Source organism: Janthinobacterium longum (assembly GCF_051380735.1).
GTDB lineage: Bacteria > Pseudomonadota > Gammaproteobacteria > Burkholderiales > Burkholderiaceae_D > Janthinobacterium.
On sequence record NZ_JBNYXQ010000001.1, the window covers coordinates 284,180 to 340,227 of the forward strand.

Annotated in this window: 53 protein-coding genes and 1 pseudogene (2 of these 54 running past the window's edge); 26 read left to right on the forward strand and 28 right to left on the reverse strand. The window is 64.2% G+C overall.

Features of this window, described 5'->3' with window-relative positions:
• The 3 genes from ACQ4WM_RS01270 to ACQ4WM_RS01280 all read right to left on the reverse strand — a co-directional run.
• A protein-coding gene (locus ACQ4WM_RS01270) for a DUF4394 domain-containing protein (RefSeq protein ID WP_436544909.1) crosses the window boundary here: on the reverse strand, positions 1-668 show its start. 988 nt of this gene lie to the left of the window's left edge; 668 of the gene's 1,656 nt are visible here — the first part of the coding sequence; the start codon lies at positions 666-668; the stop codon falls past the left edge of the window.
• A gap of 163 nt (positions 669-831) precedes the next feature.
• Positions 832-1,176, reverse strand: a complete 345-nt coding sequence (locus ACQ4WM_RS01275) for a hypothetical protein (protein WP_436544910.1) — start codon at positions 1,174-1,176, stop codon at positions 832-834.
• 74 nt (positions 1,177-1,250) lie between these two features.
• A complete protein-coding gene (locus tag ACQ4WM_RS01280) occupies positions 1,251-2,021 on the reverse strand; it encodes a substrate-binding periplasmic protein (protein WP_436544911.1) in 771 nt (256 codons plus the stop codon).
• A 174-nt stretch (positions 2,022-2,195) separates the two neighbouring features.
• On the opposite strand from ACQ4WM_RS01280, the gene ACQ4WM_RS01285 reads away from it, so the two are divergent.
• From ACQ4WM_RS01285 to ACQ4WM_RS01300, 4 genes are all read left to right on the forward strand, one after another.
• Positions 2,196-2,834 (forward strand): NAD(P)H-dependent oxidoreductase, encoded by a 639-nt coding sequence (locus tag ACQ4WM_RS01285; protein WP_436544912.1) that lies wholly within the window; start codon positions 2,196-2,198, stop codon positions 2,832-2,834.
• A 196-nt stretch (positions 2,835-3,030) separates the two neighbouring features.
• A complete protein-coding gene (locus ACQ4WM_RS01290) occupies positions 3,031-5,286 on the forward strand; it encodes a putative bifunctional diguanylate cyclase/phosphodiesterase (protein WP_436544913.1) in 2,256 nt (751 codons plus the stop codon).
• A 59-nt stretch (positions 5,287-5,345) separates the two neighbouring features.
• Positions 5,346-6,575 (forward strand): MFS transporter, encoded by a 1,230-nt coding sequence (locus tag ACQ4WM_RS01295; RefSeq protein WP_436544914.1) that lies wholly within the window; start codon positions 5,346-5,348, stop codon positions 6,573-6,575.
• 4 nt (positions 6,576-6,579) lie between these two features.
• Positions 6,580-7,458 carry a LysR family transcriptional regulator gene (locus ACQ4WM_RS01300; RefSeq protein WP_436544915.1) on the forward strand — a complete coding sequence of 293 codons (879 nt, stop codon included), beginning with the start codon at positions 6,580-6,582 and terminating at the stop codon, positions 7,456-7,458.
• 11 nt (positions 7,459-7,469) lie between these two features.
• Here the strand turns inward: ACQ4WM_RS01300 and ACQ4WM_RS01305 are convergent, their stop codons facing one another.
• Both ACQ4WM_RS01305 and ACQ4WM_RS01310 read right to left on the reverse strand, forming a co-directional pair.
• Positions 7,470-8,789 (reverse strand): ATP-binding protein, encoded by a 1,320-nt coding sequence (locus ACQ4WM_RS01305; RefSeq protein ID WP_436544916.1) that lies wholly within the window; start codon positions 8,787-8,789, stop codon positions 7,470-7,472.
• Positions 8,786-9,448 carry a response regulator gene (locus ACQ4WM_RS01310; protein WP_436544917.1) on the reverse strand — a complete coding sequence of 221 codons (663 nt, stop codon included), beginning with the start codon at positions 9,446-9,448 and terminating at the stop codon, positions 8,786-8,788. Before ACQ4WM_RS01310 ends, ACQ4WM_RS01305 begins: the two co-directional genes overlap by 4 nt.
• A 114-nt stretch (positions 9,449-9,562) precedes the next feature.
• On the opposite strand from ACQ4WM_RS01310, the gene ACQ4WM_RS01315 reads away from it, so the two are divergent.
• Positions 9,563-11,860, forward strand: coding sequence for an FdhF/YdeP family oxidoreductase (locus ACQ4WM_RS01315; protein WP_436544918.1), 2,298 nt, complete (start codon positions 9,563-9,565; stop codon positions 11,858-11,860).
• A 95-nt stretch (positions 11,861-11,955) separates the two neighbouring features.
• Here ACQ4WM_RS01315 and ACQ4WM_RS01320 read toward each other — a convergent pair whose 3' ends face one another.
• From ACQ4WM_RS01320 to ACQ4WM_RS01330, 3 genes are all read right to left on the reverse strand, one after another.
• Positions 11,956-12,936 carry an alpha/beta hydrolase gene (locus ACQ4WM_RS01320; RefSeq protein WP_436544919.1) on the reverse strand — a complete coding sequence of 327 codons (981 nt, stop codon included), beginning with the start codon at positions 12,934-12,936 and terminating at the stop codon, positions 11,956-11,958.
• A 71-nt stretch (positions 12,937-13,007) separates the two neighbouring features.
• Positions 13,008-13,487, reverse strand: a complete 480-nt coding sequence (locus ACQ4WM_RS01325) for a YbhB/YbcL family Raf kinase inhibitor-like protein (RefSeq protein WP_495542698.1) — start codon at positions 13,485-13,487, stop codon at positions 13,008-13,010.
• Positions 13,488-13,499: 12 nt separating this feature from the next.
• Complete coding sequence (locus ACQ4WM_RS01330) at positions 13,500-14,798, reverse strand: PQQ-dependent sugar dehydrogenase (protein WP_436544921.1); 1,299 nt, start codon at positions 14,796-14,798, stop codon at positions 13,500-13,502.
• Between the two features lie 194 nt (positions 14,799-14,992).
• On the opposite strand from ACQ4WM_RS01330, the gene ACQ4WM_RS01335 reads away from it, so the two are divergent.
• The gene (locus ACQ4WM_RS01335; RefSeq protein ID WP_436544922.1) at positions 14,993-15,988 is read left to right on the forward strand and encodes a YihY/virulence factor BrkB family protein; all 996 of its coding nucleotides are present in this window, start codon (positions 14,993-14,995) and stop codon (positions 15,986-15,988) included.
• Positions 15,989-16,116: 128 nt separating this feature from the next.
• Here the strand turns inward: ACQ4WM_RS01335 and ACQ4WM_RS01340 are convergent, their stop codons facing one another.
• The 6 genes from ACQ4WM_RS01340 to ACQ4WM_RS01365 form a co-directional block, all read right to left on the reverse strand.
• Entirely contained in the window at positions 16,117-16,563 is a 447-nt protein-coding gene (locus tag ACQ4WM_RS01340) for a hypothetical protein (RefSeq protein WP_436544923.1), read from the reverse strand.
• A 317-nt stretch (positions 16,564-16,880) separates the two neighbouring features.
• The gene (locus ACQ4WM_RS01345; RefSeq protein WP_436544924.1) at positions 16,881-17,219 is read right to left on the reverse strand and encodes a hypothetical protein; all 339 of its coding nucleotides are present in this window, start codon (positions 17,217-17,219) and stop codon (positions 16,881-16,883) included.
• A gap of 21 nt (positions 17,220-17,240) precedes the next feature.
• Positions 17,241-18,944 (reverse strand): putative bifunctional diguanylate cyclase/phosphodiesterase, encoded by a 1,704-nt coding sequence (locus ACQ4WM_RS01350; protein ID WP_436544925.1) that lies wholly within the window; start codon positions 18,942-18,944, stop codon positions 17,241-17,243.
• A 29-nt stretch (positions 18,945-18,973) separates the two neighbouring features.
• A complete protein-coding gene (locus ACQ4WM_RS01355; protein WP_436544926.1) occupies positions 18,974-19,357 on the reverse strand; it encodes a response regulator transcription factor in 384 nt (127 codons plus the stop codon).
• Positions 19,358-19,461: 104 nt separating this feature from the next.
• The gene (locus ACQ4WM_RS01360; RefSeq protein WP_436544927.1) at positions 19,462-20,109 is read right to left on the reverse strand and encodes a response regulator transcription factor; all 648 of its coding nucleotides are present in this window, start codon (positions 20,107-20,109) and stop codon (positions 19,462-19,464) included.
• On the reverse strand, positions 20,106-21,575 hold the full coding sequence (locus ACQ4WM_RS01365; RefSeq protein WP_436544928.1) for a sensor histidine kinase: 1,470 nt from the start codon (positions 21,573-21,575) through the stop codon (positions 20,106-20,108). The genes ACQ4WM_RS01360 and ACQ4WM_RS01365 overlap by 4 nt, the downstream gene beginning before the upstream one ends.
• A 183-nt stretch (positions 21,576-21,758) precedes the next feature.
• Here ACQ4WM_RS01365 and ACQ4WM_RS01370 point away from each other — a divergent pair.
• Positions 21,759-22,196, forward strand: a pseudogene (locus ACQ4WM_RS01370) (transposase).
• Positions 22,197-22,210: 14 nt separating this feature from the next.
• On the opposite strand, the gene ACQ4WM_RS01375 reads toward ACQ4WM_RS01370, so the two are convergent.
• Positions 22,211-24,550, reverse strand: coding sequence for an FdhF/YdeP family oxidoreductase (locus ACQ4WM_RS01375; protein ID WP_436544929.1), 2,340 nt, complete (start codon positions 24,548-24,550; stop codon positions 22,211-22,213).
• Entirely contained in the window at positions 24,547-27,285 is a 2,739-nt protein-coding gene (locus ACQ4WM_RS01380) for a bifunctional diguanylate cyclase/phosphodiesterase (protein WP_436544930.1), read from the reverse strand. Before ACQ4WM_RS01380 ends, ACQ4WM_RS01375 begins: the two co-directional genes overlap by 4 nt.
• Before the next feature lie 207 nt (positions 27,286-27,492).
• Here ACQ4WM_RS01380 and ACQ4WM_RS01385 point away from each other — a divergent pair, with 207 nt between their 5' ends.
• The 4 genes from ACQ4WM_RS01385 (at position 27,493) to ACQ4WM_RS01400 (ending at position 30,678) form a co-directional block, all read left to right on the forward strand.
• Positions 27,493-28,134 (forward strand): response regulator, encoded by a 642-nt coding sequence (locus ACQ4WM_RS01385; RefSeq protein ID WP_436544931.1) that lies wholly within the window; start codon positions 27,493-27,495, stop codon positions 28,132-28,134.
• A 77-nt stretch (positions 28,135-28,211) separates the two neighbouring features.
• On the forward strand, positions 28,212-29,183 hold the full coding sequence (locus ACQ4WM_RS01390; RefSeq protein WP_436544932.1) for an MBL fold metallo-hydrolase: 972 nt from the start codon (positions 28,212-28,214) through the stop codon (positions 29,181-29,183).
• 55 nt (positions 29,184-29,238) lie between these two features.
• Positions 29,239-29,775: a Dps family protein gene (locus tag ACQ4WM_RS01395; RefSeq protein ID WP_436544933.1), complete on the forward strand. Its 537-nt coding sequence runs from the start codon at positions 29,239-29,241 to the stop codon at positions 29,773-29,775.
• A gap of 90 nt (positions 29,776-29,865) precedes the next feature.
• On the forward strand, positions 29,866-30,678 hold the full coding sequence (locus ACQ4WM_RS01400; protein ID WP_436544934.1) for a hypothetical protein: 813 nt from the start codon (positions 29,866-29,868) through the stop codon (positions 30,676-30,678).
• Here ACQ4WM_RS01400 and ACQ4WM_RS01405 read toward each other — a convergent pair.
• Positions 30,663-30,929 carry a UBP-type zinc finger domain-containing protein gene (locus ACQ4WM_RS01405; protein WP_436544935.1) on the reverse strand — a complete coding sequence of 89 codons (267 nt, stop codon included), beginning with the start codon at positions 30,927-30,929 and terminating at the stop codon, positions 30,663-30,665. The two genes, ACQ4WM_RS01400 and ACQ4WM_RS01405, sit on opposite strands and share 16 nt — an antisense overlap.
• A gap of 22 nt (positions 30,930-30,951) precedes the next feature.
• Entirely contained in the window at positions 30,952-31,521 is a 570-nt protein-coding gene (locus ACQ4WM_RS01410) for a TMEM175 family protein (RefSeq protein WP_436544936.1), read from the reverse strand.
• 148 nt (positions 31,522-31,669) lie between these two features.
• Here ACQ4WM_RS01410 and ACQ4WM_RS01415 point away from each other — a divergent pair, with 148 nt between their 5' ends.
• Entirely contained in the window at positions 31,670-32,086 is a 417-nt protein-coding gene (locus tag ACQ4WM_RS01415; RefSeq protein ID WP_436544937.1) for a hypothetical protein, read from the forward strand.
• 4 nt (positions 32,087-32,090) lie between these two features.
• On the opposite strand, the gene ACQ4WM_RS01420 is transcribed toward ACQ4WM_RS01415, so the two are convergent.
• The gene (locus ACQ4WM_RS01420; RefSeq protein WP_436544938.1) at positions 32,091-33,344 is read right to left on the reverse strand and encodes an MFS transporter; all 1,254 of its coding nucleotides are present in this window, start codon (positions 33,342-33,344) and stop codon (positions 32,091-32,093) included.
• 100 nt (positions 33,345-33,444) lie between these two features.
• Between ACQ4WM_RS01420 and ACQ4WM_RS01425 the strand changes: the two genes are divergently transcribed.
• Positions 33,445-34,416, forward strand: a complete 972-nt coding sequence (locus ACQ4WM_RS01425; protein WP_436544939.1) for an AraC family transcriptional regulator — start codon at positions 33,445-33,447, stop codon at positions 34,414-34,416.
• A gap of 131 nt (positions 34,417-34,547) precedes the next feature.
• Positions 34,548-35,333 (forward strand): NYN domain-containing protein, encoded by a 786-nt coding sequence (locus tag ACQ4WM_RS01430; RefSeq protein ID WP_436544940.1) that lies wholly within the window; start codon positions 34,548-34,550, stop codon positions 35,331-35,333.
• Between the two features lie 82 nt (positions 35,334-35,415).
• Here the strand turns inward: ACQ4WM_RS01430 and ACQ4WM_RS01435 are convergent, their stop codons facing one another.
• The 4 genes from ACQ4WM_RS01435 to ACQ4WM_RS01450 all read right to left on the reverse strand — a co-directional run bounded on the left by ACQ4WM_RS01435 (position 35,416) and on the right by ACQ4WM_RS01450 (position 38,738).
• Positions 35,416-36,078 carry a DUF799 domain-containing protein gene (locus tag ACQ4WM_RS01435; protein WP_436544941.1) on the reverse strand — a complete coding sequence of 221 codons (663 nt, stop codon included), beginning with the start codon at positions 36,076-36,078 and terminating at the stop codon, positions 35,416-35,418.
• Positions 36,075-36,431, reverse strand: coding sequence for a DUF4810 domain-containing protein (locus ACQ4WM_RS01440; RefSeq protein WP_436544942.1), 357 nt, complete (start codon positions 36,429-36,431; stop codon positions 36,075-36,077). The genes ACQ4WM_RS01435 and ACQ4WM_RS01440 overlap by 4 nt, the downstream gene beginning before the upstream one ends.
• 11 nt (positions 36,432-36,442) lie before the next feature.
• Complete coding sequence (locus tag ACQ4WM_RS01445; RefSeq protein WP_436544943.1) at positions 36,443-37,120, reverse strand: CsgG/HfaB family protein; 678 nt, start codon at positions 37,118-37,120, stop codon at positions 36,443-36,445.
• A 151-nt stretch (positions 37,121-37,271) separates the two neighbouring features.
• Positions 37,272-38,738: an iron-containing redox enzyme family protein gene (locus ACQ4WM_RS01450; protein WP_436544944.1), complete on the reverse strand. Its 1,467-nt coding sequence runs from the start codon at positions 38,736-38,738 to the stop codon at positions 37,272-37,274.
• 233 nt (positions 38,739-38,971) lie between these two features.
• Here ACQ4WM_RS01450 and sodC point away from each other — a divergent pair, with 233 nt between their 5' ends.
• The 4 genes from sodC to ACQ4WM_RS01470 all read left to right on the forward strand — a co-directional run bounded on the left by sodC (position 38,972) and on the right by ACQ4WM_RS01470 (position 42,834).
• Entirely contained in the window at positions 38,972-39,484 is a 513-nt protein-coding gene (gene sodC / locus ACQ4WM_RS01455; RefSeq protein ID WP_436544945.1) for a superoxide dismutase [Cu-Zn] SodC, read from the forward strand.
• An 87-nt stretch (positions 39,485-39,571) separates the two neighbouring features.
• Positions 39,572-40,102 (forward strand): ankyrin repeat domain-containing protein, encoded by a 531-nt coding sequence (locus tag ACQ4WM_RS01460; RefSeq protein WP_436544946.1) that lies wholly within the window; start codon positions 39,572-39,574, stop codon positions 40,100-40,102.
• 105 nt (positions 40,103-40,207) lie between these two features.
• A complete protein-coding gene (locus tag ACQ4WM_RS01465) occupies positions 40,208-41,398 on the forward strand; it encodes a YbfB/YjiJ family MFS transporter (protein WP_436544947.1) in 1,191 nt (396 codons plus the stop codon).
• A 95-nt stretch (positions 41,399-41,493) separates the two neighbouring features.
• Complete coding sequence (locus tag ACQ4WM_RS01470; RefSeq protein WP_436544948.1) at positions 41,494-42,834, forward strand: serine hydrolase domain-containing protein; 1,341 nt, start codon at positions 41,494-41,496, stop codon at positions 42,832-42,834.
• Between the two features lie 55 nt (positions 42,835-42,889).
• On the opposite strand, the gene ACQ4WM_RS01475 is transcribed toward ACQ4WM_RS01470, so the two are convergent.
• Positions 42,890-43,162, reverse strand: a complete 273-nt coding sequence (locus ACQ4WM_RS01475) for a hypothetical protein (RefSeq protein ID WP_436546181.1) — start codon at positions 43,160-43,162, stop codon at positions 42,890-42,892.
• Here ACQ4WM_RS01475 and ACQ4WM_RS01480 point away from each other — a divergent pair.
• Complete coding sequence (locus tag ACQ4WM_RS01480) at positions 43,137-43,277, forward strand: hypothetical protein (RefSeq protein ID WP_436546223.1); 141 nt, start codon at positions 43,137-43,139, stop codon at positions 43,275-43,277. The genes ACQ4WM_RS01475 and ACQ4WM_RS01480 overlap by 26 nt on opposite strands.
• Positions 43,278-43,334: 57 nt before the next feature.
• On the opposite strand, the gene ACQ4WM_RS01485 is transcribed toward ACQ4WM_RS01480, so the two are convergent.
• The 4 genes from ACQ4WM_RS01485 to ACQ4WM_RS01500 all read right to left on the reverse strand — a co-directional run bounded on the left by ACQ4WM_RS01485 (position 43,335) and on the right by ACQ4WM_RS01500 (position 49,684).
• Positions 43,335-45,926, reverse strand: a complete 2,592-nt coding sequence (locus ACQ4WM_RS01485; protein WP_436544949.1) for a bifunctional aconitate hydratase 2/2-methylisocitrate dehydratase — start codon at positions 45,924-45,926, stop codon at positions 43,335-43,337.
• A gap of 141 nt (positions 45,927-46,067) precedes the next feature.
• Entirely contained in the window at positions 46,068-46,979 is a 912-nt protein-coding gene (gene yddG, locus ACQ4WM_RS01490) for an aromatic amino acid DMT transporter YddG (protein ID WP_436544950.1), read from the reverse strand.
• Positions 46,980-46,991: 12 nt separating this feature from the next.
• Positions 46,992-48,863 carry an AI-2E family transporter gene (locus ACQ4WM_RS01495; protein WP_436544951.1) on the reverse strand — a complete coding sequence of 624 codons (1,872 nt, stop codon included), beginning with the start codon at positions 48,861-48,863 and terminating at the stop codon, positions 46,992-46,994.
• 215 nt (positions 48,864-49,078) lie between these two features.
• Positions 49,079-49,684, reverse strand: a complete 606-nt coding sequence (locus ACQ4WM_RS01500) for a TetR/AcrR family transcriptional regulator (protein ID WP_436544952.1) — start codon at positions 49,682-49,684, stop codon at positions 49,079-49,081.
• Positions 49,685-49,781: 97 nt separating this feature from the next.
• Between ACQ4WM_RS01500 and ACQ4WM_RS01505 the strand changes: the two genes are divergently transcribed.
• The 7 genes in view from ACQ4WM_RS01505 to ACQ4WM_RS01535 are tightly spaced (each overlapping or abutting the next) and all read left to right on the forward strand, a layout consistent with a single transcriptional unit that may run on beyond the window.
• Positions 49,782-51,062 carry an NAD(P)/FAD-dependent oxidoreductase gene (locus ACQ4WM_RS01505; RefSeq protein ID WP_436544953.1) on the forward strand — a complete coding sequence of 427 codons (1,281 nt, stop codon included), beginning with the start codon at positions 49,782-49,784 and terminating at the stop codon, positions 51,060-51,062.
• Entirely contained in the window at positions 51,059-51,832 is a 774-nt protein-coding gene (locus tag ACQ4WM_RS01510; protein WP_436544954.1) for a DUF1365 domain-containing protein, read from the forward strand. Before ACQ4WM_RS01505 ends, ACQ4WM_RS01510 begins: the two co-directional genes overlap by 4 nt.
• Positions 51,829-53,034, forward strand: a complete 1,206-nt coding sequence (locus ACQ4WM_RS01515; RefSeq protein ID WP_436544955.1) for a class I SAM-dependent methyltransferase — start codon at positions 51,829-51,831, stop codon at positions 53,032-53,034. Before ACQ4WM_RS01510 ends, ACQ4WM_RS01515 begins: the two co-directional genes overlap by 4 nt.
• Complete coding sequence (locus ACQ4WM_RS01520; RefSeq protein WP_436544956.1) at positions 53,003-54,301, forward strand: MFS transporter; 1,299 nt, start codon at positions 53,003-53,005, stop codon at positions 54,299-54,301. Before ACQ4WM_RS01515 ends, ACQ4WM_RS01520 begins: the two co-directional genes overlap by 32 nt.
• Positions 54,298-54,831, forward strand: a complete 534-nt coding sequence (locus ACQ4WM_RS01525; protein ID WP_436544957.1) for a DUF3833 domain-containing protein — start codon at positions 54,298-54,300, stop codon at positions 54,829-54,831. Before ACQ4WM_RS01520 ends, ACQ4WM_RS01525 begins: the two co-directional genes overlap by 4 nt.
• Positions 54,819-55,598: an SDR family NAD(P)-dependent oxidoreductase gene (locus ACQ4WM_RS01530; RefSeq protein WP_436544958.1), complete on the forward strand. Its 780-nt coding sequence runs from the start codon at positions 54,819-54,821 to the stop codon at positions 55,596-55,598. The genes ACQ4WM_RS01525 and ACQ4WM_RS01530 overlap by 13 nt, the downstream gene beginning before the upstream one ends.
• On the forward strand, positions 55,595-56,048 hold the 5' portion of the coding sequence (locus ACQ4WM_RS01535; protein WP_436544959.1) for a nuclear transport factor 2 family protein. 5 nt of this gene lie beyond the right edge of the window; only the first 454 of its 459 coding nucleotides appear in the window; it begins with the start codon at positions 55,595-55,597; the stop codon falls past the right edge of the window. Before ACQ4WM_RS01530 ends, ACQ4WM_RS01535 begins: the two co-directional genes overlap by 4 nt.

Below are 56,048 nucleotides of genomic sequence, written 5' to 3' on the forward strand. Positions count from 1 at the left end.
GTACCGTTGTTCGGTGGATTTTGCGTGTACAGGGTGCTGTTCGCCGCGTCGATCACGAACAGCGTGGTGCTGGCCGTGCCGGCAAAGCTGTTGGTATAGGCCGCCGCCGTGATGGCGGTATTGGCCGCGCCGCCGTTGATATTGCCATCGGTGGTGGTGGCGCCCGTGTCGACATTGATGCGCAGGCTCTGACCGGTGTTGCTGACGATGCGCAGGCGGTCGGCGACCGGGTTGAAATCCACGCCAAACCCGGTGCCGGCGAGCGCCGTGAACGGCGCGGTGGCATCGGTGCTGTCCGCCGCCAGGGTAGATTTCAGGATGGCCGCGCCAGTGCCGCCGTCGATCACATAAATTCGACCGCTGCTGCTGACAGCATACAACTGGCCGTCGGCCGGACGAAAATCGATGCCGAGCAGGTTTTCGCCCGGTTGCAGGCCGGTGACTTGCGCGGTGGTGCGTACTGCGCCAGGCGAGGCGCGGTCGAACGACATCAGCTTGTTGCTGCCGGTGAGCACGAACACCTCGCCCGCCGTCAGCACCGGCAGCGTGGTCGGCGGCGGCGTGATGACACCGACCTCATCGTTGTCACCGCCGCCGCAAGCGGCGAGGGACATGGCAATCGAAGAAACAAGCAGCAGCTTGGCAAACGGCAGTTGGGGCATGGTCATGGCTCCTGTTATGAGTTGTAGAGGTGCCGCCCGCCTGCGAAAACAGGGGGCGCACCCTTCGACTACCCACAAGATGCGGTTTTGGATGCAGGCCATGCAAAATATATTCACGGCGCGCGCCGTCATGGTGCGCATCAGGACGGATCGCCAAAGGCAGGAGGCTTCAGCCCTGCCCATCGATGAGAAAGCCGCCGCATTCTTTCTGTATTCTTTGCGTGTTCATGGCGCGCAGTTCGCGCACCACTTCCGCCAGCTCCTTTCGAAAGCCCGGATCGGCATCGAGCTGCGCGTAGGCCTGCGGATATTCGGCCACGACACGGGCCGGGATGGACTGATACAGCGCGGCGCGCACGGGGTCGCGTTCGGAGCACACCTGCGACATGCCGGCCACCAGCGAATAAAACGGATTCGGCCCACATTCCCGCATTTCGGGCGGGCATGGCCGGGTCGCAAAGGCGATTTGCGCCACCAGCACGGCAGTCACCCCCAAGATGGTTTTCAGTTTCATCGTTGCCCCCCTTTGTCGCCATGCTAACGGATCAGGCCAGCGCGGCGCGCCCGATCTGCAGGTATCAATTTTAATCAGGGTCTTTCAACTTTACGATATGTGTCCAACAGTCCTTCTTTTCGCATCGTTCTGATCGCATGGTCAAATTTCTCCACCAATTTCGGCGTGGCCACAGCCTTGTTGAACATCAGATAGCTTTGCGTGGTCTCGATCGGCGGACCGCTGATTTTCACGCGCCAGCTTGCCTGCAGTTGCCTCAGTATTTCCACCCCGACGGCGCGGCTGCAGACCACCGCATCCATGCGCCCGGCCAGCAGTTTCCTGAAATTGGCGTCATGGCTGCCAGCGCTTTCCAGTTTCTTGAAGGTGCCCTGGCGGGCGGCCGCGTCGAAAATGGCACCGTAGGAAGTGCCGGCCACCACGCCGATGGACGACATGGCCAGCGCATTGAGGTCGCCACGAAAGGCCAGCGTGGAATCGCTGGCAACGAAAATCACATAATCCTGCACCAGCACCGGCTCGCTGGAAAACAGGTATTTCGCTACACGCTCGGGCGTCTTCTTGACGGTAAACATGGCAGCAGCCTCGCCCGTTTCCACTTGCAGCAGCGCGCGCGCCAGCGGTAGCAATTCGATGCTTGCGGGCTGGCCCACGCGCCGGAAGGCCTCACTCACCAATTCGACCATCGGCCCGGCAGGCTTGCTGCGCTCGTCGATCAGCATAAAGGGCGGATACGGAAAGCTCACCACGCGCAGCGGCGAGGCAACTCGCTCGTCTGCCCAGACATGCGTGGACAGCAGCGCGAGGCTGAGGAGCAAGATACGCAACAGCGTTCGGACAGGCATGGCCACTCCCCTATCTGGCGATGAAAGACTTCGCATTGCTGCCATTGTGCATCTTCTGCCAGGTTTCGTGGTGTCGCCCACGGTTGACTAGACAGCTATTTTGGCCCGTTCACTTGAAATACCTGAATACGCTATCATTTCTAGCCTGAACTATTTACTTGAAAAGGATTCCTGATGAGCGATTTGCTGCAAGACTTGCACTGGCGTTACGCCACCAAAAAGATGGACCCATCGAAAGCGGTGCCGCAAGAGAAAGTCGACCGCATCGTGGAAGCCGTGCGCCTGACGGCCAGCTCCAGCGGCCTGCAGCCATATGAAGTGTTTGTCGTCACCAACCCCGAACTGCGCGCGCAGATCAAGCCACACGCCTGGAACCAGGCGCAAGTGACCGACTGCTCGCACCTGCTGGTGTTTGCCGCCTGGGACAACTACACAGTGGAACGCATCAACTATATGTTTGATCTGGTCAATACCGTGCGTGGCTTCAAGAACGAAGGCTGGGAAGCGTATCGCCAGCAACTGCTCAATACCTACCCGCAGCGCGACGCGGAAACCAACTACCAGCACGCTGCACGCCAGGCGTATATCGGCGTGGGCACGGCCCTGATCGCTGCGGCGCAGGAAAAAGTCGATTCGGTGCCGATGGAAGGTTTTGACCCGGCCAAGGTCGACGAAATCCTGGGCTTGACCGCGCGCGGCCTGCGCTCGGTAGTGATACTGCCGCTGGGCTACCGCGCCAGCGAAGGCGACTGGCTGCAAAACCTGGAAAAAGTACGCCGTCCACAAGCAGAGTTCGTCACCGAAGTGGCGTAAGTTCTTGTAGCACGATGCGCAAAGCGGAGCTTGCCTATGGGCAGCCTCCGCTTTTTTCATGCTCGACGCTTCAGCTCAAGGCCTGGTCGTGCCGCGCGCCGCCACCCTATCGCAAGCCCACAGCCTGGGTTAAGATAAGGCTGCCATAGACCAACAGTAACTCACTGTTCCGGCACTGGCGCTAATCCGGTCACTCATGGCATCACAAACCTATATCCTGTTTTCGCTGGCGGCAGACACCATTTTGATCGTCATCCTGCTGTTCCTGTGGGCCAGGCAACGCAGTGAATGGCATGCGCTGCTGTGGGCTGTTGGCCAGCTGGCGCTCAGCCTTGGTTCAGCCAGCTGGACTGTCGAAGAACGCTCATCGATACACTATCTGGTTGCGGCACTGAGCTTGTGCGGCGCGGTGGCTGGCTTCGTCGGTGGCACCGAGTATTTTCTGGGCAATCTGCGCCGGCGCCATCTGCAGCCGCTACTGCTGGGATGCTTCCTGGGCGTCATCGGGCTGTACGGCCTGTGGGAGGGCCATCCGCTGCGCGCGCAATGGATCACGGCCGCCGTGCTGGGATCGGCGATGACGTGGTCGGGTCTGAGATTGGGCTTGCATCGCAACCGCTACCGTTTCCTGGGCATGGTGTTGATCGTGCGCGGCATGTTCAACCTGGCCAACTCGGTGGGCTGGATACCACACGACTACCAATCCTGGTTCATGTACTCAATCGCCATCAAGACCGTCTCCATGCTGTGCCTGATTCATGCGGTGCAGGAAAAAATCCGCCATCGTTATGTGCACACCATCGACAGCCTCAGCAACGGTTTCCTGATCCAGGACCGCAGCGGCCATGTCCAGGTGGCCAATGAGCGCTGCGCCCGGCTGCTTGGCCATGTGCACGCCGACGCCCTGATCGGCACGCACGTGGCCGACCATCGGCTGTTCGCCTCGCGCCAGGACGCGGCCGCGTATTTCCGCCGTTTCGAGGCGGCGCAAGGTGCCTATCCGTTTATCGAAACGGCCACCATCACGCTGGCCGGCGGCGATCAGGTGCCACTGGAAATGATCGCCTCGCCGTATATCGAGAGCGGCCAGCTGTATTGCATGGTGCAGCTGTTCGACATCAGCGAGCGGCAAAAAAAAGATGCGCTGCTGCACCGCGCGGCCCACCATGACCCGGTGACAGGCCTGTTCAACCGCCACGGCCTGCTGCAGGAGCTGAAACGCTGCGTGCAACTAGCGCGGCAGGCCGGTGGCGACTGCGCGCTGTTTTTCATCGACCTGGACCGTTTCAAGCGCATCAACGATACCTTCGGCCATGAAACGGGCGACCAGCTGCTGTGCCAGTTCGCACAGCGCCTGCAGGGCGTGCTGCCGGTGCAGGCCATCGTGGCGCGCTTCGGCAGCGATGAATTCATTATCGTGCTGCCCTGCACCGCCGTCGCCATGGCGCGCGTGGTCGGCCAGCGCATCCTCGACGCCCTGGCCGCGCCGTTCACCTTGCCGTTGCAGGCGCTGTCGGTCTCGGCCAGCATCGGCGTGGCCTGCCATCCCCAGCATGGCGCCAGTGCCGACGCCCTGCTGCGCAATGCCGATATCGCCATGTACGAGGCCAAGAAGGCGGGCCGCGGCCACCTGCGCTTTTTTGACGACAGCATGACGGCGCACGCCAGGGAAGCCTTGACGATCGATGCCGCACTGCGTTCGGCCATCGCGGCAAACGAACTGCAACTGGTCTACCAGCCCATCGTCACGTCCGATGGCCGGCAGTTGCGCAAGGTCGAAGCATTGCTGCGCTGGCACAGCGCGCAATTGGGCACGGTGCCGCCCGACCGCTTCATCCCGGTGGCGGAAGACAGCGAGCTGATCGTGGAGTTGGGCCACTGGGTACTGCATGCAGCGTGCCGCCAGCTGGCGCAGTGGCAGGGCGAAATGGGCGAGCTGATCGTCAGCATCAATGTCTCGGCGAAGCAACTGCTCGACCCCGGCTTTGCCGACCAGGTACGGCACGCGCTCGATGCGCACGGCCTGCCGGCCCGGCGGCTGGAGCTGGAGCTGACCGAGCGCGTGCTGCTCGACGATACCGACCGGGTGCAAGTGGCGCTGTCGCGCCTGAGCGCGCTGGGCGTGAGCCTGTCGCTGGACGACTTCGGCACCGGCTTTTCCTCGCTGTCCTACCTGGCCCGCTTCCGCCTCGATACGCTGAAGATAGACCGTTCCTTCGTGCTGCAGATCGAACATAACCAGCGCGGCCGCAGCCTGGCCGCCACCATCGTCGCCATGGGCGCCAGCCTGGGCATGGAGGTGGTGGCCGAAGGCGTGGAAAACACCGCACAGGCCGCCATTTTGCAGGCGATGGGCTGCCATTATCTGCAGGGCTACCACATCGCCCGGCCGATGGCGGCACACGCACTGCCGCAAGCCCTCGGTTTTCCTGAGGTGACGGCTCCGGATTGACGATTTGCCCGCCAGCGGGTGGCGGCGTAAGGTGGGCCATCTTTTCAGATGGATACCGCATGCAAACTTCTACCGTGACACCAGCCGCGCGCGGCGCACTGGCCGCCTTGTCGCTGGCCACGCTGCTGCCGGCGCTGGGCGCGAGCATCGCCAATATCGGCGTGCCAGCGATCGCCGCCAGCCTGCAGGCGCCATTCAAGCAGGTGCAGTGGGTGGTGCTGGCCTACCTGCTGGCCGTCACCGCCCTGTCCGTCAACGCCGGCCGCCTGGGCGACCGGCTGGGCAGGCGCCGTTTGCTGCTGGCCGGCATCGCTCTGTTTGCCGTGGCGTCCCTGCTGTGCGCTCTGGCCACCAGCTTGCCGCTGCTGGTGGCCGCGCGCATCGTGCAGGGGGCCGGCGCTGCCGTGATGCTGGCGCTGGCCATGGCGATGGCGGCCGGCGCCGTCAGCCGGCAGCGCGCGGGCAGCGCCATGGGACTGCTGGGCAGCATGTCGGCCCTGGGCACCACCCTGGGACCGGCGCTGGGCGGCCTGCTGCTGGCCCGTTACGGCTGGCCGTCGCTGTTCCTCGTCAACCTGCCGCTGGCAGCCCTGGCGCTGCTGCTGGCGTGGCGCTACCTGCCCGAGGACCGGCAAGCGCCAAGCGTGCAGCCGGCGCACCTGGCCCTGCGGATCGAATCCGCGCTGGCGGCAGGACTGCTCGCCAGCGCGCTGGTATCGACCGTCATGATGACCACGCTGGTGGTCGGGCCATTCTATTTGGCGCGTGGCTTGCAACTTGGCAGCACCACAAGCGGGCTGGTGCTGGCGCTGGGACCGCTGGCTGCCGCCCTGTGCGGCGTGCCGGCCGGGCGCCTGGTGGACCGCCATGGCGCGCAGCGCATGCTCAAGGCCGGCCTGCTGTGCGCGGTGCTGGCCTGCCTGGCGCTGGCCTTGCTGCCAGCGAGCCTGAGCGTGGCCGCGTATGCCTTGCCGCTGGTGCTGCTGACGGCCGGCTACGCCCTGTTCCAGGCAGCCAACAACACGGCCATGATGATGGGCGTGGCGGCAGGGCGGCGCGGCAGCGTGGCAGGCGCGATGAGCCTGTCGCGCAACCTGGGCCTGGTGGCGGGCGCTTCCGTGATGGCCGGCTTGTTCGCGCTGGCGGCGGGCGGCGACGTGACGACCGCGCCAGGAGAGGCCGTCGCGCGCGGCATGCACGCTGCGTTTGCCGTGGCGGCCGTCGTGCTCTTGGCCGCGCTGGCGATTGCAAGGCGCGGCGGCCAGCCGCACAAAATGACGCTACCATAGATGCATGGACATCCTGCACCTGAAAACTTTTGCCTGCGTGGCGCGTACCGGCAGCATTACGCGTGCCGCTGAATGCCTGTTCCTGAGCCAGCCCGCCGTCAGCGCCCACATCAAGGGCATCGAGCAAGAACTGGGGCTGGCCCTGTTCGAACGCACGGCGCGCGGCATGCGCCTGACCAGCCATGGCCAGCGCATCCTCGCCATGGCCGAGCACACCATCGCCAGCCACCGCGCGCTGATCGATGAAGCGGCCCTGCTGAAAGGCCGGCTGGCAGGCCGGCTGCGCATCGGCGTCGGCGGACAATCGGATACAGCGCTGATCGGCAGATTGCTGCGGCGCTTTGCCGAACACCATCCGGAGGTGGAAATATCACTGGAATACGGCAGTTCCAGCGCCACCCTGGCCGCCATCCGCAGCGGTGTGCTGGACGCCGGCTTCTACAACGAAGCGAATACGCCCGGCCAGGACCTGGCCACGCGCGAAATGGCCCGCTTTCCCATCTACCTGGCCGCGCCAGCCAGCATGGTTGACCCCGGTGCGCCGCTGGACTGGGCCGCGCTGGGCCAGTTGCCGTGGATCTTCGCGCCAGCCAGCCTGTGCTGCGGCGGCGCTGCCGAGCAGTTGTTCCAGGCCCACCAGTTCCGCCCGCGCCGCATCATCAGCATCGACCGCGACAGCGTGATGCGCCCGATGCTGGCGCAGCGCCTGGGCATCGGCCTGCTGCATGGCGACACCGCGCTTGAAGCGCAGCGGCAAGGCGAAGTCGACCTGCTGTGCGTGGTCCATCCGGCCGTCAGCCAGCTGTTCGCCCACCTGGCCAGCCGCGCGCAAGAGCCGCTGTTCGGCGCCATCCATGAGGCCCTTGGCGCGGCGAGCCCATAATTCGCCGGGCCTCAGGATCGCACGTGATGCGACAGCGGCGCAAACCACACCGTCACGCACAGCCCCCTGCCCTCGCCGCTCTCGGCCAGTTCGATGCTGGCCTGGTGATGGTCGGCGATATTGCGCACGATGGACAAGCCCAGGCCGCAGCCCCAGGCGTCGTGGCCGTCGGGACGATAGAAGCGGTCGAACAGGCGCGCCCGATGTTCTTCCGACACGCCGGGGCCATTGTCGCGCACGCGCAGCATGGCGCGCCCGCCGATGCGCGCCGCTTCGAGGTCCACCGTGCCGCCAGGCTGCGTGTAGCGCAGCGCATTGTCGACCAGGTTGTTGAGCAGCACCTGCAGGCCGTCAGGGTCGGCCTCGACCAGCACTTGCGCCGGCGCCACCACGCCCAGGTCGATCTCGCGGCTGTCGGCCAGCGCGCCATGGTCGGCCACGGCGCCGGCCAGCAGCTGGCCCAGGTCGACCGTGCGCAACTGGCCCGGCGCCAGCGCCGCTTCGTGGCGCGCCAGGCTCAGCAACTGGCGCACCAGATGCGTGCTGCGGTCCAGCCGGTCGTGCAGTTTTTTCAATGCCACACTGCGCGCTGCGTCGCTGGTAGCGCGTTCGGCCACCTGCAACTGCAGTTTCAATGCCGTCAGCGGCGAGCGCAGTTCGTGCGCCGCGTCCGCGACAAAAGTGCGCTGCGCCGTGATCGCCTCGTCGAATTTGCGCATCAGGCCATTCAGGGCCAGCACCACAGGCCGCAGTTCGGGCGGCATCTGCTGCATCGGCAACGGTGTCAGGGCATCGGGCGAGCGCCCCGCGACGCTGTCGGCCAGGCGGTCCAGCGGCTGCAGCGCGCGTCTTACCACCACCACGATCACCAGCGCCAGCATCAGGGCGAATGCCAGTAGCGGCGAGCCGGCGCGCCAGGCCATGCTGAGCGCCAGGTGGCGCCGCACATTCATCGTCTGCGCCACCTGCACATAGCGGCCGCGCCGCGTTTCGCCATACAGGCGCCAGCGCAAGCCGTTTACCTTGACCCGCGTATAGCCATCGAGCGCATAGCGCGGCAATTGCGGCTGGCCGGCGGTCGCATACACCAGCGCGCCGCGCACATCCCAGGACTGCAGCACGAACGCTTCCTCCGGGTCCTGTGGCGAGGGGCGGCCAGTATCGGGCGAGAATTCACCGGGCACGGCGACGGCCAGCTGGCGCAGCTGCAGGTCACCGATTTCATTGGTTTCTTCCAGCAGCGAAAAGTACAGCGAGGCGCCGGCCCCCAGCACGCACAACAGGGTCGCGCCCAAGAGGCCCAGCAACAGGCGGTGACGGATACTGGTCATGGCGCCACGCGTATCTTGTAGCCGACGCCGCGCACGGTCTGGATCAGGTCGGCGCCGAATTTCTTGCGCAACTGGTAGATATACACGTCGACGGTATTGCTTTCCACTTCGCTGTCCCAGCCGTACAGTTTTTCCTCGAACTGGCTCTTGGTGATCACCTTGCCCGGATTGTCGAGCAAGGCGCGCAGCACGGAAAACTCGCGCCGCGCCAGCTTCACCGGTACGCCATGAAAACTGGCTTCATGGCTGGCCAGGTCCAGGGTCACGCCGCCATGCTCGATCACCGAGCGCTTGTGGCCGCTGCGGCGGCGCAGCAAGGCGCGCAAACGGGCCAGCAATTCGTCGAGATCGAAGGGCTTGACCAGGTAATCGTCGGCGCCCGCATCGAGGCCCTCGACGCGGGCCGGCGTGCCGTCGCGCGCGGTGATGATCAGCACCGGCAGGTCGGCGCCGCGCTGGCGCGCCGTGCGCAGCACGTCCATGCCCTGCAGGCCGGGCAGGCCCAGGTCGAGCAGCATCACATCGTACTCGAAGCCATCCAGCGCCAGCTGCGCCTCGCGCCCGTCGCGCACCCAGTCCACCGCATAGCTTTCGCCACGCAGGCCATCGACCAGGCTCTCGCCGATCATCGGATCATCTTCCACCAGCAGCAATCGCACGTGACCACCTCATTTTGACAATGCGCCATCTTACCGTGAAGGTGAAGCGCAGCACAGAGCCGCCGCGCAATCGCACGTACCGTGTTCTGGATAACCACAACTGCGGAGCACGCCATGAGCAAGACCAGCCACCCCGATCCCTACCCCCATCCTGCCGGCGGCTGGGGTTCCGTCAAGGAGGTGGGCGCCGCGCTGCTGACCGAAGGCGTGCTGTTCAAGGGCGCCAGCCTGATGCGGCACCAGAACAAGACCGACGGCTATGCCTGCGTCGGCTGCGCCTGGGCCAAGCCGGCCAATCCGCACCCGTTCGAATTTTGCGAAAGCGGCGCCAAGGCCACCGCCTGGGAAATCACCAGCAAAAAGATCGGCGTCGATTTCTTCCGGCAGCATACCCTGGCCGAACTGCGCACCTGGAGCGACCATGAACTGGAAAGCGTGGGCCGGCTGACGGTGCCCATGCGCCGGGATGCGGCCAGCGACTGTTATGTGGAAACGAGCTGGGATGCGGCGTTTGCGGAAATCGGTGCGCAACTGCGCGCGATGGCACCAAGCAGCGTGGTGTTCTACAGTTCCGGGCGCGCTTCGCTGGAAACCTCGTATATGTACCAGCTGGCCGCGCGCATGTACGGCAATAACAACCTGCCCGACAGTTCCAATATGTGCCACGAAAGCACCTCGGTGGCGCTGCCGAAGACCATCGGCGTACCGATTGGCACGGTGGTACTGGACGACTTCGGGCAGACGGATTGCATTTTTTTCTTCGGCCAGAACGTCGGCACCAACAGCCCGCGCATGCTGCACCAGTTGCAGGAAGCGCGCCAGCGCGGCGTGCCGGTAATCACCTTCAATCCGCTGCGCGAGACAGGCTTGCTGCACTTTGCCAATCCGCAGTCGCCGCTTGACATGCTGAGCCCGGCCGAGACGCAGATCAGCACCCAATACCTGCAAGTGAAAGCCGGCGGCGACAGCGCGGCATTGATGGGCTTGTGCAAGGCACTGATCGCAGCCGACGATGCGGCGCAAGCCGCTGGCAGCGTGCGCGTGCTCGACGTGGCTTTCATCGAAGAACACACCTCGGGCCTGGACGAGTTTGCGCAGGCAGTGCGCGCCACCTCATGGCTGGACATTGAACGCGAATCGGGCCTGCTGCGCGCCGCCCTGGAAACGGCGGCGCAAACCTATGCGCGTGCCGAACGCGTGATCGGCGTCTTCGGCATGGGCCTGACCCAGCACCGCCACGGCGTGCAGAATGTGCAGATGCTGTCGAACCTTCTTCTTTTGCGCGGCAATATCGGCAAACCGGGCGCCGGCATCTGCCCGGTGCGCGGCCATTCGAACGTGCAGGGCCAGCGCACGGTAGGCATTACGGAAAAGCCGGAACTGGCGCCGCTCGACCAATTGAAAAAACAGTATGGCTTCGAGCCGCCGCGCGAGAAAGGCCTCAATACCGTCACCGCCTGCCAAGGCATGCTCGATGGCTCGGTGCAGGCCTTTGTCAGCCTGGGCGGCAATTTCCTGCGCGCCGCGCCCGATACCGACGTGCTGGAACCGGCCTGGAACAAGCTGCGCCTGTCGGTGCAGATCGCCACCAAGCTCAATCGCAGCCACCTGGTGCCGGGAGCAGTATCGTATTTGCTGCCCTGCCTGGGCCGCATCGAGATCGACCGCCAGGCCAGCGGCGAGCAGGCCGTGTCGGTCGAGGACAGCACCGGCTGCATGCATGGCTCGCGCGGCCGTGCCGAACCGGCAGCTGCCACCCTGCGTTCCGAGCCGGCCATCGTTGCCGAGCTGGCGCGCGCCATGCTGCCGCCCGAACGCTTTGCGCTGGCGCCGTGGGACGCCTGGGTGGCCGACTACGCCACCGTGCGCGAGGCGATTGCCACGACTTACCCTGATATCTTCCATGATTTCAATGCCCGCATGTGGCAGCCCGGCGGCTTTCGCCGCCCCGTGCCTGCCGCGCAGCGCGTATGGAAAACGCCGAACGGCTTGGCCAACTTCATCACGCCGGAAACCCTGCTGGAAGACCCGGACCAGGCGCAGCCCGACGGCGACGTGCTGCGCCTGTTTACCATCCGCAGCGACAGCCAGTTCAATACCACCATCTACAACGAAGACGACCGCTTTCGCGGCATCTACGGCGGCCGGCGCGTGCTGCTGGTGAACGCCGGCGATATCGTGCGCCTGGGGTTTGCCGAAGGGGAACTGGTGGACGTGCACGGCGTCGCGCCAGACGGCCTCAAGCGCTGCGTGCGCGGGCTGCGGCTGGTGGCCTACGATGTGCCGCCCGGCTGCATCGGCGGCTACTACCCCGAGTGCAACCCCCTGCTGCCGCTGGCCCACCATGCAGTGGAAAGCATGGTGCCAGCGGGGAAATCGATTGCGGTAAGGTTGAGCGCGCGGGCTCTTTAAGCAGGTCGTTATCAGCTTTCTTGGCCAGCAGCGCAGAGCCGGGGTCAGACCCGACGGGTCTGACCCCAGATTTTGCAGCTGTTGTAAAAACTAGGCTAACGCATCGCTAGCGCAATCCTCTCATTGATCCAGGCATGCGTCCTCGCCTGCACCTGGCGCGCCAGCGCGATCGGAAAACGGATAAATCCATGCGGTGCTTCCGGCACCAGATGCGCTTCCACCGGTGCCACCTGGCGCCAGCGCTGCGCCATCAGCACGGTATCGTCACGCAGCGGGTCGCGTTCGCCGGCGAACATCAATACCGGCGGCATGCCGGCCAGCGCGCCATACAGCGGCGAGATCGGTGGCTGGCGGCGCTGCTCATTCTGCACGCCGGGCGTAAGCAGACGCATCGAGCTTGCCATGCCGGGACCGTGCAGCACCAACGTATCGGGTCCGGCAGCATGCACGCTGGGCGTGCCGGCCAGGTCGTACACGCCGTAATACAGCACAGCGCCCCTGATGCGGGCCAGCAGCTGCGGCCAGGCCTGCAAGCGCAGCAGGGTCGCTGCGGCCAGGTGGCCGCCGGCCGATTCGCCCACCACCAGCACCGGCAAACCGGAAAATTGCGTCTCCAGCAGCCAGCGCGCCGCTGCCAGGCAGTCGTGGAGCATCTGCTGCAGGGTAGCGGCTGGCGCCAGCCGGTAGTCGACCGAGACCACCGCCACATCGCAGGCCTCGATGATGGCCAGGTTCAGCGCATCGTTCATCTGCGCATTGCCGATCACCCAGCCGCCGCCATGAAAATCAAGCAGCACCGCACGCGCGGGGCGCAGGCCAGTCAAAATGCGCAGCGGGACATTGACGCCATCGTTGTGCACCACGCGCCGCTCGACGCGAATGTGGGCGCGCGCCAGCTTGTGCGCACCGGTCAGCTGCGACAAATACAGCAGAGACTGGATCAGCACCGGAATGACCCGGTTACGGATGCGAAAACGCGGCGCCCAACCGAGCTGGCGGTTGAAACGGCGCGCCTGCGCCAGCGTCACTGCATCAAATACCATGGTTGAAACCTGGTCGTCTTCTGGCAAAGGCATGCGGCCTCCCGATCAACTGTAAAACCATACTGTAGCAAGACGCTGGTTCAGCGCCCGTTCAGCAGAAAACCTCATTTCAGCGGTGACTGCACCTGCCGGTAGCGCCCGACCAGCTCGCCCTTGGCCAGCACATGCCCCTGCATCGCCTGCAGCAGCTGGTCGCGGTCGGCGCCGAATGGCAGCGACAATACCGCGTCGAGCGCAAATACCTGGAAGTGGTAATGGTGGGCAGGATCGCCCACCGGCGGGCGCGGACCGTAGTAGCCGATCGAGCCGCGCGTGGTGCGCCCCTGCAGCACGCCCTCCGGTTCGGTCAGGCGTGGCTGTTCTTGCAAGCCTTCCGGCAGGCTGGTGACAGTGGACGGAATATTCCAGGCCAGCCAGTGCACAAAGGGCTTTTGCGGCGCATCGGGGTCTTCCATGATGATGGCATAGGATTTGGCGCCCGCTACCGTCGACCAGGATAATGGTGGCGAGACGCCGTCGGCGTATTCACTGTATTTCGCGGCCAGCATGGCGTTGCCGGCGATGGCCGGGCTGTTGACCGTCAGCTTGCCGCCATTTTACGTGCGCGCCAACGCCAGCGGCACGTTGGTGCCTTTTGCCGCCTGCTGCTGCATCGTCCCGGCTGGCGCTTGCGCCAGCGTGGCGCCACGCGCCGTGTTGCCGGTGTAAGCCACGCGGTACAGCACGCCGTTGGCATCGTCCGCCATCAGCAGCGAGCCGTCGTTTGCCATTGCCAGGCCGACTGGGCGCGCAATATGCGCCTTGCCGCCATCGGTGAGAAAACCGCTGACGAAGGGCTCGATCGCGCTTGCCTGCCCATCGGCAAAACGCACGCGCACGATTTCGTAGCCCGATGGCGTGCTGCGGTTCCACGAGCCGCGCATGGTGACAAACGCGTCACCCTGGTATTCGGCCGGGAAGTTCGCGCCGCGGTAGAACAGCATTTGCATCGGCGCCGCGTGGGCCGTATAGCCAAGCACCATCGGCGTGCTGCGCGCCCGCCATTCTTCCTTGCTGATGTCGCCCACCGGCGTACTTTGCGGGTAGATGCTGCCGGTGCCATACACATGCGGCCAGCCGTACTGCTTGCCCAGTTCGATCTTGTTCATCTCTTCCTGCTGCTCGTCGTCGCCCAGGTAATCGATGCCGTGATCCATGCCCCACAATTGGCCCGTGCGCGGCTGCCAGTCAAAGCCGATCATGTTGCGCAGACCCGAGGCGAAGATACTGCGCTGCTTGCCGTCTGGCGAAGCGCGCAGCAAGGTGGCGTTTTCCGGATTGCTTTCATTGCAGGTATTGCAGGTCGAGCCGGCGCTGATATACAGCATGCCGTCCGGGCCGAAGGCCATGGTGCGGTTCGGATGCTGGCCGGCGTCGGGCAGGTCGCCGATGATCAGTTTCAGGGATGACAGGCGCCCGTCGGCCAGCATATCAGCCACGAACACTTCCTTGACAGTGGCAAGGTACAGTTTGCCGTCACGAATCGCCAGCCCGTGCGCGCCGGCGCGACTGGCCACCTTGACCGGTGCACCATCGGCACGGCCGTCGCCATCGACATCCCTGAACATCAATACATCGCCCTGGTCGCGCCGGCTGACATAGATGGTGCCGTCCGGCGCGACGGCGATGATGCGGATATTTTTCAGGCCGGTGGCAAACACCGAGACCGTAAAGCCGGGTGGCGCCTTGATGGCGGCCACGCGTGTGGGCGTAGCTTCGACCTTGTCGGGCTTGACGATGGCGGCGGCGATGCCGACATGGGTGCCATCGCCTTGCTGGGCATCGGCAGTGGCGGACAGCAGCAGCGCTGCACTGCCGAGAATGGCAGGCAGGGCAACGATAAAGGGAGTTCGCATGGTGGGCCTCTTGTGTGAACTGCAAGTGTCCGGCCGCGACTTGGGCACCTCTGTACGCCATCTAACCGAGTGCGCCGAAGCCGAGTAATCGCCGCATATGGGCCATGCGTGCGCACACGCACCGAAGAATATGTATGGAAAGCGCAACATGGCGTCATGTTCAACCTTGACGCCTTGCAACAGGAAACCAACCCTTGGAAACTGCCACGCCTTCACCACACGCCAACTCCGACAAAGACAATGGCGTGGCCAAGCGCCGGGCCATCATCTCCAGCCGCGTCGGACAGGGCGGCTGGTCGTCCTATTTTTATGCCCTGGTGCAGATGGCGCGCGCCGCCGCCGAAGCCTGGCTGTCCCGCCGCGCTTCCAGCAAGGGCGCAGCCCTGACGCTGTATGTGCTGTTTTCGCTGGCGCCGATGCTGATCCTGGTGGTGGCGCTGGCCAGCATTTTCTTTGACGAAGAGGCCGTGCGCGCCGCCCTGCTGACAGAACTTGGCGGCCTGACCGGCACCCAGGGCGGCGACGCCTTGAAAGCCATCATTTCCGGCGCCAAGCGCGCGGACGAAGGCGTGGCCGCCAGCATCATCTCCGGCGTGATCGTGCTGGTGACGGCCACCAGCGCGTTTGCGGAACTGAAGGAAAGCCTGGACGAGCTGTGGCAGATTCCGCCGTCGGAAGGCTCGGGCCTTTGGCTGTTCCTCAAGGAGCGTGTGCTGTCGTTCGGCCTGCTGCTGGTGCTGGCCCTGATGCTGATGATGACGCTGGCAGTGAATGCGGGCCTGGCCGCCATGCAGGGCAGCTGGGCTGACCCGACCGATCCGGGCAAGCTGCTGCAATATGCGTTCGCCGGCCTGTCGATGCTGATCGTCACCGTCATCTTCGCGTTTATCTACAAATACCTGCCCGCCACGCCGATCGCCTGGGGCGACGTGATCGTCGGCGCCGTCCTGACGGCCATGCTGTTCATGGGCGGCAAGGTGCTGATCGGCCTGTACCTGGGCCATGGCGACTTCGGTAGCGCCTATGGCGCGGCCGGCTCCATCGTCGCGCTGATCACCTGGATCTATTATTCGGCGCAAATCTTCTTCTTTGGCGCCCTGTTCACCCATGAGTACGCGATGACACTTGGCAGCCGAAGGCACAAAGGCGCCATCACGCCACCGCAAGCCAAGCCAGGTAATGCCAGATAAAGCCTACTTGTTGTGGCAATGCTATCGTTTTTTCTCCCAAGGACAGTGACTGGAGAGTGAAGAACAACACGGCGACGAGCTGATTCCTACGGCAGCAATCGCCTCATTGCGCACGTTGATGCGTAATTTCAGCGACTTAGTAGATAGACGCCACTTTTATCCGCCCAAACACGTGCAGCGTCTTCCAAGCCAGGACGTTTGAAGAAAAAGTGATACGTGTCGTCCCAGCTCCCATAAAGTACGCACCCATGCTCTGGGAGCACGACGTGAAAATCTCTGTGTCCCAAGACCTTACCGCCGCCTGGTCTGCAATATTCGGAAAGCGCTGCCTTCGACACGAACCGTCGGAAAAGGATGTGACGAAATTGGCGACCGCGCTGCACAAACGAAAGCACATCAGTTCCAGCGATCATTTGAGAGCAAAAGTCTGCAAGCAAGGCGTCCCGACGTGCTTGCTCGTCTACCGGAACATTTTCCAGCTTTTCACATGCTTCGTCGCGCGATAGCCAGTGGTCGAATACCGATACAGAAAGTATTTGAACGTCTGTGCGTTGCTCGTTAAGGTCGATATCCATAAGCCAATGAAACTGGCGAGCTAGATCGCGTTGACTGGTTTGGGGAACATTAACGATGCGTCGGTTTGACATAGGTTCTTAAAGGTGTATTTGCTGGTAGGACGTGCAGTTGTTCAAGGTACGCTTTAGTGTAGCGTACGGATCGACCTGCTCACTAAAATACCAGTCATGCTGTCGGCGAGCTCGGCGTCCCGGCATTGTCGAGCATGACCCGAAGGCGAAGGTCGCGGGATCAGTGCGCTTTCCAGGCTGCGGCTGATCGGCCAGAAGGCCTTTGGCAACCTGCGCGGCGGCACGCCCTCGCACTACCGGCGCACTCAGGCATTACTGACGGCATAGCGCGACATGTCGCTGCCGCCGCCCTGCCACAGCGCCAAAAACGATTCATAGACATGGCGCGAGAGCGATGGGCGGCGGCGCGACTTGCGCCAGAATTCGTAGCGGCCCTTGAAGACATAGCCGTCGTTGAAGGTCACTTCGAAATCGATGTCGACCTGGTCGCCGGCGCCATGCACCCACGATCCCAGCAGGCGGTCGGCTTCGCGAAAGGCGCCCAGCACGGCGCTTTGCTGGTTCTGCCGGCCGATGCGGATGCGGGCCACTTCGATCTTTTCATCGGTGTCGTCCATGGCTGACGATGGCGATTGCATGTTCATGGTGTCTGTCCCTTTCATGGTTCAAGCGGCATGCCGTTGAAGGCAGCCTTGTGAAAATTCCGTTGCCGCCACCGCCGGCAATGGCCTGCTGTAGTAATAACCCTGTATCTGGTCGCATTGCCAGCCGCGCAGCAGGCTGCGCTGCTCGTCCGTTTCCACCCCTTCGGCGATCACCGACAGGCCCAGGCTATGGCCCAGGCCGATGGTGGCCTGCACGATGGCGCTCTGTTCGCCGACGCTGGCCATATTGCGCACGAACGACTGATCGATCTTGAGCTTGTCGATCGGGAAGCGGGAGAGGTAAGCCAGGCTGGAATAACCGGTGCCGAAGTCGTCGATGGCCAGGCGCAGGCCCAGGGCGCGCAGGCGCTTGAGCAAGGCGATCGCGGCCTGCGCGTCTTCCATCACCACGCCTTCGGTAATTTCAAGTTCCAGCAACGCCGGATCGATGCTGCTGCTGGCCAGCAGCGTTTCCAGGTGCGCCAGGAAACCGGGGGCGGCGAACTGGCGCGGCGAGATATTGACGGCCACCGGCACCGCCAGGCCCTGCGCCTGCCAGTCACGCAGCTGGCGGCATGCTTCTTCCAGCACCCAGGCGCCGATCGGCACGATGAGCCCTGACTCTTCGGCCAAAGGAATGAACTGGTCCGGTGGTACCAGTGCGCCATCGCGGCGCCAGCGCAGCAGCGCTTCGAAACCCACCAGCGCGTCGTCGCCCAGTGCCTGCTGCGGCTGGTAATGCAGTTCCAGCTCGCCGCGTTCGACGGCATGGCGCAGGGCCGCCTCGGTGGCGATGCGCTGGGCGGCCTGGGCGTTGATCTCTTCCGAGTAGTGCACCAGGGTGTCACCGCCGGCGCGGCGCGCCAGTTGCAGCGCCGCGTCGGCATTGCGCAGCAGCGCTTCCGGTTCGCGGCCATGCAGCGGATAGCTGACGGCGCCCAGGCTCAGGCTGGTAAAGATTTCATGGCCCTGCCAGCTGTAGGGCACGCCGACTTCATCGCGCAGGGCCGACACGGCCGCCTCGAACTCGGCGCTTTCACGCGGCCACTGGTACAGGATGGCAAAATTGGCGCCGTCGAGCCGGTAAACTTCGCCGCCACTGCATTCGGCCGCCTGGCGCATGCGCCCCAACAGCCCGACGATCATGTGGTCGCCAAAACTGTGGCCCAGGCCGCCGACGATGCGCGTAAAACGGTCGATGGTACCGAGCACCACCGCATGCGGCCTGGCCGGCAGGCCGCGCAGGCGCGTTTCGAACGAGCGCCGGTGCGCCAGCCCCGTGAGCGGGTCGTGGCCGGCCTGATGCGCCAGTTGCTGCTCGACCCGGTAGCGGGCGCGCACGTGGTACAGCAGAAAGCCGCTGCTCAGCAGCGCCAGCAGGTCGAACAAATGCACCAGGCGCGTGATGCCCATGGCATTTTTCACGGCTGCCTCGCCGTCCGCATGGAGCGTCTGCGGCACTGCCTCGCCGGACTGCGTTTGTTCCAGCAAGGGGCCAATGCTGTTGCGTATGCCGCTGCTGGCGCGCTCCATTACCACCGACAGGCCGATACTGGCGGCGATCACCAGCATCAGCAGGGTATAGACCGACCAGCGCGCAAACGGCAGACGCAGCTGCCGCACGCGCTGCACGCCCCGGCGCAACAGCGCGGCCAGGCGGCGCACAATCGGATGGAAACCGGACAACGGGGACAAGGTGTCGGTATGGTGGAAAACAGTACGCATGGCGGGTTCCTGGCGTGGTGACTCGGGCTTTACAGTTCTTTGCAGGCCTGGCGGATGCAGCGCACCAGATCGTTCGATTGGAATGGCTTGCTCAGAAAGCACGAGGCGCCCGACTGCAGCACGCGCAGGCGCACGGCGGGCTCGGGAAACGCGGTGATCATGATCAACGGCATCTCGCTGCCCTGCCGGCGCAGTTGCTCCAGCAGGTCGATGCCGCTCATGCCCGGCATCTGCAGGTCGCTGACGATGCACTGGTAGCCGTCCAGCGGCGCGCCGGCCAGCAGGCTTTCGGCTGAATCGAAACAGGTGGTCAGGTAACCATACGAGCGCAGCAGGCTGGCCAGCGCGCTGCGCACGGATTCATGGTCATCGACGATGGCGATATGGACATTGTTGGTAACGGACTCGGACACTGCAAACTCCCTGGTATCGGTGGCGTCAAGCGGCCACCTGACGCATGGGAGAACTTTACAGGCTGCAAGGCAAGCGCGAAATCATACAAGGGTATAGGGGGAGATTACTTGCGGCGCGCCGTATCGATGCCCAGCGCCTCGGCCATCCGCACCAGGTCGGCAAAGGTGCGCGCCTGCATCTTGCGCATGGCATTGCCGCGGTGGATCTTGACGGTGATTTCGCTGGTACCGAGTTCGCCGGCGATCTGCTTGTTCATCAGGCCGCTGGCGGCCAGTGCCATGATTTCGCGCTCGCGCGGGGTCAGGCTGGCATAGCAGTCCTGCAAGCCTTGCGCAGCCTGTTCGCGCGCGCGCCGTTCACGGTCGGCGCCCAAGGCCAGGTTGACGGCGTCGAGCAGGTCCTGGTCGCGGAAGGGCTTGGCCAGGAAATCGAGGGCGCCCGCCTTCATCGCGCGCACCGACATGGGAATGTCGCCGTGACCGGTCATGAAGATGATCGGCAGGTGTGCGCCGTCGCGATTGAGGTCGGCCTGGAAGTCGAGGCCCGACACCCCTTGCAGGCGCACGTCGAGCAACAGGCAGCTGACCACTTCCGCGCGCGGCTGGGCCAGGAACTGCGCCACCGAGGCGTAGTCGGCCACCGCCAGGCCGCTCGAGCGCAGCAGGCTGGAAATGGCGGCGCGCAGCGGCCCGTCGTCGTCGACGATATGCACCAGGCCCGGCGATGCGTCCACCGAGCTCAAGCTGTTCATGCGGCCTCCGTGACAAAGCTGGCGGCCGATGGCAGCGACAGCGACAGGGTCGCGCCCTGCCCGGGCGTGCTGCGGGCCCAGATGCGCCCACCGTGGGTTTCGACGATCGAGCGGCAGATCGGCAAGCCCATGCCCATGCCGTCGGCCTTGGTGCTGAAAAATGCCTCGAACAGGTGCGGCAGGTGTTCGCTGGCGATGCCGGGACCGCTGTCGATGATATGACACTGCACCGCACCATCCGCGTTTTCATCCAGGGCGGTGCGCAGCAGCAGCGAGGCCTTGCCCGGCGCGCAGTCCTGCATCGCCTGCATGGCGTTCATCATCAGGTTGATCAGCACTTGCAGCAATTGGACCTTGTCGCCGCGCACTGGCGGCAAGCCAGGCGCCAGTTCCAGGCGCAGGCTGACGGCATGGCTGCCCAGTTCGCGCTGCACCAGCGCGGCAGCCTCCTCGGCCACCGTGTTGAAGTCGAGCGGCAGATGATACGGCTCGCTGCGCCGCGCCAGCGCGCGGATGCGCTGTATCACCTCGGTGGCGCGCCGGCTCGCTTCGAGCAGGCTGGCGATCGCCGCGCAGGCTTCGTTCAGGTTGGGCTGCGGCCGGTTCAGCCAGCGCAGGCTCGCTTCGCCGTTGGTGGCGATCGCCGCCAGCGGCTGGTTCACCTCATGCGCGATCGAGGCGGCCAGTTCGCCCAGCATGGTCACCCGCGTCACGTGCGCCAGCTGCACCTGCGATTCGTGCAGCGCCTGTTCGGCCAGCACCGAGGCCGTCACGTCCATCAGCGCGCCCAGGTATTCGCAGCGGCCGGCCTGGTCATAGGTCGGGTGCGCCAGCACATGCACGTATTTGATGCTCCCGTCGGGCAGTTGCAGGCGGTGGCGCACATCGAGTTCGCCCTCGCAGCGCATCACCTGGGCGATGGCCGCGCGCACCAGCGGGCGGTCGTCAGGCATGGTGCGCTCAAGCAGCATCTCGACGGTGGGCGCGCCTATGGCGGGATAGCCGTAGATGCGCGCCGCCTCGTCCGACCAGTACAGGCGGGCCTCGGGCGCCGTGAAGCTGAAACTGCCGGTCTTGCTGATGCGCTGGGTGCCGGCCAGGAAGGCTTCGCTGCGGCGCAGCGCTTCTTCGCGCGCCAGCAGCCGTTCGGTGGCGGCCTGGCCCGTCAGCGCCAGAAAGGCGGTGATGCCGATCGCCGCCAGGCTGACCATCAGCCGGCCCGAGGCGGGCCCGGAAAAGATCGACACATGGATCATGCCGTAGGCCAGCAGGGTTAGCGCCATGCACAGCACGGTCGTCAGGATCACGCCGCGGCGCGCCCAGACGCTGGCCGACAGCAGCACCACCACCACGTACATGACGGCGATGGCGACGTCAAGATCGGTAAATGCATCGACCGCAAAAATCAGCAGGGTGACGCCGACCAACAGGACGGAGAGTAAGGGACTGCCGGGAACACGTGCCATGCCTGACCTTTCGTATCTTCTTCACCAGCATTGTAATATGGCAAGAAAGATAAGTGGGCTATACAAAAGTATAGTTTTACACGGCCGGCATGCAATAAAAACGGCTCTGTCACCGAAAGCGGTGGGAACGCTCTGCCGTTGCTGCGGTCTGACTGATCAAGTATTTCCTTCCAGAAGCCGATCATGGACACAGCCCAGTGGCAGGCATTCCCCAGGCAAATCCCGCAACTGTCGCATCGCCAGCGTATTACCAGCAGCAACTTGTTGCGCAGCAGCGCACCGCAGGATGCCGCCGTTGCCCTGATTGAGCAGACAGTGCAAGCGCAGCTGCATTGCCCGGCCTGCCAGTCGACACACTCCGCCGGCACGGCCAGGCCCATGGCCTGCAACGCTATCGCTGCGTACCCTGTCGTAAAACTTTCAATGCCTTGACCAGTACACCGCTGGCGCATCTGCACCACAAGCAGCGATGGCTGGCTGCGCGCCTTTCCCGGCGTGGCGGCCCGCTACCTGCCCAACTACCTCGGTTGGCGCTGCATACTTGACGCCCGCAGAATATTGTCCCCCGAAAGCTTGCTCAGGGCCACCTTGGGTACGTTCCCACATTTGACGGTGACATAGCCAATAACCCCCCCTCAGCGCCCTCCCCCTTCCGGCATGCGGCCAGCAAGCAACAGCACCGGGATCGATTTCGAGGTGGGCGTGCCGGCGCCGTCGGCCACGCTGGCCAAAGGCACCAGCGCATTCGTCTCGGGATAATACGCCGCCACGCAGCCGCGCGGAATGTCGTAGGCCACCAGCATGAAGCCGTCGGCGCGGCGCTCCACGCCATCGTCCCAGACGCTTTTCACGTCGACCCAGTCGCCCGCCCGCATGCCCAGCATGGCGATATCTTTGGGGTGGATGAAAATCACGCGGCGCATGCCGAACACGCCCCGGTAACGGTCGTCGAGCGCATAGACGGTGGTGTTGTACTGGTCGTGCGAGCGGGTGGTCATCATCACCAGCAGGCGTTCGCCGTGCTGCTGACGCGCGCGCGAAATCGGCGTATCGCGCGGCACCGCGTGCACGGCGAATTGCGCCTTGCCGCTGGCCGTATGCCAGGTGCGGTGGCGCGGCGCCACCGTCAGGTGAAAGCCGCCCGGCACGGCGATGCGCTGGTTGTAGTCATGGAAGTCGTCGAACACTTTTTCGATCTCGTCGCGGATCAAGGCGTAATCGTCGCGCCAGGCCGGCCAGCGCAAGCCATCGCGGCCCTGCCCTTCGCCGCTACCCAAGGTCGCCTCGGCCATGCGCGAGACGATCGCCACTTCCGACAGCAGCTCTGGCGAAGCCGGCGCATTGCGCCCGTACGACACATGCACCATGCTCATGGAGTCTTCTACGGTCACACCCTGCGCCACGCCCCGCCGCAGGTCGATCTCGGTGCGGCCCAGGGTCGGCAGGATCAGCGCGGCACGGCCGTGCACCAGCGCGCTGCGATTGAGCTTGGTGATGATCTGCACCGTCAAGGCGCACGAACGCAGGGCGGCGAAGGTGCGCGGCGTGTCGGGCGTGGCGACGGCAAAATTGCCGCCCAGGCCGATAAACACTTTTACTTTGCCCTGCTCCATGGCGGCGATCGTCGCCACCACGTCGTGGCCGTGGTGGCGCGGCGGCTCGAAGCCATATACCTGGCGCAGCCGGTCCAGGAAAGCGGCGCTGGGCTGCTCCTCGATGCCGACGGTACGGTCGCCCTGCACGTTCGAGTGGCCGCGCACGGGGCACAGGCCGGCGCCGGGCCGGCCAATATTGCCGCGCATCAGCATCAGATTGCTCAGCATCTGGATGGTGGCCACCGCGTGCTTGTGCTGGGTGATGCCCATGCCCCAGGTGGCGATCACCCGTTCGCTGCGCGCGTAGATGTCGGCCAGCTGCGCGATCTGCGCCTGCGGCACGCCCGATTCCGCGACCAGCAGTTCCCACGCTTCGCCGCGCAGGTCGGCGGCAAAGGCTTCGAAAAACGCCGTGTGGGACGCGATAAAATCCAGGTCCAGCAGGCGGTGCGTGCCCTTCAATGCCGCCGCATCGTCCATTTCCAGCAGCCGCTTGGCCACGCCCTTGAGCAGCGCCAGGTCGCCACCCAGGCGCGGCTGGATGAACAGCGAGGCGATATTGGTGCTGCCGCCGGTCAGCATTTCACCGATCGCCTGTGGATCCGTAAATCGCTCCAGGCCGCGCTCGCGCAGCGGATTGATCGACACGATGGTGGCGCCGCGTTTGGCGCAGGCGCGCAGTTCGCCCAGCATGCGCGGGTGGTTGGTGGCAGGATTCTGGCCGAAGATCAAGATCGCATCGGCGTGCTCGAAATCGTCCAGGGTGACCGTGCCCTTGCCGGCGCCGACCACCGGCGGCAGGCCGCGGCTGGTCGCCTCATGGCACATGTTCGAGCAATCCGGAAAGTTATTCGTGCCGTAGGCGCGCGCAAACAGCTGGTACAAAAAGGCCGCCTCGTTGCTGGCGCGCCCCGAGGTATAGAACGCCGCCTGGTCGGGATCGTCGAGCGAGTTCAGCTCGCAGGCGACCAGATCGAAAGCGTCATCCCAGGATACCGGCACATAGCGGTCGCTGGCGGAATCATAGACCATCGGCTGCGTCAAACGGCCATGGTGTTCCAGTTCATGGTCGGACTGGCGCAGCAGCTCGGTGACAGTTTGGCCGGCAAAGAAATCGGCGCTCACGCGCCGCGAAGTCGCTTCGGCCGCCACCGCCTTGGCGCCGTTTTCGCAAAATTCAAAGGTCGACGAGTGCGCGCGGTCGGGCCAGGCGCAGCCGGGGCAGTCAAAGCCGTCGGGCTGGTTTTGCGCCAGCAAGGCGCCGATACCGGCCGGCGGCACGCGCTCGCGCAGCATGCCCTGAGCCACATGGCGCAGCGCGTCCCAGCCGGCGGCGGCATGGGTGTAAGGGGCGATCTTTCCGACCGGTTTGTTGCTCATGGCAGTACCTCTTCGGGTGGGCTGATGAATGGTAACGCAATTGGCGCTGCCGGGTGGTTGAACAGCTCTTGCACGGGCACGGCGCGGCCGAACAGATAACCTTGCAGGCCGGCGCAGCCGATCTGGCGCAGGCTGTCCCACTGCTCGGTGTTTTCCACGCCTTCGGCCACCACCTGCAGGCCCATGCTGTGGGCCAGGGTGACGATGCTGCGCACGATGGTCGACGCATGCGGCGTGTGCAGCATGTCGTGCACGAAAGAGCGGTCGATCTTCAGCTGGTCGATCGGCAGGCGTTTCAGGTAGCTGAGCGAAGAATAGCCGGTGCCGAAGTCGTCCAGCGAAAAGCCGACACCGCGCGACTTCAATAACGTCATCTTGGCGATCACGTCCTCGACGTCGGTCAGCAGCATGCTTTCGGTCAGTTCCAGCTTGAGCAGATGCGGATCGGCGCCGCTGCGCGCGATAATCTGCAGCACCCGTTCGGCAAACGCGCCCTGGCGGAACTGGCGTGCGCTGACGTTGACGGCGATCGTCAGTTCGCGCGTTTCGGGCGCGCCGGCCCAGCTGACCAGCTGCTGGCATGCCGTGTCCAGCACCCAGTCGCCGATCTCGCCGATCAGGCCGGCTTTTTCCGCCTGTGCGATAAAGTCGCCCGGCGCCACCATGCCGCGCCGCGGATGGCGCCAGCGCAGCAGCGCCTCGGCGCCGGTCATGCGGCCGTCGGCGTCGACCACCGGCTGGTAGTACAGCAGCAGTTCGCGCCGCGCCAGCGCCGAGCGCAAGTCCGCCTCCAGCGAGGCCGAGGCGTCGAGCGCCGCCTGCATGCGCGGGTCGAAAAAACGGTAGGTATTGCGCCCGGCCGCCTTGGCTTCGTACATGGCCATGTCGGCCTGGCGCAGCAGGTCGTTGATGGTGTGATGGCCTTCGCCGAACAGCACGATGCCGATGCTCGGCGTGCTGAGCAGGTCGTTGCCGTCGAGCGGATACGGCAGGCCCAGCGCCTGCAGGATTTTATTGGCGACGATATCGGCATGCGCCGCCGCCTGCGCCGCGCTGCCGCCCAGGTCGTCGAGCAGGATCACGAATTCATCGCCGCCGAGGCGCGCCACCGTGTCGCTGTCGCGCATCACCTGCTGCAGGCGGAACGCGACCATTTCCAGCAGCCGGTCGCCCTTGTCGTGGCCCATGGTGTCGTTGAGCTGCTTGAAGTTGTCTAGGTCGACGAACAGCACCGCGCCGTGACAGCCGCCGCGCTCGCAGCGGACAATCGCGTGACCGAGGCGGTCGAGCAGCAAGCGCCGGTTCGGCAGCCCTGTCAGCCCGTCATAAAACGCCAGGTGGGCGATTTCCGCCTCGGCCAGTTTGCGCGCGCTGATATCCATGCGCGTGCCGACCATGCGCAGCGCCGTACCGTCCCGGGCGCGCTCGACCACCTTGCCACGGCTTTGCAACCAGACCCAGTGGCCGTTGCGGTGGCGCATGCGGTACTCGGCCTCGTAGGGCCGGCTGCGCTCAAGCAGGTGCTGCGCCAGTGCCTGGTCCAGCACGGCCAGGTCGTCGGGATGCATCAGCGCCTGCCACTCGGCGCGGTCGAGCACCAGCCCGTCGGGCGCATGGCCGAGCATGGCGGCGGCGCGCGCGTCAAAGGTGCGCAGGTCGCTTGGCATGTCCCACTCCCACAGTCCCAGGTTGGCGCCATTGAGCGCCAGCTCGACCCGCTCGGCGCCCGCCGCCCTCTCCTCGCTGCGGGCCTGCTCCAGCTGTTCGAGCGCAAGCCGGCGGCGCTGGGCCAGCAACAGCCCCACCGCGCCGATCACGCCGGTCAGCAGCCAGGCCAGCGCGCTGGTCCAGGCCAGGCTGTGCCAGCCCGCTTCGATGCGGGCCGTCGAGCGCGACAGGCTGATCACCAGGGTCTTGTCCAGGCCCAGGCTGTGCAGGCGCATGGTGCGCTGGACCACCAGCCGCCGCTCGCCGCCGTTCGCATCGCCCTCCAGCACGGTCAGCATGCGGCCGCTTTGCTGGTGGCGCAGGAACAACGGATCGGGTGCGCCGCCTGCCCGCATGGCGGCAGGGTCGGCCGGCACATACAGGATGCGCCGGCCGGCGTCTTCGGTGATCGCGCTGTTCATGTCCGGCGCATACAGGGCCGAACGCATCACGGCGTCGAAATACTCGGGATTGAGGATGGCGCTGGCGGCGCCATCGGCCTTGCCGTCGTCGTCCATCCTCGCCAGCGACAGCTTGAGATTGAACACGCCCGGCGTGTTCTCGTACGGCTGCGACAAATATAAAGTGTCGGGCGAGCGCATGCTGGCCACCTGGCGCGTGTACTGGCGGTCGTCGAGGCGCGCATCGCGCAAGTCATCGTCGGACAATACGATATGGCCGCGCCGGTCGACCACCACCAGCGCCCGCACGCCGGGCATGGCGCGCTTGAGTGACTGCAGCAGCACCTGCCGGCATTGCGCCGTGCAGCCGCTGCCTGGATGAAAAGCGCGCCGCGCGCTGTCGAGCGCATTGCGCACGCCTTCGAACTGGTGCTGCAGGTTTTCATCGATGATCAGGGTCTGCATGCGCATACGCTCGATGTCGGAAGCGATCAGCAAGCGCCGCTCGCTCCAGATAAAGTAACCCACCATCAGCGCGCTCATCAGGAGCACCCCGGCCAGCACCAGCCATTCGGCGCCCCGGCGGCGCGGACCCGGCAGGCGCTGCAACAGATCAATCGGCATCATTTCTTCCTCACGGTAGTGGTCGCGGCAAGGAGTTCACCTGCCGATGCCAGCCACTATAGGCAAGTTGCCGATCCAGGAAAATCACACTTAGGTATGTCACCCCATACCAAGGTTTAAGACAAGCTTGGTCCTATACCCACGTATGACTAGGCAAGCGCTCGGCCATTTCGCACAATGGCCATATCGAAAACCCGGGCGGACTCCATCATGCACACCGAACTGACCACCAGCTTGACCACCATCGTGATCGCCGACGACCATCCATTGATACGCGCCGGCATGGCCTCCTTGCTGCAGTCGACAAGCGGCTTCGCCCTGCTGGGGCAGGCCAGCGACGGCGAACAGGCCGTCGACCTGTATCAGCGCCTGCGCCCCGCCGTGCTGCTGATGGACATGAGCATGCCGGGCTGCGACGGCGTCGAGGCGACGCGGCGCATCCGCCAGCAGCATCCGCAAGCGCGCATCATCATCCTCAGCGCCCACCAGGGCGACGAGGTGGTGCACCGCGCCATGCAGGCCGGCGCCAGCGGCTACCTGCTGAAGAACGCGCCGTTCGCCGAGTTGCTCGACTGCATCGCCTGCGTGCTGGCAGGCAGAAAATACCTGGCGCCGGACCTGTCGGCCAAGCTGGCCGGGCGCGTGCACGGCAGCGACCTGTCGACGCGGGAACACGAGATCCTGGCGCACCTGGCGACCGGCATGAGCAACAAGCTGATCGCCAGGGTGGCCGGCATCGGCGTGGGCACAGTGAAATTCCATATCAATAATATCCTCGCCAAGCTGGACGCGGCCAGCCGCACCGAAGCCGTGATGCTGGCCAGCCGGCGCGGCATGCTGCAACTGGCCTGACTGGTCTTCCGATAGTCGTATTCGACCGGACCAACCGCTAGCATGGTTCCCAACTTCGACAGCTTTGAAAGACTCGCATGAAACGCACCCCCTCAATATTACTGGCCAGCGCCCTGCTGCTGCCACTGGCCTTGCCTGCCACCACGGCCTGGGCCGCTGCGCCGCAGCAGCACACACAGGCGCCGGGCTGGTACCGCATGATGCTGGGCGAGTTTGAAATCACGGCCCTGTCCGATGGCACGCACGCGTTCCCGATCGACACGGTGATGCGCGGCATCACGCCAGGCCAGATACAACACGACCTGCTTGACGCCGACCTGTCGGCGCCGGTGCAGGGCTCGATCAACGCCTTTCTGGTCAACACGGGCAAGAAGCTGGTGCTGATCGACGCCGGCGCCGGCGTGCTGTACGGGAACTGCTGCGGCCGCTTGCTGGACAATCTGCGCGCCGCCGGCTACCAGCCCGAGCAGGTCGACGAAGTGCTGCTGACGCATTTGCACAAGGACCATGCGGGCGGGATTGTTGCCAACGGCAAGATGGCGTTTCCGAACGCCACCGTGCGCCTGTCGCAGCAAGAAGCCGATTACTGGCTGGCCCCGGCCAGCAAGGCCAGTGGGCCGGCATTTCTTTCCACCTTCTATGACGCCGCCGTGGCCAGCACGGCGCCCTATATCAGCGCGAAGCATTTCAGCCCCTACGCCAGCTATGGCGAGGTAACGCCCGGCATCACCGCCATGCCCGCACCCGGCCATACGCCGGGCCACGCCATGTATATGGTGCAAAGCGGCAGGCAGCAGTTGTTGGTCTGGGGCGACATCATCCATATGGCGGCGCTGCAACTGCCGCACCCGGAAGCCACCGTGCAGTACGACAGCGAGCAGGACCACGCCCGCAGCACGCGCGCGGCGCTGTTAAGCAAGCTCGGCAAGGACCACGTGATGGTCGGCGCCGCGCATATCGCCTTTCCCGGCCTTGGTCATCTGCGCAAACAAGGCCGGCAATACGAATGGCTGCCGGTCAACTACGACGGCTTGCCGCCAGCACCCTGATTTTTTTGGCACGGGCCATCGCGGCCCGTATTTTCACTCACTTTGAAAGCACATCATGAGCAACTCTCCTGACATCCTGCAAGACTTCGGTTCCCTGGCCAACGTACGCATCGGCCTGTCGGCCGAAGTGCGCGCGCAAGGCGTGCACGCACTGAACCGCCTGCTGGCCCATACCATGGCCATCCGCGACGCCTACAAGAAAGCCCACTGGCAGACTTCCGGCGCCACCTTCCACCAGCTGCACCTGCTGTTTGACAAGCACTACGGCGAACAAGTGCTGATCATGGACGCCATCGCCGAGCGCGTGCAGACCCTGGGCGGCGTGACGTTCGCGCTGGCGCAGGACGTGGTCGACGAATCGTCGATCGCGCGCGCCCCGCGCGGCCGCGAATCGGCGCTGGCGCAGCTGTCGCGCCTGCTGGACGCACATGAAACGATTTTGCTCGAAGCGCGTCCGCTGGCGCGCGCCGCCGCCGATGCCGGCGACGACGGCAGCAACGACCTGATCGTCAGCCAGGTGGTGCGCAGCAACGAGCTGCAAAGCTGGTTTATCGGCGAACACCTGGCAGCGCAAAGCGGCAAGGCACAGTAAGCGCCAGAGGGCAGATGGCGGTGCAGGCTGCGATCCGCCGCATGATCTTTCCTTGTGTTATCCTTTTTGCACATTAATCAGGAGAACAACATGGTCAGCATCGCGTCGGCGGCAAGCAGCTTGCGTCAGGTGAACGTCAGCAAAGCGGAAACCCCGGACGCCGGGCCACAGAAAACCGTGGCCGGCGCGGCAGTCGGCGCGGTCGCCGAAGGTGTTTCCATCTCGACCCTGGCCGGACGCCTGTCGGCGGCCGCCGAGCATACCAGCGAGCGCCTGAAGGGACTCGGCCACCAGGCGCTGCAGGACCAGCTGATTCTTGACGATAGAAAAGTATTCTACGAGCTCGACGCGGCGCACAAGACCGCGGCCGCGGCACAACTGCCGCAGCCGGACGACAAGGCATCGGCCAAATCGGCCACGGCGGCCAACGAGTTTGTCAACGGCAAAGGCAGCAACCCGTTTGCCGGCCTGTCGCGCGAGCAGCTGTCGACCATTTCGCATGACGAAAGCGGCACCTTTACCCTCAACGAGCGGCGCGCCGCCGCCACCCAGGCGTATCGGGAAGAAGAAGCCTGGCGCCAGCAGGTGGTCAACCAGGCCATGCAGGAATATAACAACACCGGCAAGATGACCAAGTTCTTCGGCTCGGTACTCGACCATTTCAATACCTTGCCACCGCTGGAACAGGCGACCTACCCTGAAAATTACGCCAGCGACCTGCAGGCCAAGATCAAGCTCGACTTCAATTATTTCAACCACTCGGCCGGCGACGCGGGGCCGACGCCAGGTTCGATCGCCGATATCACCAACAATAACAAGTTTCCCGCCAAGTTCGACCTGTTCGACATGCTGGGCGTCAAATTGAAGGACTGGACCAGCCAGGCCAATCAGATCGGATCGTAGAACAATTCGTCGACATAGCACCAGCCCCAGGTTTCGCCCGGCTCCTTCGAGCGGATGATCGGGTGCTTTGTCGCATGAAAATGCCTGGTAGCGTGCTTGTTCTTCGAATCATCGCAGCAGCCGACATGGCCGCACACCATGCACACGCGCAGGTGGACCCACTCGTCCCCCATTTTCAGGCATTCCTCGCAGCCGTCCGAATTGGCGCCGCGCGTATGGATATCGTGCAAATGCTGGCAAGACTGGGTCATGCTGTTCTCCTTGAAAAACTGTTCATTGCGGGGCTTCCTTCCGGCGCTGCGGTATCAGCCACAAAATCGCCACGGCCACGTAGATGACGGCGCCCGCCGGCGCGTACCACAGCGACAAGGCGATCGCCGCCAGGTAAAGCGCGATCGACAATTCCTTCTTGCGGCTATGGCCCAGCGCCTGCGCCAGCGGTGAATCCGGGCCCTCATTGGCCACCAGCGAGCGTACCAGCATGCGAAAAGCAACCGCGCACATCAGCAGCACCATGCCATACAGGGCCATCGGCGCCGGGGTCAACGGATAATTGCCGGCCCAGGCCGTCACCAGCGGCACCAGCGACAGCCAGAACAGCAGGTGCAGATTGGTCCACAGTATGCGCCCGTTGACCTGGCGCGCCAGCTGCAGCACGTGATGGTGGTTGACCCAATAGATACCGACATACACAAAGCTGAGCAGGTAGGCGCACAGCACCGGCGCCATCTCCAGCACCTCGCTCCAGTGCGGCCCGCTGGGCACCTTCAGCGCCAGCACCATGATGGTGATCGCGATGGCGACCACGCCATCGGTAAACGCTTCCAGGCGGCTTTTGTTCATGATGTAGTGAAAAATGAACCATGCTAGCGCACAAATGCGCGCTTGCCGCCTGCCGGAAGACCAGTACCATGATCAGCCTGACCCAAAGACAGGGACAAAAAGCCGCAATTGCCGCTACACTGAGGCATCGCCACCCATGGAGCCACGCATGCCACCTCTCGACAACGACCTGGCCGAACGCGCCCGCCTGATCGCCCTGGCGCGCACCCTGCGCGACCTGCACAAACACCTGATCAACATTGAAACGCAATACTTCGGCGCCGTCGGCAGCCCGCTGGAACTGCTGCAACTGGTCACCAACCATCCGCATTTCGCCTGGCTGCAAAAGCTGTCCGGCCTGATGGCGCAGATGGACGAGCGCCTGGACGAACCGGAACCGGTCACCCCTGCGGTCGCCCTGACCTACCGCCGCGCGCTCGAAGCGCTGATCGGCCCGTCGGAAGACGGCGACAAACAATTTCAGGCCAAATACAACGCGCTGCTGCACGACGCGCCGGAGATCGTCATGGCGCATGGCGCGGTCAGGAAACTGCTGAGTTCGATTTCGGCGACCCCCAAGGCTTGACCAGTCATGGATGCAGCGCCGCGCCCGCGCTCGCACCAGCCTGAGCGGCGGGCACCCTGACGCGCAGCGCGATTAGCAGCGCCGCCAGCAGCATCAAGGCGCCAGCGGCCATGAAGACGCCGGCGATGCCGCTGACGCCGAACATCACGCCGCCAGCGGCCGCGCCTGCCGCAATGGCCGACTGCACCGATGCCACTACCATTCCGCCGGCACTTTCAGCCTGGTCCGGCAGGGCCCGCGCCACCCAGTTCGACCAGGCCACCGGCACGCCGCCAAACGCCAGGCCCCAGATTGCCGTCAGCAAGGCCTGCCCGGCCAGCGAGGCCGGCAACAGCACCAGCGCCAGCGCGGCAATCCCCACCAGCGCCGGCATCAGCACCAGGGTCAGGCGCAGGCTGCGTTGCATCAGTTGCCCGGCCAGCAAGGTTCCAGCAAAATTCGCCAGGCCAAAACCCAGCAGCATCAGCGCCAGCGTGTCCGGTGCGACATGTGCCGTCGTTTCCAGAAACGGCCGGATATACGTAAACAAGGCGAAATGTCCGGTGTGCGCCAGCACGCAGCCCAGCATGCCCACCGCAATCCCGGGACGGCGCAGCAGCGCCATGACCGTGCCAGGCCGGGCCGTGAGGCGAGCCGGCAGTTGCGGCAAGGTCAGCCACTGGACTACCAGCGTGACCACGCCGATCGCGCTGGCGGCAAGGAAAGCGCTGCGCCAGCCGTACAGGCCGCCAAGGTAGCTGCCGAGCGGCACCGCCACCACGGTTCCCACGGCGATGCCGCTGAAAATGATAGCTAGCGCGCGCGGCAGCAGCGCGGCGGGTACCAGCCGCATCGCCACCGCGGCCGCCATGCTCCAGAAACCGCCCAGCGCAACACCGAGCAACATGCGCATCAGCAGCAGCACGCCCAGGCTGGACGACAACGCCACCAGCAGGTTCGACGCGATCATCAGCGTGGAAAAAACCAGCAGCACCAGGCGCCGGTCAAAGCGCCGCGTCAGGCGCGGCACCAGCAAGCCGGCAAACAGCGCCACCACCGCCGTCATCGTCACGGCCTGCCCGGCCATCGCTTCCGACACCCGCATGTCTGCGGCCATCGGCGTGAGCAGGCTGGCCGGCAGGTATTCCGCCGTCAGCAGGCCAAATACGCCCATCGTCAGCGAAAACACCGCCATCCAGGACGGCGCCGCCGGTTCGGTGTCGGCGGCAGCGTTACGGACGCTGGCGCCGGGTGGCTCATCACAAATACAATCGCTCATCGCATGCTTCCTCAAGGTTTCAACAAGACCCTCACTGTAGACGCGGTAATTCGGATGGTCTATGATGGCAACCCTGCCTTTTTTGACTGAAACCCCGGAAATGACACAAGCCGATGTGTTCGCCCTGTCCTCCGACCTGATCAGCGCGCTGCTGACCGACATGCGCCTGCGCGGCGTGCAGTACCGCCGGGTCCAGGCCGGCGCCCGGTTTGGCCTGAACTTCGAGGCCAGGCCGGGACATGCATATTTTCACTTCCTTGCGGTCGGCTCGGCCGTGCTGCGCACCAGTGACGGCACCCTGCATGCGCTGGCGGCAGGCAATGCCGTGCTGATGCCGCATGGCGGCGCGCATCAGCTTTTATCGAGCGACGACATGCCGGCCATCGACATCGACAGCTATCACGCCTCGCCGCTGGGCGACAAGGTGGACGCCGTCGATGCCTGCCCCAGCCTCGGCATGACACCGGGAACCATCCTGTTCTACGGCTGCATGGAATTCGATCTCGGCGGCATGCAGGGCCTGGGGCCCCTGATGTCCGGGGTGATGGTGGCCGAAGTAATGGGGCAACGCTACCCTGGCCTGGCGGCGATTCTCGGCGCCATGAAAAACGAAGTCTGTTCAGGACGCGTCGGCTTTGCCGGCATCCTGGCGCGCCTGGCCGAGGTGGCGGCCGCCATGATCGTGCGCGGCTGGGTCGAATGTGGATGCGATAACGCTTCCGGCCTGGTGGCGGCGCTGCGCGACCCGCGCCTGGCGCGCGCCATCCTGGCGCTGCACCGGCAACCAGGCCGCAACTGGACAGTGGAAGAGCTGGCATTTGAATGCCACAGCTCGCGCTCCGTGTTCGCCGAACGCTTCCAGGCGACCAACGGTACGCCGCCGCTGCGCTATGCCACCGAGCTGCGCATGCACCTGGCCAGCCAATGGCTGGGCCAGGGCCGGCTGCCGGTCGAGACCGTGGCGCAGCGCCTGGGCTACGTCTCCCAGGCGGCCTTCAGCCGCGCCTACAAACGCATCACCGGCCAGACGCCTGGCGTGCGCCGGCGCAGGCAGGCGGCCAACGGCGACTGAACCGCGCAGCCATGCGGCCGCTTCGGCAATTTACGCCGCTGGCGATTTACTGCGGCGTCGCGGTGCGATTACAATAAAGCAAATGGCATTGCGCATACCGCCGCAAGCTGGCCAACCATGGAAAGGTGCAAATGAGTGTTCCTTCAAGCGTGGCAGAAACCCGCGTCGCCGTGCTGGTCGACTGCGACAACACCAGCCCCGCCATTCTCGCTTATGCGCTCAGGATGGTGGCGCAATTCGGGCGCGTAGTATTGCGGCGCGGCTATGGCAACCATACGACCCTGAGCGCCAAATGGCAGGCAGCCCTGGTAGAACAAGCGTTTACGCCCTGCCTGCAATTCCAGTATGCCAGCGGCAAGAATACCGCCGACATCGCCCTCGCGCTCGACGCCCTGGAAGCCATGTTCGACCAGCGCGCCGACGTGTTCTGCCTGATCACCAGCGATTCCGATTTTGCCTACCTGTGCCGCAAGCTGCGCGAGCGCGGCGCGTCGGTCTGCATCGTCGGCGAAGCCAAGACCCCGTCGGCGCTGCGCAACGCCAGCGATCAGTTCTTCGAGTGGACACCGGAGCCTGCCGCCAGCCCGGCGCACGCCGCGCCCATCATCCTCGCGCCGGCGCAGCCCGAACCTGCGCCAGCCAAGCCCCGGGAAGGCGTCAAGCTGCAGCCGCTGCTGGTGGTGGACGCGGTCAGGCTGCTGGTCGGCGATGCGGCCGAGGGAAAAGTGGGACTGGGCGCGCTAGGACAATACCTGAAGCGCACCGATTCCGGCTTTTCGCCAACGAATTTTGGCCACTCCGGTCTGTTGAACATGGTCAAGACGTATGACCTGCTGACCGTTACCGTGGAGCCGGGCGGCCATCACACGGTGGGGCTATCGGATATGCGCGAGGTGAAAATGCACAAGCTTCCTTAGTCCACGCGGAGGCGAAAACCGCAAGAAAAGAGACTATTCTGATGGTGTTCGCCGACGCATGCCGGCGAACACCGCGGCCTGATTACTGCACCTGGTACTTGACCGAACGCGGACCGTACAGCAAGCCGTTGGTCATGTCTGCCGACAGCAGGCGCGCATTGGCCACGCCGGCCACCGGATGCGCCGCATCGGTGGTGCTGTTGATGATCTGCTTGATAGCGGCCGCCACCAGAGCGCCGATCAGGCCGCCGCCACCGTTGTTGCCGCCCTCGTTGTTGGAGGCGCTGGCCTTGCCTTCCCACAGCAAAGTGCCGGTTTTCAGGTCAACCAGCCTGGCGCTGACCGCTACCACGGCCACGCTGTTGATCACGTTATAGGTCGAACCGTATTTGTCGATGGTGATATACAAGCCGGCGTCGGCGCCGAAAATCTCGTTGAGCTTTTTGACGTCGACACCGTGGATGTCGGCCGCATTGGTTAGGCCATTTTGCTTGAAGGTCTCGCCGACCACCGCTACCGGCAGCACATAGTAGCCGGCCTCGGCCAGCGGATACGACACTTGCGCGTAGACGCTGTTGCCGGCGTTGACTTCCGGCGAATTGTTCAGCGGCGGCAAGACCACGATCGAGCGCGGCTTGGCGGCCTTGAATGCCGTGTAGTCGTACGATGGTGGCTTGGTGGCACAACCGACCATCAGTACGGCCGGCGCCAGCAGCAAGGCCATCTTTTTCAAGCGCGACATCATAATTTCTCACCTTTTTTCAGTTTGCCCAGCAGGAAGTCCATATAGGCGCCCGACTCGGGAAACAGTTTTTTCTCGTCTTCGAACTGCGTGGCCACCTGGTCGGACTTGCCGGCGATCGAGTACAACATGCCCAGATGGGCATGGAAGCCCGGTGGCACGCTGTTGCCCTTGGCGCTGATCAGCGCCAGGGCTTTTTCCATTTCGGCGATTTGCTGCTCCGGGCTTTCACCCTTCAGGTACAGGTACACTTGCGGCTGGTAGCCGTCCCATTGATACAAGGTCTTCGGCGCGGTGGCGCAGCCAGTCAATGCGACGCACGCAGCCAGCGCCAGCATGCCGCCGGCTTTTTTCATGAGGTTTTTCATCATTGCTGTTTGCGCAGTGCGCCCGCTTCCACGCCGGCCACCAGGCGCTCGACCGCTTCGCGCATGGCCAGGTCCAGCACTTTGCCGTTCAGGGTGGCGTCATAGCTGGCGGTGCCGCCAAAGCCCAGCACTTCGCGGTTCGACAAGCTGTATTCGCCCGCGCCCTGGGCCGAGTACACCACTTCGGAAGTGGCGATATTGACGACGTTCAGCGATACCTTGGCGTATGCCACTTGCGTCTTGCCACGGCCCATAATGCCGAACAATTGCTGGTCGCCCACTTCCTTGCGGCCAAATTCGGTCACATCGCCGGTGATCACGAAATCGGCGCCCTTGATATTCTGTGCCTGCTTCTTGTATTCCGACTCCTGCTTGATTTCCGCCATGTTGTCGCGGTCAAGCACATTGAAACGGTTGGTGCCTTGCAGGTGCGAGATGAGGATGGTCTTCGACTGGCTGCCGAGACGGTCGACGCCATCGGAGAAAATGCCGCGCATGAAGCTGGAGCGGTTATCGAACTTGCCGACGGCGATCAGCGTGCGCTGGCCGACATAAGGACGGGCGGCACTGGCGACCGCTGGAACGGCAATGGCTTGCGATGTCTCGGTGGCGCAACCGGCCAGCGATCCACCGATCAGCGCGGCAATCAGCAGCGCGCCGGAAGTATTTTTATTCATGATGCCCTTAAGAAGTGAGAGATCAAGGACGCACTTGCATCTGATTTTCTGCAAGTTAATTTCCTTATCGCAATTATAATTTATTACTTACATTACAATTCTCACCAAATGTCACCCTGGGGGGGCGACATTTTCAGCACCATTTTTTCGGTCAAGCCAGCAACTGCTTGTACAGCCTGGTGGCCATCAGCCCCGCAGCGCTATGGTGATAGGCCGGCGACATCAGCGGTATCAGGATGTCCATCGCCGAGCCTTTGCTGCCCTGCTCCGCCACGGCTTGTTCCAGCGCACGCAGCTCCATGTCAATGTGTTGCTCTTGCGCCTGCGGCAGGCCCATATGGCGGCGGAAGACGCCACGCGCGCCACTGTGCGATGGGCGTGGCTGGGCTTGGGCCAAGGTGTCGAGCGACCGCATGGCGGCGCGGTGCGACATGATGCGCGGGGCAGCGATGCCCGTGTCATCGAGCGGCGACTCGATCCAGTCACGCAGCACCTGCTGCTCGTAGGGGCTGAAGACCCCAAACATTTCCGCCCGTTCGCTCTGTATCAAGCGCCAGAAACGGCTGTTTTCAACCGGCGCGCCGCGCTGTATCCAGCCGGTCGCTGTCAATTGCTCCAGCAGCGCCGGCACCTGGTTTTTGTCGGCCAGCCAGTCGTTGATGCTCTTGCCGCCGATGCGGCAGTAGTCGGAATGCATGTTCTTGCCGGCCACGCTTTTCTCGCACAGGATGCGTATCAGTTCCTGCCGCAGGTCGAAGCCGGCGATGATGTCGGTTGTCCCCGCTCCGAGATCATTCAGGCGAAAACCGTTGCGCACGCGCCGGTAAAAAGCCTGCGCATCGCCAAAGCGCGGCATTAGTTGCAACACTGCATCAGTGGCCTTGCGCGCATGGCCGGTCGAACCATTATCGACCGTCACGTGCAAGGTGAAATAATACGGGTCGATCCCCAGCTCGTTCAGTTCATACGTAGTGATCAACAGGTGTAGCGGCAATTGTTCGTAGCCCAGATTAAAGCCTATGATTTCAGGCAAGGAGTTGCCATTGTCGTGGGCCAGCGACAGCTGGATGGCGCCCTGCACGAAATAGCGCTCATCGAGGTCCTGCCAGTCATCGCAGCCATGACTGGCGAGCAGCTTCTGGTACAGCACCACATGGTTTTTTTCTTCCACGCCATCGCCCAGTTCTTCCAGGTAGATCTGGATCAGTGCACGGAAACGCTGGTGCTGCCATTGCTGCAACGCGCTGTAAAGCCAGGAGCCGTCGACCAGCTTGGTCGGCGCCGCTGCACGCAAAAAATACAGGGCGTGCGATTTACTGGTGAAATAGCGGCGCGGCGCGCCATGCTTGCGCTCGGCCAGATAGGCCTGATATTGCACACCGACCTGCTCGGCGCTGCTGCGCGCCCAGTTCAGCAAGTCCTCGGGCCGTTCGGGCAAGCCATCGGGCAGTTCTTCGGCGGCCAGCAGTTGCTGCTGCAGATAATGGCGGGCGGTGGCACGCGCCATGGGCGCATTGGCCGGTGCGCCCAGGGTATCGTAGATGTCGCGGGCGTGGGGCAGGCTTGACGTCTGTTCGCGCCGGGCGCTCTGTGGTGGAGTCGAAAGTAAGCTGTGCATGGACGTGCTTTCAAGAAGATGAGGCCTAGCGGAAGGAATGAAGTTCGGCAACGACCGGTATGCACGCATTATCAGGATGAAATATGCCTGCGCACATCAGTACGCTTCGCTCATGGGCGTGGGACAAGGCTTACAGCGTTCTGTTACCTGCCGAACGGGGCTCATCAACACGAAGTGCGACAATCACGGCGGAATCTGCCATCTGGTCAACCATTCAAGTTCAGGAGAAAAACATGAAAATCTTGTTCACAGCCACTTTGCTGCTGGGCGCGCAACTGGCGCACGCGCAAACCGTGGAGTTATCATTCGTCGGGCCCAAAGGCGTGGAACAGGCTGCCGGCACCGTCAGCATTTCCGATACAAAATACGGCGCCTTGCTGACGCCAGACCTGAAGGGCTTGCCAGCCGGCACCCACGGCTTCCATTTGCACGAAAAGCCATCGTGCGATTCAAGCATGACGGACGGCAAGCCGACCCCGGCCGGCGCCGCAGGCGGCCACTGGGACCCGGCCAAGACCGCTGCGCACAAGGGCCCTTATGACGATTCCGGCCATCAGGGCGACTTGCCTGCCATCTATGTTGCAGCCGATGGTACGGCCACCTATCCGGTGCTGGCGCCGCGCCTGAAAGCCGCCGACTTCAAGGGTCACGCGCTGATGGTGCACGCGGGCGGTGACAACCACAGCGACCACCCTGAAAAACTCGGTGGCGGCGGCGCGCGCATGGCGTGCGGCGTGGTGAAATAAGTGGCATGACAGCAGCGCAGGCAACTGCCCTGCGCTGCTGTCGCCCCCATCGCACACTGCGCGCATTGAACTTTGCTGAAAGAAAACATGAATACCGACACACCAACCAAACCCGCGATGGATGCGGAAACGCTGGCATTCATCCGCGGCCTGTTCGCCCTGGTGCGCGAAGGCGATACGGCGCAACTGGGCGCGCTGGTCGCAAAGGGCGTGCCGGTCAACTTCCGCAATGAAAAAGGCGACAGCCTGATCATGCTGGCCACCTACCATGGCCACCTGGAAACGTCACGTCTGTTGCTTGAAGCGGGCGCCGACGCCAATGTGCCGAACGACCAGGGCCAGACGCCGCTGGCCGGCGTGGCCTACAAAGGCTATCTGGAGATCGCCGAATTGCTGCTGCAACACGGCGCCAGTGTCGAAGGCGCCAGCCCGGACGGCAAGACGCCGCTGATGATGGCCGCCATGTTCAACCGGCTGGCCATTCTTGAGTTGCTGCTGAAGCACGGCGCCCGCATCGATGCCGTCGACAGCCGTGGCATGACGGCCGTCTCGCTGGCCAGTACCATGAACGCGGCCGACACGCTGGCCCACTTGAGCGCACTGGGCCAGAGCGCCTAGGCAGTGTGGCGAGATTGTGTCAGTTTGACGGCGCAGGCCGCTGAGCTTCGGTGCCGTCAAACCAAAGCACGCAGCCACGCGCGCTGATTCGCTACACTGGGTGGCATGAGCACACCCTCTCCCACCATCGCGCATCCGCCAGCCGTCGCGCTGGCCCTGTCGTTGGGCGCCGCGGTGGCACTGGGCCTGTCGCGTTTTTCCTATGGCCTGCTGTTGCCGCCCATGCGCGACGACCTGGGCTGGTCCTACCTGCTGGCCGGCGCCATGAACACCTGCAATGCGCTGGGGTATTTCCTCGGCGCCCTGGTCACGCCCGCCCTGCTGCGCCGCATGGGCACCTGGCGCTTGCTGATCGCCGGCAGCGTGCTGGCCAGCATCTTCATGCTGCTGTCCGGTGTTGTGAGCGACACCACCGCCCTGTTTCTGCAGCAGGTGTGCGCCGGCGCGGCCAGCGCCTTTGTGTTTATCGCCGGCGGCGTGCTGGCCGCGCGGCTCGGCTCGCTGCAAGGCGAACGGGCCGGCTTTATTATCGGCGTGTACTACGGTGGCACGGGTGTGGGCATCGCGCTCTCTGCCTTGCTGGTGCCGGCCGCGCTATGGTCGGCCCGGCAACATGGCGCGCCGCATGGCTGGCAAGCGGCCTGGCTGGCGCTGGGCATCGCCTGCCTGCTGGCCACTGCCCTGATGGCCCTGCCGGCAAAAAGCATCGGCGAGCCGCGCCTGATGCAGGGCCAGGCGCAGCGCTTTTCCAGCAAGGAATTTGCCTTTGGCATGGCCGCCTACTTCATGTTCGGCGCCGGCTATATCGGCTATATGACGTTTGTCGTCGCCCTGCTCAGGCAGCAAGGCATGTCGCCGCAACTGATCACCGTGTTCTACACCTTGCTGGGCCTGGCAGTGGTGGCCTCCTCGCGCATCTGGGCCCGCATGCTGGACCGCAACAAGGGCGGCCAGTCGCTGGCCATCCTCAATGCGCTGCTGGGCCTGGCCACCCTGATACCGGCACTGACCAGCGCCACGCCGTTGATCTTCCTCTCCGGCCTGCTGTTCGGCGCCGTATTTCTGTCGGTGGTGGCCTCCACCACCGCGCTGGTACGGCACAACCTGCCGCCCGACTCGTGGCCGGCCGGCATCAGCGCCTTCACCGCCGTGTTCGCTTTCGGCCAGATCGCTGGCCCGATACTGGTCGGCTGGATCGCCGATGGCCCGGCGGGACTGGAGCGGGGCCTGGTCGCTTCAAGCGTGCTGCTGTTGATCGGCGCGGCGCTGGCGATGCGGCAAAAAACGCTGGTATAGCATACTTAATGCAGGCAGTCCCAACAGCGTCCCCCCCCTATTTTCGGTGACATAGCCTTAATATACGCACTCCCGTAGCCCCAGAAGGAATGACGATGTCCAAGCTATCGTGCACCACCGCACGGATTGATGTGGAAGGCGCTTTTACCGCATCGATCGATGCCATGGTCGCACCGTTTTACCACCCCGAAGGGCCAGGCGCCGCAGTCATCGTCACGCTGGATGGCAAGACCGTCTTTCGTCACGCGTATGGCATGGCCAGCGTGGCGGAGCACCAGCCGGCGACGCCGGAAACCACGTTTCGCCTGGGCTCGATCAGCAAGCAATTTACGGCCGTGTCCATTCTGATGCTGGCCGAGGAAGGCAAGCTGAACGTCTCCGACGAGATCACGCGCCACCTGCCCGACTACCCTGCCTTGGGCAGGCAGATCACCATTGAACACCTGTTGACCCACAGTTCGGGCATTGCCTGCTTTACTGGCAAGGACGATTTTGACGCCAACATCACCAGCAATGTGACGGTGACCGAGATGATCGACCGCTTCAAGGACGAGCCGCTGGAATTTGCGCCGGGCACCGCCTTCAGCTACAGCAATTCCGGCTACTACCTGCTGGGGGCGATCATCGAGAAGGTCTCGGGATTATCTTATGCGAGCTTTGTTGAACAGCGCATCTTCGTACCACTGGGCATGCACGACACTTGCCATGAGGGTCATGAACGCAGTGCGCATCAAATGGCCGCCGGACATACCCTGCGCGATGGCCGCATCGCTCCAGGCGACCCAATGAGCACGAGCCAGGCCTACGCGGCCGGCGCCCTGGTGTCGAACGTGGACGACCTGGCGCGCTGGGAGCAGGCCATCGCCTGTGGCAAACTTATCAATGCAGCGAGCTGGAGCAAGGCCTTTACGCCTTGGCGGATGGCCGACGGCAGCGCGTGCGACTACGGTTATGGCTGGGAAATCGGCAGCTTGCAGCAGCGGCTTATGCTCGCCCACGGTGGCGGCATCAACGGCTTCATGACATTCGCGCTGCGCCTGCCGCAAGAAAATTTGTTCGTCGCAGTCCTCTGCAATGCCGACGATGGGATCGTTGACCCCGAATATATCGCCCATAAAATCGGCGCGATGGCGCTCGGCGAGCCCTTCGCCGATTTCGAAGAAATCCAGCTCGACACCGCCGCCCTCGACGCCTACGCCGGCGTGTACTCCATCAATGCCACGGAGCAACGCACTTTCTGGCGCGAGGCCGGCCAGTTGCTGATGCAGCGCAGCGGCGGCGAGATCACGCCCGTGCTTGCGCATTCCAGCACCGGATTTTTTATCAGGAACACATTGGTGCACATGGCCTTCATGCGCGATGCAGATGGTGCAGTGTGCAAGGTGGTTGTCCACCAGTCAGGTGTGGCAGATGACAATGTTCGCCTGACGGACTGAGGTTGAGCGTGGAATTGGGCACGGCCATGCGCGATGAGCACGCAACATTTTGCGACTACCTCTTGAGCAACAGCCCGCGCAGCAGCAAATCCAACGCAGCGATGCCCTCGTTCAATCGCAACTTGCCGTCGTCACCGTCCGCGATCCAGAACGCCGCTTCTGCCAGACTGCCGTAGATCAGCGACGCCATTGCCTGTGGGCTGGCATCGGCCACGATGCCCTGCTCAATCAGATTCCGGATAATCGTTTGCATCGACTCCACGCATTGGCGCTGCGAGTCCGGTGAGGCCGGTGGGCAGGCCGTGGACAAACTGGGCCTGTCCGCCAATCTCTGGCTCGCCGCAGGATGCGCCGCCGCTGCCTTGCTGCTGTCATTGCGCGTCTGCCTTGTTGAATTCAGGAAGAAAGCGGCCGGCAAGCAGCCTGATCCTGCTACGCACTGAACGAAAAAAACCCGGCAAGCCGTTGCCAGCTTGCCGGGTCAGTTCAGGCCGGCAGTGTTACGCCGGAACCTGCACCGTATCTGCCACCGAACGGAATTCTTCGATCTTGTCGAAGTTCATGTAGCGGTAGATGTCGTCTGCATTCTCGGCAATCACGCCGATATGCGACATGTATTCCTCTTTGGTTGGAATGCGGCCCAGCAAGGAGCACACGGCGGCCAGTTCGGCCGAGCCCAGGTAGACATTGGTCTCGATGCCGAGGCGGTTCGGGAAGTTGCGGGTCGAGGTCGACATCACCGTGGCGCCCTTGCGGATCTGTGCCTGGTTGCCCATGCACAGCGAACAGCCCGGCATTTCCATGCGCGCACCGGTGCGGCCCAGGGTGCCGTAATGGCCTTCGCTGGTCAGTACCTGCTGGTCCATCTTGGTCGGTGGCGCGATCCACAGGCGTACCGGAATGTCGGTCTTGTTTTCCAACACCTTCGAGGCCGCGCGGAAGTGGCCGATATTGGTCATGCAGGAGCCGACAAACACGTCATCGATCTTCGCACCGGCCACTTCGGCCAGGGTTTTCACATCGTCCGGGTCGTTCGGGCAGGCCACGATAGGCTCGTGGATATCGGCAAGGTCGATCTCGATCACGGCGGCGTACTCGGCATCGGCGTCCGGCGCCAGCAGCTGCGGGTCGGCCAGCCAGGCTTCCATTGCCTTGATGCGGCGCTGCAGGGTGCGCTGGTCGAGGTAGCCGTTGGCGATCATCCACTTCATCAGCGTGATGTTCGAGGTCATGTACTCGATGATAGGCGCTTTGTCCAGGTGCACGGTGCAGCCGGCGGCCGAGCGTTCGGCCGAGGCGTCGGACAGCTCGAACGCTTGCTCGACCTTCAGGTCCGGCAGCCCTTCGATTTCCAAGATGCGGCCGGAGAAGATGTTCTTCTTGCCCTTTTTATCGACCGTCAGCATGCCCTGGCGAATCGCGTACAGCGGAATCGCATTGACCAGGTCGCGCAAGGTCACGCCAGGCTGCATGGTGCCCTTGAAGCGCACCAGTACCGATTCAGGCATATCGAGCGGCATCACGCCGGTGGCGGCGGCAAACGCCACCAGGCCGGAACCGGCCGGGAACGAGATGCCGATCGGGAAACGGGTGTGCGAGTCGCCACCGGTGCCGACGGTGTCCGGCATCAAGAGGCGGTTCAGCCACGAGTGGATCACGCCGTCGCCCGGACGCAGGGCCACGCCGCCACGGTTTTCAATAAAGGTTGGCAGTTCGCGGTGCATCTTGACGTCCACCACTTTCGGGTAGGCAGCGGTATGGCAGAACGACTGCATGACTAGGTCGGCCGAGAAGCCCAGGCAGGCCAGGTCTTTCAGTTCGTCGCGGGTCATCGGGCCGGTGGTGTCCTGCGAGCCGACGGTGGTCATCTTCGGTTCGCAATAGGTGCCCGGACGCACGCCGGTGCCTTCCGGCAGGCCGCAGGCACGGCCGACCATTTTTTGCGCCAGCGAATAGCCACGGCCGCTGTCGACCGGGTTTTGCGGCAGGCGGAACAATGACGATGGCCCCAGGCCCAGCGATTCACGCGCCTTGGAGGTCAGGCCACGGCCGATGATCAGGGGAATTCGGCCGCCGGCGCGCACTTCGTCGAACAGCACGTCGGACTTGACCGTGAATTCGGCGATTACCTGGCCGTTTTTCAGTGCCTTGCCTTCGTATGGACGCAGTTCGACCACATCGCCCATGTCCATTTGCGTGACATCGAGTTCGATCGGCAGTGCGCCAGCGTCTTCCATGGTGTTGTAGAAGATCGGGGCAATCTTGGTGCCCAGGCAGACGCCGCCGAAACGCTTGTTCGGAATAAAAGGAATGTCTTCACCGGTAAACCACAGCACCGAGTTGGTGGCCGATTTGCGCGAGGAACCGGTACCGACCACGTCGCCGACGTAGGCGACCAGGTGGCCCTTGGCTTTCAGTGCTTCCAGCTGTTTCAGGGGGCCGATCTTGCCCGGCTCTTCCGGGTTGATGCCGGGACGCGGGTTTTTCAGCATGGCCAGCGCGTGCAGCGGAATGTCCGGGCGCGTGGTGGCGTCTGGCGCCGGCGACAGGTCATCGGTGTTGGTTTCGCCGGTGACCTTGAAGACGGTGATGGTCAGGCTTTGCGGCACTTCCGGACGCGAGGTGAACCACTCGGCGTCGGCCCACGATTGCACCACTTCGGTGGCGCGCGCACTGCCCTTGTCGGCCAGTTCCTTGACGTCGTGGAAATAGTCGAACATCAGCAGGGTTTTTTTCAGGCCTTCGGCCGCTACCGCGCCCACTACCGGGTCGTCGAGCAGGTCGATCATCGGCTTGATATTGAAGCCGCCCAGCATGGTACCGAGCAAACGGGTTGCCAGTTCGCGCGACACCAGCGGCGACGTCTCCGTGCCCTTGGCAACGCTGGCCAGGAAAGCACATTTGACCTTGGCCGCATCATCGACGCCAGCCGGCACGCGGTGGGTGAGCAGGTCGACCAGGAACTGCTCTTCACCGGCTGGCGGGTTCAACAGCAGTTCGATCAGGTCCGTGGTCTGTGCTGCCGACAGCGGCAACGGAGGAATGCCAAGGGCGGCGCGTTCGGCGACGTGATTGCGATAAGCAGTTAGCATGGAATACTCTCGGTCAGGGTTGGTTGCAGGGGCGGCGGCCGCGTGGCCACCTGTCTCGACCGGGATTATACCTCAATCAGTCTTATATAAGACATATAATAGGAGAGCAAAGTTGGTGATGGCTATTGCGCCACACTTTGGCTAAGCCTCGCCCGTTGCCGCTTCGGCGCGCCTGGTCCACGTTGCCCACCAGCACAGGATGGCGCCGCCGCACACCATCGCAGCACCTTGCCAGAAAGCAGTGGAGAGCGGCGTGCGCAGCAGCAGGGTCGAGAAGGCAGCCGACAGTACCGGAATAAAATACGAGGCGCCTGCCAGCACAGTGACGTTGCCGTGCAAAATGCCCACATTCCAGGCGCCGTAGCCCAGGCCCATCGCTGCGGCAGCGAGCACCAGGCAGGCGATCGCCTCGCCACTGAATGCCAGCTGGCCGCCACCACCGGCCAGGTACTGTATCCACAAGCAGGCCGATGTGAGGATAAAGAACAGGGTCACGCCATTCTTGCCCTTCGCAGCGCGCGCCGTGAGGGTGCAATACGCGGCCCAGATCAGCGCGCCGGCAAACGCCAGGCCATAGCTGAACGGATTGCTGCGTACGTTAGCGAGCATGCCGGCCGCAGAAACACCCTGCCCTCCGCCCAGCACCAGGCCTATGCCGGCCAGCGACAGCAAAAAGCCGGGCACGATCAGAAGACTGGTTTTTTGCCGGTTGAACACGATGGCAGCGACGATGGTTAAGCTGGGCCACAAATAATTAACCATGCTCACTTCGATGGCCTGGCGGGCCGTGTGGGCATAGCCGATCGACAGCGCCAGGCACAGCTCATAGCTGACAAACAGCACGCTGCCCCACACCAGGTAGCGGCGAGGAAAGTCGGCCAGCCGGACCCAGCCAACCGTCAACAGCAGGAACACCGACGCCACGCTGTAGAGCATGGCAGCGCCGCCGGTCGGCCCCAGCAGTTCGCTGACGCTGCGCATCAAGCCGACCAGCGAGCTCCACAGCACGATGGCGACCAGCCCGGTCAGGGTCGCCCGCCTGGTGTTTTTCATGCTGCCCCCCGGTCAGCGCTTCGCTGCCACGGTTTTTTCCGGCTTCACGAAGGCCAGCCCTTCCTCGAACGAGCGCAGCACGATATCGACCGATTGCTCCACCGCAGCCTGGTGCGCCAGCGACACATCGCTGCGATGGCGTATGGTCACCATGGTGGCGTCGGGCAGGTGCTCGCGCAGCTCGGCGGCCAGGGTGCGCCATTCATCGAGCGCGGTTTCGTCCGGATACATCAGGAAGGCGGTGCCGACCAGGCCGCCCTTGTCCGATACCGGTTCCGGCTGCGGCTGGCCAAGCACGACGCTGCGCACATCGCTACACACTTCGCGCAGCGCCAGCACCAGCAGCTCGGTGCGAAACTCGTCGCGATCGTTGGCAGCGCTTGCGCACAGGATCACCGAGTGCAGCGGCACGTCGAGCGAGCCCTGGTAGGCGCCCAGGCGCGCCTCGCGCGCGTGGCGAAGGTGGGCGCCGATATTGGCTTCGGCCAGCGACACCTTGCGCCGGCGCCATGAGCCGTAGCGGCTGCCGTTAGCGTCCTGCGCCAGCGTATCTGCCAACGCGATGATGGTGTTGCGGATGCTGTCTTGCTGCGACTGGTCGATCAGGCCCAGCGCGCGGTCTTTCAGTGCCATGTCCAGGCCCGGCAACAATACGTGATCGCAATAGCGGGCAAAGCTGTTGCGGCGCAGGTAGGCATGCGCATGCTCGATGATGGCGGTGGAACTGCCGGCCAGCGCCCGGTGATAGAAACGCTCGGCATCGTTCACGCTGGGCGTATCGGCAAACAGGATGGTAATCGCCTCGAGCGCGCGCAGATGGCGGCCCGCCACCACCAGGCACAGCGTCAGCGGGGTTGAAATCAGCAGCCCGGCCGGACCCCACATGGTGCCCCAGAACAGTGCCGACACAATCACGGCCAGCGGCGAGAGACCCGAACTGTGTCCATATACCTTCGGTTCGACGATATTGGCGACGACGATTTCCAGCACCGCGAACAGCGCCATGCACGACAGCGCCAGCGTCCAGCCCGGATCGATCGCTGCGACAAACAGGGTGATGGCCGCACCGGCCACCAGCGCGCCCACGTAGGGAACAAAGCGCAGCAGGCCGCTGAGCGAACCCCACAGCAGCGCATGCGGCACCTGCAACAGCCACAGTCCCAGCGACACCGTCAGCGCAAAGATGATATTGACGACCAGCTGTGAAAAGAAAAACCGCGATACGCCTTCAGCTGCGTGCACCAGCGTGCGCATGGTGCGGCTCACATCGCCCTGCCCGGCCAGGCGCACGGCACGCTCGCGCAGCGACTCGTGCTCGATCAAAATGAACACCAACAATACAAACACCAGGCCCGCTTCGCCGACCGGGCCGGAGATCACGGAAATGAAGCGCGCCACCGTGTCGCGCGCGGCCGGCACGGGCGTACGGATTTCCACCGGTATAGGCTGCATGGCATTGCGCGGCAAGCCTGCTGCTGGCGCATGGGCACCGTTCTTGGCAAGCGGCGACACCGCGTTCAGTTCGGCGGCCAGGCGGGCAAACGGGCGTTCGGTCAGTTCCTGTATGCGTTCGATCTTGGTGTGGATTGCAGAGCGGTAGTGCGGCAGCTCTTTGGTGACCGACACCAGTTGCAGCGTCAGCACGGCGCCTACCGCCGCCACCGAAGCCCCCACCAGCAGCAGCGACACCACGGTCGAGGCCAGCAAACCCAGGCCCCAGCGATGGAAAACGCGTATCAGCGGCGCGATCACCAGGCTCAGGATCAATGCCAGCACCAGCGGTTCGAGCACCGGCCGGCCAAAATACAACAGGCCCAGCGCGCACGTGATAGTGACGGCCGAACTCATCGCCGGCCGCGACAGCACGGAGTTTTTCAATGCCATGTTCTTATTCCAATCTATGCCCGCGCGCAAAACAGCAGGGCACGGCCCCGGGCGCCAGTCAGGTAACAGGCGACGCACGCATGGTAGCAGGCCTGCCGCCTTGACGGTAGCCAAACATGGCCGGCAAGGCACTTGCAGTGCCTGCTTCATGAAGACAGGGAAAAATAGCAACACTGACGCGCTGCGTCAGGGCAACTCGTGCTGGCATGGCCGCATTATTCGAAACCTTCAAACGTGACCTTCAGCATGTGGCGCACGATATCGTCGCTCGCCATCTTGCTGTACTTCTGCAGGTATTCGACGGCCGGATCGCAGGTGCGCGCATAGTAGCTGTACAAGATGACATCGGTCGGCAGCTCGCGGCTCAGCAGTCCTTCTTGCTGCGCCTGCTTCACCATCGCTTCCAGTTGCCGGTTCAGCTTCATGATGCGCAGCATGTACTTCACATTGCGTATCAACATCTCGCGCACGTGCGGACTGGTCGACGGCAGGAACGGCAAGCCGCCGTCGAGGCGCACCCGCAACGCCCATTCCAGCAGGGACGACAGTTTCTGCACCGGGCCGTGCGATGGATCGAGCGCCGCCACATACTCAAGCGCACCGTCGAGCAGGCGTATCAGTGCCTCGCCCACCAGCTCCTCCTTGGATTTGAAGTGCTTGTAGAGGCTGGGCTTGGAAATGCCGACCGCTCCAGCGACATCGTCCATGGTCATCAGGTCGTAACCCTTCTGGCTAAGCACGGCCGTGGCCGCATCGAGGATTGCGCTTTCACGCAATTTGAAGGCCTGATTCTTGAAGCTTAGTCTGGGAAGAATACTCATTGGTAAATTTCCGCTACTAATCAGTAGCTTTTGTTGTTGGTCGGTAGTAATATTATCACGCCGGTAGAGCTCCGGCCATGATACCAAAGAAAATCTTATGACTCTCACACGCAAACGTATCGCCGTCATTGGCTCCGGCATCTCCGGCCTGGCCAGCGCTTATTTCCTCCGGCACCAGCATGACGTGGTGCTCTTCGAGGCGAGCGATTACCTGGGTGGCCACACCCATACCGTCGATGTGACGCTGGACGGCCGCACCCACGGCGTCGACACCGGCTTCCTGGTCTATAACGACCATACCTATCCCAACCTGGTGGCGCTGTTCGGCGAACTGGGCGTGGCCAGCATCGCCAGCGACATGTCGTTTGGCGTGTCGATGGATGATGGCGCGCTGGAATGGGCAGGCACCAATCTCGATACCGTCTTCGCCCAGCGCGGCAACGCCGTCTCGCCATCGTTCCTGGGCATGCTGCGCGACATCCTGCATTTTAACCGCCATGCACAGCGTTTTCTTGATCTGGCCGGCGCGACCGGACTGACGCTGGGCCAATTACTGCAGCGCGAGCGCTACGGCAAGCAGTTTCGCGACGCCTATCTGCTGCCGATGGCTGCCGCTATCTGGTCCAGTTCGCCGAATGACATCCTGCGTTTTCCGGCCGCCACCTTTTTGCGTTTCTGCCTCAATCACCGCTTGCTGCAAGTGAGTGACCGGCCGCAATGGCGCACGGTGGCCGGCGGCGCGCGCCAGTATGTTGAAAAAATCGCCGCCACCCTGCCCGACTGCCGGCTCAACAGCGCAGTGCGCTCGGTGCGGCGCGAGGGCGGCGCGGTGCTCATTACCAGCGCGGCCGGCACGGAAACCTTTGACGCCGCAGTGCTGGCCACGCACGCACCGACCACGCTGGCCATGCTGGCGGACGCCAGTGAAACCGAGCGCGCCATCCTGGGCGGCGTGCGCTACCAGCCGAATGCCGCCTGGCTGCACACGGACACCAGGCTGATGCCGCGCCGGCGCAAGGTATGGTCGGCCTGGAACTATCTGGCGGGCGCCGCTTCGGCCGGCCAGCGCCCGGTCTGCGTGAGCTACTGGCTCAACCAGCTGCAGGCGCTGCCGTTTGACACGCCGGTGATGGTGACGCTCAATCCGCACGTGCTGCCTGCCGCCGGCACGGTGCTGGACAAGTTCGACTATGCCCACCCCATCATGGACCAGTCGACGATCCGCTCGCAACAGCAGTTGGCGCAGATCCAGGGCAACGGCGGCCTGTGGTACGCAGGCGCCTGGACCGGCTACGGCTTCCACGAGGACGGACTGAAATCGGCGTTACGCGTGGCCACGGCGTTCGATGCGGCGCCGGCATGGGCGACGCTGGCATGAACCGGCAATTCGCCCAGCTGGTGCACGGCCAGGTCGTGCATGTGCGGCTGCGCCCGGTGATACACCGCTTCGTCTACCCGGTGTTTTACGTGCGCGTCAACCTGGCCCGTCTCGACCTATGCAGCTCGCGCTGGTTCGGCGTGGATCGCTGGCGGCCGCTGTCGATCCGCCGCCGCGACTACGGTCCGCGCGACGGCTCCAGCCTGGAGCTGTGGATGCGCGCCTTGCTGCGCGAGCATGAGATCGACGCCGATGGCGAGATCTGGCTGCAGACCTTCCCGCGCGTGGCCGGTTATATATTCAATCCCGTCAGCTTCTGGCATTGCCATGACGCCGGTGGCAGGCTGCGCGCCGTGCTGGCAGAGGTCAACAACACGTTTGGCGAATCGCACAGCTACCTGCTGCGCATGAGCGGCGAGGCCGGTCAGGAGCGCGCCACCTGCGTCAAGCAGTTGCATGTATCGCCGTTCTGCCGGGTAGAGGGCGACTACCGCTTCCGCTTCCGGCTTGGCGGCGCCAGCCATTGCACCGGACTCGATTATCACGACCAGCAGGGCTTGCTGCTCAAAACTTCGCTCAGCGGACGTCCCGTGCCGCTGAGCGATCGCAGCGTGCTTGGTGCACTGCTGCGCTATCCGCTGCTGGGCATCGGCATCGTGCTGCGCATCCACTGGCAAGCCCTGAAACTGTGGCTCAGGCAGGTACCTTTTTACAGCAAGCCGCCGGCCCCCATCCATCCCATCACCATGCACCAGGAGCATGAGCAATGACTCGCACTTTGTCGACCACCCCCTTGTCGGCGCCCGCCGGCGCCCGTATCTTCATCGCGCTGCTGGAAAACATTCGCCATGGGCATCTGGAACTGACTACGCCTTGCGGCACTCGCATGGTGTTTGGCGACGCTCATGCAGCCTCGGGCGCTACCCTGCAGTTGCATGACTGGCGCGCCTGCCAGCGCATCCTGCGCGCCGGCGACATCGGCTTTGCCGAAGCCTACGCGGCCGGCATGGTCGACACTCCGGACCTGACGGCGCTGCTGCGCCTGGCGCTCGCCAACGAAGCAGCGCTGAACAAGATGCTGTTCGGCGGCGCGCTGGCACGCTGCTGGTACCGCCTGCGGCACTGGCTGCGGCCCAATACCCGCAAGGGCAGCGAGCGCAACATCCATGCCCACTACGACATCGGCAACGATTTCTATCGTCTGTGGCTCGATCCCAGCTGGACTTATTCGAGCGCGCTGTTCGATGGCGACTACAGCCTGTCGCTGCATACGGCGCAGCAGCGCAAATACCAGCGCATTATCGATACGCTGCAGTTGAAGCCGGGCCAGCGCGTGCTCGAGATCGGCTGCGGCTGGGGCGGTTTTGCCGAACAGGCAGCGCGACAGGGCATCGCCGTGCATGGCGTGACGATCTCGCCGTCGCAGCTCGAGATCGCCCGGCACCGCGTCGAGCAACTGGGGCTGCAGGACCTCGCCAGGCTGGAACTGTGCGACTACCGCGACCTCGATGGCGAGTATGACGCCGTCGTCTCGATCGAGATGTTCGAAGCGGTCGGCGAGCAGTACTGGCCGCAGTATTTCAGCACCGTGGCAGCGCGCCTGAAGCCGGGCGGCCAGGCGCTGGTGCAAACCATCACCATCGGCGAGCAGTACTTCGCCCGCTATCGCAGCAGTACCGACTTTATCCAGCAGTATATTTTCCCCGGTGGCATGCTGCCGAGCATCGAGCGCTTCGAGCGCCAGGCTGGCCTCGGCGGCCTGCGCCCGCTGCAGCGCCATGCGTTCGGCCGCGACTATGCGGAAACGCTGCGCCGCTGGGATGCAGGCTGCCGCGCCGCGCAGCAGGAGATCACCGAGCAGGGCTTCGACCAGCACTTCATGCGCATCTGGCAGATGTACTTCGCCTATTGCGAGGCGGCATTCGACGAGGGAAGAACCGATGTCGTCCAGTTCCTGCTTGAAGAAGCCTGACGCGGACATGCAGCAGCCATGGCGGCTGGCCGCCTATGGCCTGCTCGGCATGCCGCTGGCCATGGCCGCACTGCCCGTGTATGTGCAGGTGGCGTCCTATTACAGCACCGTGCGCGGGGTCGGCCTGGCGCAGCTCGGCTGGATCCTGTTCGCTGCGCGCCTGTTCGACACGCTGCAGGACCCGCTGCTGGGACACGTCATCGATCGCCTGCGTGGCGGCATGGTGCGCTGGCTGGCGCTGTCCGGCCTGCTGCTGGCGCTGGCCTTTGCCGGCCTGTGGCAACCGCCTGCGTCGGCCCTGGCGGCAAGCTGGTGGCTGGCAGCGATGCTGGCGCTGGCCTACGGCGCCCACAGCATGCTCAATATCGCCTACCTCGCCTGGGGAGCGCGCCTGCCGGCTGGCGCCGCCCTGTTGCCGGCGGCGGCCTGGCGCGAGGGCGCGGGGCTGGCGGGCATGATACTGGCCAGCGTGATTCCGGCCGCCGTGATGAGCGGACCGGCCGCAGACATCGCCAGCGGCATGGGACTGTACAGCATGGCGTTCGCGGCGCTGTTGCTGCTGGCCCTGCTGGCCCTGCTGATATTGGCGCCGCCGTGGCAGATGACGCCGCTGCCGGCGCAGCACTGGCGCACTGCTCTGCGGCGGGTGGCCGCCAACCGCGGCTTCCGCCGACTGCTGGCGCCGTATTTCCTCAATGCCTGTTCGGTATCGCTGCCGGCCACGCTGGCGCTGTTTTTCATCAACGACCAGTTGCAGTCGGCGCCGCTGGCCGGCGCTTTCCTGGGCTGCTATTTTGTCGCTGCCGCCTGCGGCCTGCCGCTATGGAGTGCGCTGGCGCGGCGCATCGGCGTGCTGGCCTGCTGGCGCCTGGGCATGATTCTGGCGATTGCCAGCTTTGCCGGCGCCGCACTGCTGGGCCCGGGCGATGTGCTGCCTTACTTCGCAGTCTGCCTGGCCGCCGGCGCGGCGCTCGGCGCCGACCTGGCGATGCCGCCGGTGCTGCTGGCCGGGATCATCCCGGCCGACGAACCTGCCGGCGCCTACTACGGTGTGCTGACGCTGGCCGGCAAGCTGGCGCTGGCCCTGTCCGGCCTGGCCTTGCCCTTGCTGGCCGTGCTGGGCTACCGCCCCGGCATGCCCGGTGGCGCGGCGCTGGCGCTGGTGTATGCAGCGCTGCCTTGCGCCCTGAAACTGCTGGCCATGGCCACCCTGTGGCGCGGCCTGCCTGCCACTTCCCCCGTACTGCCTTACCGGAGCTCACCATGAAAAACCTGTTGGCCGGCCTGCTGCTGGCCTTGATCGCCGGCTGCGCCGGCCCCGACGTCCAGCAATACAAGGCGCAGCAGCCGGCGCTGGACCTGGCCGCCTACTTCAGCGGCACCACCGACGCCTGGGGCATGTTCCAGCGCCGTGGCGGCGACGTCGTCAAGCGCTTCCACGTGGTCATTACCGGCACGCCGGGCGATGGCACGCTCGTGCTCGATGAACAATTCCGCTATGACGACGGCAGCACATCGCGCCGCGTGTGGCGCCTGGCGCGTGGCCAGGATGGCATGTGGCGCGGTCGCGCGGACGACGTCAAGGGCGAGGCGGTGGGCGAAGTGGCGGGCAATGCGCTGCGCTGGCAATATACGCTGCTGCTGCCGGTCGACGGCACCACCTATGAAATGCGCTTCGACGACTGGATGTTCCTGATCGACGACTGCACCATGATCAACCGCGCCAGCATGGGCAAGCTCGGCATCGAGCTGGGCCAGGTCACGCTGATGTTCCGGAGGCGCGCATGCGGCCCCTGAACCAGCCGATCACATCGTGGGCCGGACGGCGCGTCTGGCTGGTCGGCGCTTCCAGCGGCATCGGCGCCGCGCTGGCGCAGGAACTGCTGCAGGCCGGCGCCACGGTGGCGCTGTCGGCGCGGCGCGCGCAACAGCTGCACGAAGTAGCCGCCGGCCATGCGCAGGCCATAGTCGCGCCGTTCGACATCCTCGAGGAGACGGCCTGGGGCGAGCGCTACCGCGACATCTGCGCCAAAACCGGCGGCATCGACCTGGTCGTTTTCTGCGCCGCAGCGTATCGCCCCGAACGCAGCTGGGACGTCACTGCCGAGGGCGCAGCGCACACCCTGGCGGTCAACCTGGGCAGCGTTTACACCGGCCTGGCCACGGTGCTGCCCGACATGCTGGCGCGCGGCAGCGGCGGCGTGGCCATCGTCGCCAGCGTGGCCGGCTATGTCGGCCTGCCCAACGCCAGCGTGTACGGCCCGACCAAGGCGGCCCTGATCAACCTGGCCGAAGTGCTGTATGCGGATCTGCAGCAGCGCGGCCTGGACGTCTACCTGATCAATCCGGGCTTCGTGCAAACGCCGCTGACGGACAAGAATGCGTTTGCCATGCCGGCCCTGCAAACGCCACAGGCGGCCGCGAAGGCGATCCGCAGCGGCCTGGCCAGTGGCAAGTTTGAAATCCATTTCCCGAAACGCTTCACGATCTGGGTCAAGCTGCTTGGCACCCTGCCGTACCGCCTGCGCTTTGCCCTTATCAGCCGCTTGCTGGTACCAAAATGAGCGATCCCGAACCGCTGCTGGCATGGTATGCCACGCTGACACCCGACAGCATCAAGCAGGCCGGCCAGTTTTATGCGCCCGACGCGCAGTTTCGCGACCCGTTCAACGATGTGCACGGCGTGGCGGCGATCGAAGCGATCTTCAGCCATATGTTCGTTACCACGCAAGAGCCGCGCTTCATTATCGGCGAGTGCATCGTGCAGGGCGATCAGGCCTTCGTTACCTGGCGCTTCGTGTTCAGGCTGGGCGGCACATCCTACGAAGTGTGCGGCGGCAGCCACCTGCGCTTCAACCAGGCTGGCCTGGTGGTGCTGCACCGCGACTACTGGGACGCGGCCGAGGAGCTGCTGCAGAAACTGCCGCTGGTGGGCGCGCCGATCCGCTGGCTGCGCAGGCGCTTTCGGGTCGTGCTGCCGGGCGATACCGCCATGCCCGCCAAAGGCCCTGGAA

Bases quoted from the DNA above. Each gene is read 5' to 3' on its own strand.
- ACQ4WM_RS01330 (WP_436544921.1), bottom strand. From the start codon at position 14,798: ATGCGAACTCCCTTTATCGTTGCCCTGCCTGCCATTCTCGGCAGTGCA.
- ACQ4WM_RS01460 (WP_436544946.1), top strand. From the start codon at position 39,572: ATGAATACCGACACACCAACCAAACCCGCGATGGATGCGGAAACGCTG.
- ACQ4WM_RS01525 (WP_436544957.1), top strand. From the start codon at position 54,298: ATGAAAAACCTGTTGGCCGGCCTGCTGCTGGCCTTGATCGCCGGCTGC.
- ACQ4WM_RS01290 (WP_436544913.1), top strand. From the start codon at position 3,031: ATGGCATCACAAACCTATATCCTGTTTTCGCTGGCGGCAGACACCATT.
- ACQ4WM_RS01420 (WP_436544938.1), bottom strand. From the start codon at position 33,344: ATGAGCGATTGTATTTGTGATGAGCCACCCGGCGCCAGCGTCCGTAAC.
- ACQ4WM_RS01425 (WP_436544939.1), top strand. From the start codon at position 33,445: ATGACACAAGCCGATGTGTTCGCCCTGTCCTCCGACCTGATCAGCGCG.
- ACQ4WM_RS01320 (WP_436544919.1), bottom strand. From the start codon at position 12,936: ATGCCTTTGCCAGAAGACGACCAGGTTTCAACCATGGTATTTGATGCA.
- ACQ4WM_RS01465 (WP_436544947.1), top strand. From the start codon at position 40,208: ATGAGCACACCCTCTCCCACCATCGCGCATCCGCCAGCCGTCGCGCTG.
- ACQ4WM_RS01285 (WP_436544912.1), top strand. From the start codon at position 2,196: ATGAGCGATTTGCTGCAAGACTTGCACTGGCGTTACGCCACCAAAAAG.
- ACQ4WM_RS01410 (WP_436544936.1), bottom strand. From the start codon at position 31,521: ATGAACAAAAGCCGCCTGGAAGCGTTTACCGATGGCGTGGTCGCCATC.
- ACQ4WM_RS01395 (WP_436544933.1), top strand. From the start codon at position 29,239: ATGAGCAACTCTCCTGACATCCTGCAAGACTTCGGTTCCCTGGCCAAC.
- ACQ4WM_RS01390 (WP_436544932.1), top strand. From the start codon at position 28,212: ATGAAACGCACCCCCTCAATATTACTGGCCAGCGCCCTGCTGCTGCCA.
- ACQ4WM_RS01515 (WP_436544955.1), top strand. From the start codon at position 51,829: ATGACTCGCACTTTGTCGACCACCCCCTTGTCGGCGCCCGCCGGCGCC.
- ACQ4WM_RS01435 (WP_436544941.1), bottom strand. From the start codon at position 36,078: ATGATGTCGCGCTTGAAAAAGATGGCCTTGCTGCTGGCGCCGGCCGTA.
- ACQ4WM_RS01445 (WP_436544943.1), bottom strand. From the start codon at position 37,120: ATGAATAAAAATACTTCCGGCGCGCTGCTGATTGCCGCGCTGATCGGT.
- ACQ4WM_RS01415 (WP_436544937.1), top strand. From the start codon at position 31,670: ATGCCACCTCTCGACAACGACCTGGCCGAACGCGCCCGCCTGATCGCC.
- ACQ4WM_RS01400 (WP_436544934.1), top strand. From the start codon at position 29,866: ATGGTCAGCATCGCGTCGGCGGCAAGCAGCTTGCGTCAGGTGAACGTC.
- ACQ4WM_RS01365 (WP_436544928.1), bottom strand. From the start codon at position 21,575: ATGGCACGTGTTCCCGGCAGTCCCTTACTCTCCGTCCTGTTGGTCGGC.
- ACQ4WM_RS01470 (WP_436544948.1), top strand. From the start codon at position 41,494: ATGTCCAAGCTATCGTGCACCACCGCACGGATTGATGTGGAAGGCGCT.
- ACQ4WM_RS01305 (WP_436544916.1), bottom strand. From the start codon at position 8,789: ATGACCAGTATCCGTCACCGCCTGTTGCTGGGCCTCTTGGGCGCGACC.
- ACQ4WM_RS01495 (WP_436544951.1), bottom strand. From the start codon at position 48,863: ATGGCATTGAAAAACTCCGTGCTGTCGCGGCCGGCGATGAGTTCGGCC.
- ACQ4WM_RS01360 (WP_436544927.1), bottom strand. From the start codon at position 20,109: ATGAACAGCTTGAGCTCGGTGGACGCATCGCCGGGCCTGGTGCATATC.
- ACQ4WM_RS01375 (WP_436544929.1), bottom strand. From the start codon at position 24,550: ATGAGCAACAAACCGGTCGGAAAGATCGCCCCTTACACCCATGCCGCC.
- ACQ4WM_RS01345 (WP_436544924.1), bottom strand. From the start codon at position 17,219: ATGAACATGCAATCGCCATCGTCAGCCATGGACGACACCGATGAAAAG.
- ACQ4WM_RS01430 (WP_436544940.1), top strand. From the start codon at position 34,548: ATGAGTGTTCCTTCAAGCGTGGCAGAAACCCGCGTCGCCGTGCTGGTC.
- ACQ4WM_RS01340 (WP_436544923.1), bottom strand. From the start codon at position 16,563: ATGGATATCGACCTTAACGAGCAACGCACAGACGTTCAAATACTTTCT.
- ACQ4WM_RS01450 (WP_436544944.1), bottom strand. From the start codon at position 38,738: ATGCACAGCTTACTTTCGACTCCACCACAGAGCGCCCGGCGCGAACAG.
- ACQ4WM_RS01380 (WP_436544930.1), bottom strand. From the start codon at position 27,285: ATGATGCCGATTGATCTGTTGCAGCGCCTGCCGGGTCCGCGCCGCCGG.
- ACQ4WM_RS01405 (WP_436544935.1), bottom strand. From the start codon at position 30,929: ATGACCCAGTCTTGCCAGCATTTGCACGATATCCATACGCGCGGCGCC.
- ACQ4WM_RS01385 (WP_436544931.1), top strand. From the start codon at position 27,493: ATGCACACCGAACTGACCACCAGCTTGACCACCATCGTGATCGCCGAC.
- ACQ4WM_RS01350 (WP_436544925.1), bottom strand. From the start codon at position 18,944: ATGCGTACTGTTTTCCACCATACCGACACCTTGTCCCCGTTGTCCGGT.
- ACQ4WM_RS01500 (WP_436544952.1), bottom strand. From the start codon at position 49,684: ATGAGTATTCTTCCCAGACTAAGCTTCAAGAATCAGGCCTTCAAATTG.
- ACQ4WM_RS01300 (WP_436544915.1), top strand. From the start codon at position 6,580: ATGGACATCCTGCACCTGAAAACTTTTGCCTGCGTGGCGCGTACCGGC.
- ACQ4WM_RS01485 (WP_436544949.1), bottom strand. From the start codon at position 45,926: ATGCTAACTGCTTATCGCAATCACGTCGCCGAACGCGCCGCCCTTGGC.
- ACQ4WM_RS01440 (WP_436544942.1), bottom strand. From the start codon at position 36,431: ATGAAAAAAGCCGGCGGCATGCTGGCGCTGGCTGCGTGCGTCGCATTG.
- ACQ4WM_RS01315 (WP_436544918.1), top strand. From the start codon at position 9,563: ATGAGCAAGACCAGCCACCCCGATCCCTACCCCCATCCTGCCGGCGGC.
- ACQ4WM_RS01275 (WP_436544910.1), bottom strand. From the start codon at position 1,176: ATGAAACTGAAAACCATCTTGGGGGTGACTGCCGTGCTGGTGGCGCAA.
- ACQ4WM_RS01510 (WP_436544954.1), top strand. From the start codon at position 51,059: ATGAACCGGCAATTCGCCCAGCTGGTGCACGGCCAGGTCGTGCATGTG.
- ACQ4WM_RS01505 (WP_436544953.1), top strand. From the start codon at position 49,782: ATGACTCTCACACGCAAACGTATCGCCGTCATTGGCTCCGGCATCTCC.
- ACQ4WM_RS01530 (WP_436544958.1), top strand. From the start codon at position 54,819: ATGCGGCCCCTGAACCAGCCGATCACATCGTGGGCCGGACGGCGCGTC.
- yddG (WP_436544950.1), bottom strand. From the start codon at position 46,979: ATGAAAAACACCAGGCGGGCGACCCTGACCGGGCTGGTCGCCATCGTG.
- sodC (WP_436544945.1), top strand. From the start codon at position 38,972: ATGAAAATCTTGTTCACAGCCACTTTGCTGCTGGGCGCGCAACTGGCG.
- ACQ4WM_RS01280 (WP_436544911.1), bottom strand. From the start codon at position 2,021: ATGCCTGTCCGAACGCTGTTGCGTATCTTGCTCCTCAGCCTCGCGCTG.
- ACQ4WM_RS01520 (WP_436544956.1), top strand. From the start codon at position 53,003: ATGTCGTCCAGTTCCTGCTTGAAGAAGCCTGACGCGGACATGCAGCAG.
- ACQ4WM_RS01295 (WP_436544914.1), top strand. From the start codon at position 5,346: ATGCAAACTTCTACCGTGACACCAGCCGCGCGCGGCGCACTGGCCGCC.